This is a genomic window from Methylosinus sp. R-45379, from assembly GCF_001644125.1.
Classification (GTDB): Bacteria; Pseudomonadota; Alphaproteobacteria; order Rhizobiales; family Beijerinckiaceae; genus Methylosinus.
This window is the reverse complement of the sequence record NZ_LUUM01000146.1, coordinates 1-44,833: the sequence shown is the minus strand read 5'-3', so window position 1 is coordinate 44,833 and position 44,833 is coordinate 1. Positions and strand designations below refer to the sequence as shown.

Below are 44,833 nucleotides of genomic sequence, written 5' to 3'. Positions count from 1 at the left end.
GCTCGTTTCGTTTCAGGCGGAGAGAAGATTATTCCTCGATCGTCACGCCTGCCGGCTGCGGCCGCCTTCGTTTCCCCCGAAACGAAGGCGGCCGACTGGCGCTGGCTTTAAGGAGGCCACTCCAACCAACGCCAGCCGGCCAACCCCACGGACCCAGGAGATGCGGCGGACCTGAGCACTCCGCAGGGTATTCGAAGTTGTCTGCCGATACGCATCCAACGCAAAAGCACGCCTTGGGTTCTTTATTCTTCTTAGCCCCCGACGCTGCCTGACGCGCACCACGTTTTGGCATGGCTGAGGTTAGCTCAGCTGCATAAAAATGCAACCATCTGGCAAGATTTTCTACAAGTTTCGAAATACGCAGCTGAAAACAGCCCCTTACGAAAGAACCCCCATGTCGCTGAACCGTCACCAGGCGACGCCCGAGCGGAGTTTTCCACGACGCCTTTGCTCGGGATCGAGCTTTGTGGCAAACCCACCCGGCCGGGGGCCTTCCAATGCCGGGCCATCCGCCGCCAAGCAAGAGCGCCGTCAGCGGCGCGGGAGGAAAATCGATGAAGCTTCGAGGTCTCGGATTGGCGCTGGCCGGCGCGGCGGCGTTGGCGCTCGCCGCCTGCAACGGCGTCCGCGAGCCCAATGACGCCGTCGGCGCCAAGGTGCTGCGCAATCTGCTCTCCAAGCAGGGCGTCAGCGGCAAGCTGATCTCTTTCAAGAAGATCGACGGACGGGCGCTGAAGACGCCGAACGCCGAAGCCTATGAGCTGTGGTACGAGGCCGAGGTGCAGTTCCCGGACGCCTATGAGGCCGATTGCTCGGACCGCAGCCGCTGCGCCTATCTCGGCCTCACTCAGAGCCAGAGCTTCCAGAAGGGCGAGGTGCTGAAGGCCGAGGGCACGCTGCATTTCGTGCGCGCCGACAAGGGCTGGGTCGCCGAGGACCAGAGCGCCTATTGAGCCGTCCGCGAGAGCGGCGGCGCGACCACGAGGAGAACCGCCCCTCATGATGGCCCGTCCGCTCGTCGTCATCCCCGCCCGAATGGGCTCCTCCCGCCTGCCGGGCAAGGCGCTGGCGCCGATCGCCGGCCGGCCGATGATCCTCCATGTCCTGGAGAAGGCGCTCGCCGCCGCCATCGGCCCGGTCGCGGTAGCGACGGACTCGGAGGAGATCGCACGCGTCGTCTCCGCGGCCGGCGGGCGCGCGGCTCTGACGACAGGCGACCACGCCTGCGGCAGCGACCGCATCGGCGAGGCGCTGGCCGGACTCGATCCGGCGGGCGTGCATGACGTCATCGTCAATCTGCAGGGCGACCAGCCGGACATTGATCCAGAGGCGCTGGCGACCGCTCTGGAGCCGCTGGCGGAGCCTTCGGTCGATATCGCCACGCTCGCGGCCCCGGCTGCGGCAGGCGAGCGCGACGACCCCAATGTCGTTAAGCTGATTGGCGCCGAGATCGCGCCGCGGCGGATGCGCGCGCTCTATTTCACCCGCGCCCCGGCGCCGCATGGCGAGGGGCCGGACTATCATCATATCGGCGTCTACGCTTTTCGCCGGGCGGCGCTGGCGCGCTTCATCGGCCTGCCGCCATCCCCGCTCGAGCTGCGCGAGCGGCTGGAGCAGCTTCGGGCGCTCGAGGCCGGCATGCGGATCGACGCCATGATTCTGGACAAAGCCGCCCGTGGGGTGGATACCAGCGCCGATCTGCAACGACTGCGCGAGGCGCAGGACAAAGACGAACGGAGCCGTCGATGAGCGAGCGGCCGAAAATCGCCTATCAGGGCGAGCCCGGCGCCAATTCGGACATCGCCTGCCGGGACGCCTATCCCGATTGCGAGCCCCTGCCCTGCGCCAGCTTCGAGGACGCTTTCGCGGCAGTGACCGAAGGCGTCGCGGCGCTGGGCATGATCCCGATCGAGAATTCGATCGCCGGGCGCGTGGCGGATATCCATCATTTCCTGCCCAACGCCGGGCTCTACATCATCGGCGAATATTTTCTGCCGATCCATTTTCAGCTGATGGCGCCGCGCGGCGCGACGCGCGAGACGTTGCGCGGCGTCTACAGCCATGTGCATGCGCTCGGCCAGTGCCGCAGGATCATTCGCGAGCTCGGCCTCACCGCCCATACGGCGGGCGACACGGCCGGCGCCGCGCGTGAGGTGGCGGAGTGGAAGGACAAGAGCAAAGCCGCTCTCGCGCCGCGCCTCGCCGCGGACATATATGGGCTCGACATTCTCGCCGAGAATGTCGAGGACGCCGCGCATAACACGACGCGCTTCGTCATTCTGTCCAAGACGTCGAAATGGGCGGCGCCGGGCAATGGCCCGACGATGACCAGCTTCGTCTTCCGCGTGCGCAATGTGCCCGCGGCGCTCTACAAGGCGCTCGGCGGCTTCGCCACCAATGGCGTGAACATGACCAAGCTCGAGAGCTATATGGTCGACGGCGAGTTCGCGGCGACGCGCTTCCTCGCCGATGTCGACGGCCATCCCGAGGAGCCGCCGCTCGCCCGCGCGCTCGACGAGCTGCGCTTCTTCTCCAAGGAGCTGGAGATCATCGGCGTCTATCCGGCGCATCGCTTCCGCCTGGAGAACAAGCGCAGCTTCGAATATGGCGATTAGCGACGCGCAACGTTCGCCGCCGCACGCGGGGAGAGGGAGCGATCGCACGGCTCGATCATCGAGGAAACCGTAGGACAGCAGGACATTTCAGACGGGAGAAGCCCCATGGCCGCAGCCTATGACAATGACAATGTGTTCGCCAAAATCCTGCGCGGGGAGATCCCTGCGCATAAGGTCTATGAGGATGATGTGGCGCTCGCGATCATGGACATCATGCCGCGCGCAGAGGGCCATGTGCTGGTGATCCCCAAGGTTCCGGCGCGCAATCTCCTGGACATCGACCCGGCCGCGCTCGTAGCGCTCATTCCCCGCGTTCAGCATGTCGCCAAGGCGGCCAAGGACGCCTTCGGCGCCGATGGCCTCACCTTGCAGCAGTTCAATGAGAGCGCCGGCGGACAGGTGATCTTCCACCTGCATTTCCACATTCTGCCGCGCTTCGAAGGCGTCGCGCTGCGCCCGCCGGGAACCATGGGCGACGGCGAGAAGCTGAAGGCGCAGGCGGAGAAGATCAGAGCCGCGCTCGGCCCGTTTCCGGGCTGAGCCGCGTTACCCGAGAACCAGAGCGGCGAAGCGCCGGCTCGCCGCGTGGGCGAAGCGCTCGACCGGCGCGAAGAGCATGGCCGCGACGATCGAGAGCAGGATCGTCGCCGCCGAGATCGCCAGAGCGAGCGGCAGAGTGAGCCTATCGCCGACGAGCGTGATCGCCGCGGAGGTCGCCGTCGCGATCACCACATAATGGATAAGATAGAGCGGGAAGGAGATTTTCGCGAGAAAGCGCGAGATGGCGCTTTCGCCGAGGAAGTCCGAGAGACCGCGCCAGCGCAGCGCCAGAGCGACGATCGCCACGGCGAGAATTACATGAACATGGGGGACGGCGCCCGCCGTCATCGTCCAAGAGGCGAGCGCATAGAGCGTCGCGGCCGCAATTATTTTCGCCGGCGTTGAATCGAGAAGAGAGAGCCGCCCCGGCGCCGGCGTAGTGAGCGCGCCGGTGAGCTTCGCCTTGCCGATCAGCGCGCCGAAGAGAAAAGCCGCGAGATAGGGAAACAGCAGCATCAAAAATGACGCGCCGATGGCGATGGAGCGCTCGGGCCGCTTCATCGCCGGATAGCAGGCGAGCAGCAGGAACAGCGCCAGCGAGCCGACCATCTCCCAAGGCATGGTCCACAGAAATGGCAGCGCCGGCCCCCATTCGGAGGGCTTCGTATAGACGTTGCAGAGCGCCCATTTCAGCGCCTGCGCGAAGCTCAGCCCAGTCTCGCCGGCGATGGCGGAAAGCCCCGGCGCGAATTGCGCGGCCTCGCCGAGCCGCGCCAAGCCGAGGCGCTCCGCGACGAGGAGGAGCAGAACCGTCGCGACGATCGGCGTCGTCAGGCGGATGTAGCGGCGCAGCGCCGCCGAGAGAATATACTCGCCGCCGCCGCCCGAGAAGAAAGGCGCGCTGAGCGCAGCGCCGGAGACCACGAAGAAGACGCTGACGTCGAGCGAGCCGTCGATGAGCCCCGCTGTCCAGCCATTGCGCAATATGGGGAAATTCTCGCCGAAGCTCTGCCAGATCGAATGAAAGAGCAGAACGGAGAAAGCCGCCCAGCCGCGCAACCCATCGAGCTCGCGCAGGCGCAGATGCATCGATTGCGCGCGAGAGGGCGCGAATGCGCGACAGGCGAGACTGTCGCCGGCGCCCTCGAGAATATCCGACATAGACTCATTCCAACGCTGTGCATCTTTCGGCAGGTTAGAGACGGCCCCTCGCGCCAGCAATAACTTTGCCATTTCGTGTAATGTTTTACTTAAATGTGTTTAACAGCGCGGACGTGGCGACGATGCGGCGACGTTTCAGGCGCGGCCGAAGAGCTTGCGCAACTCTGTCTTGGCCTTCTCCAATATGCGCCGGCGCTCCGCCGGCAGGCCCCGGCCGGCGCGATTGATGTAGAAATTCAGCATGGACATCGCGGAGCGGAAAGGCGCGCTCTTGCGACGCTCGCTTTTTTCCGCCGAGCGCCTCAGCGAGCGCGCTATGGCGCGGGGATCGCCCTGCGTGAAGACATCCGGCTCGAGGTCCAGCGCATTGCTCTTGCGCCCGACCTCGGCCGACCAATAGGCGGATTTGCTTTTCTCGCCGCTCAGGCGGCGCGCGCGCTCTGGCAATGGTGGCCGCCGGGCTGGGAGACGCCGCGCAGCGTCGCGCCACTGAGGCCAGCGTCGCGGTCCATTGCGAGATCGGCGAGAGAAACGATGCCGACGAGGCGCTTGCCGCGATCGAGCACTGGCAGCCGACGCAGCTGCTGCTCGGCCATGTTCTGCGCCACGTCCTCGACGTCGTGATCTTCATAGCAATAGCGAACGTCTCTGGTCATTACGTCGCGAATCTTCGTCGCCGCGCCCTTGCCGGCGGCGACGGCGCGCAAGGCGATGTCACGATCGCTGACCATGCCGACGAGACGATCGTGCTCACCGACCGGCAAAAGGCCGATGTCGAGATCGGCCATGCGTTTGGCGGCGTCGCAGATCGTCTGATCGGGCTCGACGAGACAGACCTCGCGAGTCATGATGTCCTTGATCTTCATCGTTCGCCTCCGTGTTTTCCCGAGGAAAAGTGGGTTTACCCGAGGAAACTTGTGGGGCTGGCGAAGGTTCCGCGCTTTTCAGCGCGCGAGCACCGCGACCGCGAGGCCGCCCGCGAGCGCCAGCACAGAAGCGGCGGCGACGCGAAAGCCGAGGCCGGCGCCCCCGATCCACCATGTCAGCGCCGCTTTGGAGAGCGTGTTGACGGCGACAGCGAGGCCGATCGACGCCGCAGCGACATCGAGCGTGAGCGTCGCGCGATCGAGCCGCGCGACGGACAAAGTTATGGCGTCGACATCGACGACGCCCGAGATCGCCGCGACGGCCAACGCGCCGGCCCCGCCCGCCACTCGGGTGGCGAGACGCGCCAGTATCGCGATCACGGTGAGCAGCGCGCCGAATTCGAGCACCGCGCCGAGATCGAGAGGGTTCTTCGGCGCGTGACCGCCATCGGTCGAAACGGCGGCGGCGCGGCGCATGAAGAAAAGCGCAAAGGCGAGCATGACGGCGCCGCCTGCCGCGAAAGGCGGCGCGAGAACGCCGAGGAGCTCGACGTCGATCAGCGCGACGACAGCCAGCACGCGGAGCGCCATTGTGGCGTTGGCGAATAGCGCGCCAGCCGCGAAGAGCGGCGCGCCCTCGCTCTGCTCGCGCGAGAGGCGCGCCATCGTCATCGTCGCGGCGGTGGAGGAGACGAGTCCACCGGCGATTCCCGTCAGCGCCACGCCGCCAACGCCGCCCGCCGCCTTCATGGCCACATAGCCGAGGAAGTTGATGACCGCTATCAGCACGGTCAGCAGCCAGATCTCATGCGGATTGACCGTGTTCCAGGGATCGACGGCGCGGTCCGGCAGCAGCGGCAGCAGAATGACCGTCATCGCGGCCAGCGTCAGGCCGGAGCGCAACTCCACCCAGCTCAGGCGCCGCAGCCAGCCATGGCTCGCGGATTTCAGCGCTAGCAATCCCGCCGTGGCGACGCCCGCCGCGGCCGCGGCCTCGACATCGCCGACGACGGCGAAAGCGCCGAGCGCGAAAGCCAGCATTGCGGCGACCACTGTGGTCGCGCCGAAGGTCTCGTCATGGACGATCTCGCGATAACGAAACAGGACGATCGCGCCTGCGAAAGCCACGAAGGCGAGGCCGAGCGAGACGGCGCCGCCTATGCCGGTCTGATTGGAGATGGCGCCCCAGACGGCGCCGAGCAGCGCCGCCAGCGCATGGGTGCGAAAGCCAGCGGCGCGCTCGCCCTCCTCATCCTCGCGCGCCTGCCAGCCGCGCTCGAGGCCGATCAAAAGGCCGATCGCCAGCGCCACCGTCAGGCGGCGGAACAATTCGGTCGTCTCCATGCGCCGGCCTTCCCGAATAGCAGAACTTCGAAACTATAGCCGCGCGCCGGCGAACATGCGCAACGCCGCCGGCGAGACGCCTTGTCGCAGATCGAAATAGCCGGCCCAAGGATCGGCGCGCAGCGCGGCGAGGCGGCGCTCGACCTTGTCGAGGCAATAAAAATCGGCGCGCTCTATGCGGCCGAGCTCGTCCCAGGAAACGGGCGTCGCCACGGACGGCGCCTCCCGCGCGCGCGGCGAGAAAGGCGCGACCGCGCTCGCGCCGCGATCATTGCGCCGATAGTCGATATAGATGCGGCCATGGCGCCGCGCCTTGGTCGCCATTGCGGTGAAGCGGGCCGGATCATCCGCCGCGAGACGGCTGGCGACGCCTCTGGCGAAACCAGTGAAGGTCGGCCAGTCGAGCGCGTCATCCAGCGGCGCGACGACATGCAGCCCCTTGCCGCCGGTGAGCAGCGCGAAGCTCGCGAGCCCCGCCGCCTCCAGCAAAGCGCGGAAATCGCGCGCGGCGCGCTTCACCTCCTCGAAGGTTACGGAAGGATCGGGATCGAGATCGAAGACGAGACGATCGGGACTCTCCAGCGCATCGAAGCGCACGCCCCAAATATGCAGCTCCAGCGCATCCATCTGCGCCGCGCCTTCGAGGCCGGAGAGATCGTCGAGGAAGAGAAATTCTTCCCGTTCGCCGTCGCTCCCGGCTATGGGCGCGGCTTTGAGTCCCGCGGGCAGGCCGCGCCGATGATGGCGCTGGAAGAAGCAGCCATGCGCCGCGCCATTGGGACAGCGCAGCAGCGACAGCGGCCGCCCGGTGATATGCGGCAGAGCGAAAGGCGCGACGCGGCGCCAATAATCGACCAGCCTCTGCTTGGTGACATGCAGGGCGGCCGGATAGAGCGGCTTGTCGGGATTGGTGAGGCGGATCATCGCGGGCCTCGCTTCGGCTCGCGGGGCGATGGATCGAAGGCAGGAGGGCTCACCTCTATCGCCGGCTTGTCCTCGCGCAGGCCGATAAAAGTCGGATGGCGCAGCAGCCCCTCCTTGGTGCGCTCCGTGTAATCGATCTCGACGACGAGCCGCGGCGCCACATAGCGCGCATGACGCGCGATCTCCGCCGGCACGGCGGCGAAGGGCGAGGTCTTGCATGCATGCGCGCGCAGAGCGGCGCCGATCTGCGCGAGATCGCGATCGGAAAAGCCGGCGCCGACGCGGCCGCGATAGAGCAATTCCCCATCGACGAATTCGCCGAGCAGCAGAGAGGCGAAGTCGCGGCCCTTCTTCGTCGAAGGACGATAGCCGCCGACGACGAACTCATCGCGGCCCAGGCATTTGACCTTGATCCAGGCGCGCGTGCGCCGCGACAGATAGGGACGATCGACGCGTTTGGAGACGACGCCCTCGAGCCACAAGCGTCGGCATTCGGCGAGAAAGCGCGCGCCGGCGCCGATCACATGGCCGCTGTAGCGTATCGCCGCCGGCGGCTCGGCGAGCAGCGCGGCGAGACGATTCTTGCGTTCGAGCAACGGCTCGTTGGAAACATCCTCGCCATCGAGCTCCAGCAGATCGAAGGCGTAGAAGACGAGCGCGCGCGGGCGCTTCTCCAGCATCTTCTGCAGCAGGCCAAAATCGCTGCGGCCGCTCTCCTCCAGCGCGACGATCTCGCCATCGATGAGCGCGCTTTTCATCGGCAATTGCGCGGCGGCTTCCGCTATGCCGGGGAATTTCTCAGTCCAATCGAGGCCGGAGCGCGTGTAGACGCGGCACTTGCCGCCCGCCGTCGCGACGAGCGCACGATAGCCGTCGAATTTGATCTCATGCAGCCAGTCCTCGCCGGCGGGCGGCTCGGCGGCCTGCGTCGCGAGCTGCGGCGCGCGGAATTTCGGCAGGCGCGGCGCATGGGTTTCGCCATCGGCGATCTCCGCGAAGCTGCGGCCCGTCGTGACGCTGCGCGTCCATTCGCGCGCCGGATCAAGATCGGCGTCAGCCTGCCCATCCTTCATTTTGACGAGCAGCCAATTTTCTTTCGGCTCCTTGCCCCGGCGCGGCATGCGCAGCAGCGCGAAGCCGCCCCTCAGCCGCTCGCCTTCCAGCGTGAACTCGAGACGTCCGTCGGCGAGGCCGCGATGCGGATCGCCCTTGGGCGTCCAGCGGCCGCGGTCCCACAGCATCACCTCGCCGCCGCCATATTGGCCTTTGGGGATGGCTCCCTCGAAGCTTCCATAATCGAGCGGATGATCCTCCGTGCGCACGGCGAGACGCTTCTCGCTCGGGTCGAGGCTGGGGCCGCGCGTGACGGCCCAGCTCTTCAGCACGCCATCCAGCTCGAGGCGCAGATCGAAATGCAGCCGACGCGCGCGATGCTTCTGCACGACATAGGCGCCATGCCCTTGCGCGCGCGCGGCGCCTTCCGGCTCGGCGGTGCGGTGAAAATCGCGCTTGTCGCGATAGGCGGAGAGCCGCTCGTCCTTCGCTGCGAGCGGTCTTGCGGCGCGATGAGCCGATGACGAGCGCGCGGATGGACCCAATTTGCGCTCCTCTCGCGGTCACGCGCGCTTCTTGACCGGCCCAGTCTTCGCCGCAGCCTTGGCCGACGCCGTCTTCGCCGCGCTCGCCTTTTTCGCCGGCTCCGCGGCGCGCGCCTTGCCGTGCGCGGGCCGCGGCGCGCTCTCGCCGACGCTGCGCTTCAACGCCTCGATGAGATCGATCACCTTGCCGGGACCGCGACGCTCCTCCTCGCCCGTGGTGACGATCGCCTGTCCTTCGCGCTTGCGCTCGACGAGATCGCGCAGCGCCTCGGCGTAGGAATCCTTGAACGCCTTGGGATCGAAAGGCGCGCTCTTGCGCTCGATCAGCTCGGTCGCCAGCGCCACCATCTCGGCGTCGCTGTCGCCTTCGCCGATCTCGGCGAAATAAGGCTCATAGGAGCGCAGCTCATTGGCGTAGCGCAAGGTCTCGACGAGCAGCCCCTTGCCGAGCGGCGTCACCGCGACAATGCTCTCGCGCCCGCGCATGGTGAGCCGACCGATGCCGATCTTGCCGGCGCGGCGCAACGCCTCGCGGATCACTGCATAGCCTTCGGTCGAGACGTCGCCCTCCGGCGCGAGATAATAGGGCCGGTCGAAATAGCGCGGATCGATCTCCTCGCGCCCGACGAATTGCACCAGCTCGATCGCTTTGCCGCTGTCGAGCTTGATCTCGTCCAGCTCGTCCGGCTCCAGCACGACATAGGAATCGTCGCCGATCTCGAAGCCTTTGACGATATCGGCGGAGTCGATCGGACCGACGCCGGGCGCGACCTTCTCATAGCGCACGCGCTTGCCCGAGGGCTTGTGGATCTGATGCAGCGTCGTCGCCTGGGCGCTCGACGTCGCCGCATAGAGCTCGACGCCGATGGAGACGAGCGAAAGCCGCAGATAGCCTTGCCAATAAGCGCGCGCGCGTGGAGCCATGAGGTGAGACCCTTTGCTGTTCGCGCTTTATCTAGCGCCGCGGCGCGCGCGGACGATGGCGGCGTTGAGCTCGCCGCCATAGATGAAGATGACGCCCGAGAAATAGAGGAAGACGAGCGCGATCATCGCCGAGGCGAGGCCCGCATAGGTCAGCGCATAGCGCTCCGAGAAGGCCGCGAGATAGCGGCCGAAGGCGGCGCCGGCGACGAGCCACAGCAGGAGCGTCGCCAGCACGCCGGGGAGAATATCCAGAAAGCGCCGCCGTCCCGCCGGCAGCCAGGCGTGAATGGCGAAGAGCGTGAGCGCCAGAATGAGCGTCGCGACGCCATAGCGCGCCAGAGTGACCATCTGCTCGAAGGGCGCGAACCAATCGAGATAGCGCGCCGCGGCGTCGGTGATGAGCGGTCCGAGCACGACGAGAACGGAAAGCGCCAGCAGGCCCGCCGCGCTGCCGACCACATAGAAGATCGACTCGAGCCGCAGCAGCCACCAGCTGCGCGTCTCCTGCGCCTCATAGGCGCGATTGAGGCCGATACGCAGGCTCTCGAGGCCGCTGGAGGCGAAATAGACGGCAAAGAGCGCGCCGAAGGTGAGATTGCCGCCCTGGGGCTCCGTCGCGACGCGCTTGATCTCGCGCGCGATCGGCTCCGCAACCTCGGGAGGCCAGGCGTCGAGCAGCAGACGCCCCGCCTCGTCGGCGAGGCTCTTGGAGCCCATGAGGCCGGCGAAGGCCGTCACCACGATGAGGAAGGGAAACAGCGACATCAATGTCGAGAGCGCGATATGGCTCGCTATGGCGAAGCCGTCGCGATCGACGAAATGCAGGAAGGCGTCCAGCGGGACGCGCAGCGGCGCGGGAAGGCGCTCCGCCCGTGGCGCGAGCGGCCCGAGGGCGCGCTGGAAAACGGCTTTCTCGACTTCGTCCACGGCGCCGGCTCCCCGCGCTCATCGCCCGAGGGAATATAGCGCCGCGCGCAATCCGTAGGACAGCAACTTTCGCCGCCGCGGGACGTTGACGCGAGAAGCGGCGGCGACGCTCCGCGCCGCCGCCGCCGACTCCCTCAGACGCCGCGCCGGAGCACGCCGCCGACGAGGGCGATGATGAAGAGCACGACCGCCACCCAGAACAATATGCGCGCGGCGTCGATCGCCGTGCCGGCGACGCCGCCGAAGCCGAAGAAGGCCGCGATCAGCGCGACCACCAGAAAGACGACGGCCCAGCGCAGAAGATCACTCATTTCTTTCTCCCGAAACCGAGGATGATGAGTGATAACGCCGGCGCGCCGATCCGGTTTCCCGCCGAAAGGAGGCGCAGATGAGTCTCGGACAGAGAACGCAGCCTCGCCCCCGGCCCGGCGAGGAGCGCAGCTTCATCCTGAATTTCGGCCCGGTTCATCCGGCCGCGCATGGCGTGCTGCGGCTGGTGCTGGAGCTCGACGGCGAAGTCGTCGTCCACGCCGATCCGCATATCGGCTTTCTGCATCGCGGCACGGAAAAGCTCATAGAGGACAAGAGCTATCTGCAGGCCCTGCCCTATTTCGACCGGCTCGATTATGTCGCGCCGATCAATCAGGAGCACGCTTTCTGCCTCGCCGCCGAGCGCCTGCTCGGCCTCGCCGTCCCGCGGCGCGCCCAGCTCGTGCGCGTGCTCTATTGCGAGATCGGACGGCTGCTCTCGCATCTCCTCAACATCACCAGCTGGGCCTCGGATTGCGGCGCGCTGACGCCCAATCTCTGGGGCTTCGAGGAGCGCGAGAAGCTGATGGTCTTCTACGAGCGCGCCTCGGGCGCGCGCATGCACGCCAATTATTTCCGCTTCGGCGGCGTGCATCAGGATCTGCCGCCGGCGCTCATCGACGACATAGAGGCCTTTTGCGATCCCTTCCTCGCGACCTGCGACGATCTCGAAGGATTGCTCACCGACAATCGCATCTTCAAGGCGCGCAATGTCGATATCGGCGCTGTGACGCTCGAGCAGGCCTGGGGACTCGGCTTTTCCGGCGTGTTCCTGCGCGCTTGCGGCGCGCCATGGGATTTGCGCAAGGCGCAGCCCTATGAATGCTACGAGGAGATGGATTTCGACATTCCGGTCGGACGCCACGGCGATTGCTACGACCGCTATTGCGTGCGCATGGAGGAAATGCGCCAGTCGGTCCGCATCATGCGGCAATGCGTCCAGAAGCTGCGCGCCGCGGACGGACAGGGCGCCGTCACCGTCCTCGATGGCAAGATCACGCCGCCGCGACGCGAGGCGATGAAGCGCTCGATGGAGGCGACGATCGAGCAGTTCAAGCTCTACAGCGAGGGAATCCACGTGCCCGCCGGCGAGGTCTATGCGGCGGTGGAGGCGCCCAAGGGCGAGTTCGGCGTCTATCTCGTCTCCCATGGGCTCAACAAGCCCTATCGCTGCAAGCTGCGCCCGCCCTCCTTCGCCCATCTCGCGGCGACCGACCGGCTCTCGACCGGCCATATGCTGGCCGATGTCGCCGCCATCATCGGCTCGCTCGACATCGTCTTCGGAGAAATCGACCGCTGAAGGAGGATGAAAATGCCGACCCTTTCGGAAAAGACGACCCTCGCAGAAAAAACCTGCACGCCCTGCCGCGGCGGCGTTCCGCCGCTCGGGCGCGCCGAGGCCGAGACGCTGCTCGCCGCGGCGCCGGACTGGACGCTGATGGACGAGGCGCGCCGCATCGAGCGCGGCTTTCGCTTCGGCAATTTCCGCGAGGCGGCCGAATTCGTGCGCCAGATCGGGGAATTGGCCGAGGCCGAAGGCCATCACCCGGATATCGCCTTCGGCTGGGGCTATGCGACGATCTCGTTGCAGACGAAGAAGATCGCCGGCCTGCACGAGAACGACGTCATCATGGCGACGAAGATCGACCGCATCTTCTCACGCCGGCAGGGATTGCCGGCCGGCCGTATGTGAGCGCAACATGTGACGTCCCCGCCTTTTCAAACGCCCTGCGCTCTTGTAGATATCGGAGCGAAGTCCCGGTAGCTCAGCAGGATAGAGCAACGGTTTCCTAAACCGTAGGTCAGGGGTTCGAATCCCTTCCGGGACGCCATGAGCGTCTCCCCCTCGCGGGGAAGCAAAAGCTCAAATGCCCTTTTTTTCAGCGAAAATCTTCGCCATCGCGCGAAAGCGTTCGAGGTTATGAGGAATGTATTCCTGGGTATAAAATTCGCGCATATAGCGCTGCAGATCGGGATTGTCATGAACGCGCATAAGGATCCACGCGTAAAAAAGCTCTTTTTCATCCCTGTCGGCATGGGGCCGGAATGCGGACAGATGATCGACGACCAAATTGCTCGCCCCCACGATCTCATGGGCGCGACGATCGCCAATCCAGATTTCTTCGTGCAGAAAGCTCTCCCACCGAACGTCGGGCTGCTTCTTGAACAAGCGCACCTGATGCTCGGTCGAGCTCTTGGCCATGCCGCGCAACGTCTCCGGCTCGTAATCGGCCGGAATTTCTCCGATCAGGTTGTGGCGCAGGATCTTGGCGGCGGCGGCGGCGTCGGGCGCCGACTCGAACGAGATCACATCGGCGTCGAGCGGAGCGAGAAGCTCATCCGCATCGATATGGAGCACCCAAGAACGAGTTGCGGCCTGCGTCACCCGGTTGCGCGCATGGGCGAAGCCATTCTCGAACAAATCGCTTCTGGGTTGAACGACGATCTCTGCCCTATCGCCATAGATATCGCGAATGATGTCGATCGTGCGATCGGTCGACCCCATGTCGAGAACATAAATTCGCTGAAAATACGGCGCGAGCCTCAATAAGCACTTTTCCAGGAAAAGCTCCTCATTGAAGACAATCAAGCAGACATCGATTTCTCCCAAATTTACGGTGGTTCTAACCATCTACCGAATGTCCTTCGTCCACTTGCGGAGGAGCGTGAGCCACAGAAGCGGCCACGGCTATCGGCGCCTGAATATCATGGCGCAAACGCGCTGAGAAGAGAACCCTCTCGGCGATGAGACTTCATCGAAGAGTCGGCAGCTTGCTGCAATGCAGCGAACAACCTCACGAAAAATGCCGCTCCTTCATCAAATCCACCTCGAGCCGAGCTTGGAACAGCGTGGTTTCGACGTCGTCGGTGAGCGGCAGGCGGAACTGACCCACGCCGGAAATCGCGCTGCGCGGATATTGATAGAGCAAGGAGCCGCTGTCGGCGTCGCCGCCGCTCGTCGCGGCGATGCGGGGCGCTGATTGCAGTCGGTCGAAGGACGCCTGCATCGCGTCGAATCGACGCAAAGAGTTCTCATGCGTCGCCGTTATATGGCTGAATATATGCTGGAGCCGATCATGCAGCGCCTGCGGGACGTCCGGCGACGGCACTTCCAAAGGCGATCTGTTCGGCTCGAGATCGAAGGGGCCGAACTCATATTCCGGCCGATCGGCGACGCGCAACCGCACCGAGCGCGTCTTCGCGCTGGGCGTGGCGAAAGCGGCGACCTCGCAGTCGAAGCCATGAAGCCCATTGTCGCCGAGCTTTTCGGCGATATCGTCGCGATAGAGATTCGCCTTGGTCCGCTGGACCACCTCGTCGTCGAGCAGGATTTCGAGCACGACCGGCCCTTCGCGCTTGGCGTCGCAAATCCAGCCGCGGACGCGCTTTTGCGTCACCTCATCGACGACGCCGGCGACGCTGCCGCCGAATTTCAGGCTATGCGCAGCGATATCCTTGTCGCGAAAGGTCCGAACGGCGATCTTGCGCCCCAGCCATTCGATCAATGTCATGCCGCCCTCCATAGCTTTCGGCGAATAATTACGGTTTTGCGCGCGACCGTCGAGCCCACGCGACGGCCATCAGAACTGCCGATAGACATGCTCCCCGTCCAGGAACTCGAAAATGCGGCCCGCGCAATCGGCCCAGGACGGCGCCGAGACGCCTTTCGACGGAATAGGCCCGCGTGCGAGCTGCTCGCGCAGGGCCGCGGCGAGCTGCGCGGATGAGCCGGCGGCGAAATATCGCGCATGCTCGCCGCCGAGCTCCTGGAAAACGGGAAGATCGCTGAGCAGCAGCGGCGAGCCGAAATGCGCCGCCTCATAGATCGGCAGGCCGAAGCCTTCCGCGATCGAGGCGACGATGGTCGCCGAAGCGCTCTGATAGAGCCGCGCCATATCCGCCTCCGGCACGAAGCCGAGATAGAAGAAGCGCTTGCCCTTTTCCTCATGGTTCTCGAAGCGCTGCAGCAGGCTGTCCACGCTCCACCCCGCCTTGCCGACGAAGACCAGCGTCGCATCGACTCCCGAAGCCCATAGCCGCTCGAAGGCGTCGAGCACGTAATCGTGCCCCTTGCGCGGCTCGATCGTGCCGACCATCAGAAACAAATTCTCACGTTGCGCCAGATCGGACGTAGCCGCCGTGATCGGCGTGAAGACATCGACTCGCGAGGAGAAATCGGCGCCGAGCCGCGCATAGCCGATCCGAAGCCCCCGCCGCGGCGTGACTCCGCTGCCCGTGATCCACTCGATGAGCCCATCCGCCCCGCTCTGCGAGGTGCAGATCAGGCCGGAGCCTTTCTCCAGCAGCAGCGTCAGCCAATTGGTGACAGAGATTTTGACATGGTCCTCGAACAGCTCGGGATGCTGCAGCGGCAGAATGTCGTGAACGAGGCCGAACGCCTCTCCGCCGATCGCGCCGAGGCGCGCGAGCGGCTCGCGCATCCAATCGGCGAGATGCCAGGTTCCATCGGCCATCAAAATCTTGTCGAAGGGACGAAAATCGAGGGCGCCGAAGCGCATGTCCTCCGCCTCGACGGCGGCGCGGGCGCCGCAGCGCTGCGCGTAATCGTCGGCGAAGATCAGCCCGGCGTCCGTATAGGCGAAAGCCTGCGGCCGCACCTTCGCATCGCTCCAGCCATAGGCCGCGCGCGTGAGCTCGCGCACGACGCGCTGCACGCCCGTCTCGAGATCGCCTTCCCTTATGTGGGTCACGTCGATCAAAAGGCGCGGCGCGATCTCGGAGCGCTCCTGGCGCACATAGGCGCGGGCGATGTCCTGCACGAGCTCCCGGGTGATCGGAGCGTCGCGGAGCAGACGCGCGATCGTCTTGCTGACGATCTTCGGCCCGCAGGTCTCGGCGCGAGCGGTCATCGCCACGACCGTCTGGACGAAGCGCGCGCCGACCTTGTCCGGGTCCAGCGTCTCGTCGCAATAGCGCAGCGCAGCCTCTCTATAGGTCTGGCGCAGCTGCGGATCGCCGGCCAGCGCATCGAGCGCATCGGCGATGTCCGCGGACGCATAGCCCTCGAGCGCGACGCCCACCTCGGACGGCAGCTCCGCAGAGGACCCCATGCGATTATAGACGAGCGGCGTTCCGCTGGTGAGCAGATCGAGGATCGCCCTCGACGTCTCGCCGCGCGTGAGCGTCCGCAACTGAACGCCGATATCGGCCGCGGCTATGTAGAGGTCGTAATCCTCCTTCTCGACATAGCCGGTGATGTGAATGTCGGACCTGTCGCCGATGGCGCGCAGCACCTCGCGCGCATAGGGCGAATCGTGGTTCGCGCCCCCTTCCAGCTCGCCGACGAGGATCAGCTGCGCCTTGCCCGATTTCGCCGCCGTAGAGCGCGTGAAGGCCTCGATCAGCTCGAGCACGCCCTTCGTGTGAGCGACATGGCCGAGCGACACGATGACGAGCGAATCCGGCGCGATGGCGAGCGTCTCGCGCGCCTGCGCCCTGCTCGGCGTCGTTTCCCGCGGCGGACGCGCCCTATATTGCGGCAGCACGGCGATTTGTGGAGCGGCGCCCGGGCGAGCGGCGCCCACCAGCACATTGCGAGCGAAGCGCGAGTGAACGATGACGCCGAGGCTGCGATGCGTCGCCGTGGCGCTGCAGGGAAGAGCATCGACGAGCGAGCGCGCCGTGCGGTCGCCGCCCTCGCCGTCGAGCACGATGGCGCGCGCCGGACCTCCATGCTCCTGGATCATGCGACGGATGAAGGCGTCGGGATTGCCGGGGTCATAGGACAAATAGCCGAGATAGGCGTCGTGAATGACGACGACGCCCGGAAAGCTCTCGATATAAGGGAGCATATAGTGGTGAAACGGCGAATTGCCGAGCTGATAGACGATCGCATCGTAGAGATGCGCCTTGAATGGAAATTGCGAGTGATGCCAGATCGGCATGTCGTCGAAATAGGTCTCGACCTCGGCCACATCGTCGACGAAAATCTCGAAGGACGCGAATTTGGAGAGCGCGGGAAGAAACTCCGCGCTGTAATCGGCGATCCCCGACTTCGCTGACGGGAGCGGCGTGAACATGGCGATGCGCGGAACCCGCCCTGCCGCGCTCGGCGTCTTGCGCCCGCGGCGCGCGGCGTAGGTCTCCTCCCAGGCGTCGAGCGCGCGGCGGGCGCTCTTCTCCCAGGTGAAGAGCGCGGCGCGCTCGCGAGAATAGGCGCGCATGCGCTGAAGCTCGCCCTCGCGGGTCAGCGCGCGCACCATTGATTTCGCCATATCCGCCGGCTTGGTCGCGTCGAAACGATAGGCCGGATCGTCCACGATCTCCGTCAGGCTGGAATTGTCGCCGACGAGCACTGGCGCGCCGCAGCGCATCGCTTCGATCACCGGAAGACCCAGCCCCTCATAGAGAGGGGGGAAGACGAAGAGCGACGCGGCGTTGTAGAGCTCGACGAGCTCGTCATCCGACACGAAGCCCGTCGTCACGACGAGCGGCGCCACGCCGAGACGCGCCGCTTTCTCGCGCAGAGCGAGCGCTTCGGCGCCTTTGATGTCGTAGACGATCAGGAGCTTGTATTTATCCGCCAGCTCCTTGTTGGCGATGGCGAAAGCCTCGAGCGTCCCATCGAGATTCTTGCGGAAGTCCGGCCCGCCAACATAGAGGATGAATTTCTGCCCGGGAGCGAAGCGGCGCCAGACGGCCCCGCGATGCGCCTCGGAGGCGGGGAGGATGCGGAAGTGATCCGCGACGCTGCCGAAAATATTGACGACGCGCTCCGGCTTCATATGAAAAAGCCGCTCGGCGTCCTTCTTCGTCGCATCCGATATGGCCAATCCGACATCGAGCTGCGGGATCAGGTTCGATGTGCGCTTGTACCAGAGGGCGACCGGCCAATCGGTGAGATATTTGTCCGGATAGAGCAGCGGAATGAAATCATAGAGAGTGGCGGATCGAATGATCGGCGGCTTGGGAAAGTCGATGAAAGCCGCTGCCGCGCCATAGACGCTCTCGCCTTCGAAAACGCTCGAGATGTGATAGACATCCGGGCTGACCGTCTCGATGCGATCATTGCGCAGGACATTGGCGACCTGCTCTCGCCTCTGCCGCTCATGCCAATCATATTGCACGCTGGGATAGTCGTGCAAAATCACATTGCCGAGATCGTCGAGCTTCGCGATTTCCGTGATGAGATCCGCGGACTTGTCCAGATAATGCCGGTTGAGCAGAAATATGAAGTCATGCTCGCCGCCGATTCTGACGATTTCTTTTGCGAGAGAGAGAGAATAGCGCCCCATTCCTCGGGATTGCGCCTCGGTCTGACAGCATTGCAGATCAATCAGTATCTTCATCGCGTGACCCTGGCAGCGCACATCCGCCCCGACGTCGAGTGGCGAGCGTGACGCCCGCCTTCTCGCGGCGCGAGCATTTCGGTCGGAAATCAGCGCGGGAGCGGCTCCGAAAACTCGGCTTCGTCGGAAGCATGTCCGCCGGCGCCGCGTAGCCGCCTCTCGGAGGGAGAGTCGACGCCGCGCGAGCGTTCTGTCATCGAAGCAATGTCTCGGTCAAGTCCAGCAAATCGCGCCGACGTCCCATTTCGAGACCGCACGCATGCCGTGCAGCGTCAAAGACTTCGCGCCGCCGCGGAAACAGAACCATTTGCGCGCTCGAATTCTTCGCCTCGGGTCTCGTGAGCTGCGCAGAGACATTCCTGCAATTTCTATTTGCGCCGAGGCCCCGAACTGCCGTAGAAATCCGAGGTTTCTATCACGAGCATTTAAATGGCCACGGTTCCGAGGGGATAATTTAGATATGGCGGACACGCGCAGAGTTTGGGTCGCCGGACATAAAGGCATGGTCGGCTCTACGTAATCAGATTGCCGTGGAAGTCTGGCTGAAGCAGAATCGACCGGATGCGATCATCTTCGTTGCAGCGAAAGTCGGCGGCATCTACGCCAATGACACTTATCCGGCCGACTTCATCTTTGATAATCTCGCCATCGAGACAAATATCATTCACTCTGCTCATGCGGCGGGGGTGAATCGTCTGGTCTTTCTCGGATCGTCCTGCATCTATCCGAAATTCGCACCGCAGCCGATCACCGAGGATGCGCTGCTGACGGGTCCGCTGGAGCCGACCAACGAGTGGTACGCGATCGCCAAAGTCGCGGGCATCAAGCTGTGCCCGGCCTATCGCAAGCAATATGGCCGCAGCTATATTTCCGTCATGCCCTGCAACCTCTATGGACCCAACGATAATTTCGACCTGCAGACGAGCCATGTCCTGCCCGCCCTCATTCGCAAGTTCCACGAGGCGAAAGTGGCCGGTCGCGACGAGGTCGTCGTGTGGGGCACAGGCACGCCGCTACGCGAATTTTTGCACGTCGATGATCTCGCGCGAGGCGTCGTGTTCTGCCTCGATAATTACGACGGCTATGAGCATATCAATTGCGGCGCCGGCTCGGAGGTGACGATTCGCGAGCTCGCGGAGACGGTGCAGCGCGCCGTCGGCTTTTCGGGCCGCTTGGTCCTCGATTCGACGAAGCCCGATGGAACGCCGCGCAAGCTGATGGATTCGAGCCGGCTTCGCGCGCTCGGCTGGACACCGCAAATTTCCCTCGAGGAAGGAATCGCCGACGCCTATCGATTCTTCCTCGCCAAGGAGAAAGCGGCTGCCGCCCCTGTCCTCGATCCGGTCGGCTGAGCGAGCCGACCGGATCGGCGGGCTTCTCGTCGGAGCTCGCGCGCCCGACGACGCGCGCCTATAAAAAAAGCGCCCCTTCAGAAGGGGCGCTTTTCTTTTTTCCTCGCAGAGGCGGCGAGACTTACGCGGTCTGCTGGATCGCCGAGAGCTTCCAGGCCTGGGGCGCTTCGCCGGCGGGGCGGCGGAAGGTCCACACTTCGGTCGATTGCGTCGGCTGGGCGGCGTCGCCGGAGACGATCTTGCCCGTCGCGCGATCGATGAAGAGATCGATCAGCGAGAAGCGCATCGCCACGGTCGCATATTCGTCCGAGCCCTCGCGCCAGGCCTCGGAGAGATCGCCTTGCAGCAGCTTCACCTCGGAGATGCGGTTGATGACGCCCTCGCGCGCATTGGCGCGAATGTCGTCGGAGAAATAGGAGACCATCTCTGGCATCGCGAGATCATGCAGCCGGCCGATATCCTCCTGGCTATAGGCGGCTTGGGCGTCACCGAGCACGCGCTCGAAGGCGCTGAAATCCTCCGGACGCAGATTCAAAGGCTCGCTCGTCGGGTGACGCGGCGCGGCGCCGCTGCCGAAGCCCGTCCCACCGCCGGTGAAGGCGAAGGCGCCCGGACGCGAGCCGCCCCCGGCGCCGCCCATCGCGCCGGCGAGGCGGCGATTGGCGAACCATTGAAAGGCGAGCCGCGCCAGAAGGGCGATGATCGCGATCTGGACCAGAAGGCCGATGATGGAGGCGAGGCCGCCGAGGCCGCCCATCAGGCCATTGCCCGAGAGAAGGCCGAACAGGCCGGCGCCGAGCAGGCCGCCGGCGAGGCCGCCGAGCAATCCGCGGCCGAAGGAGCCGCCGAGCGGGCTGGCCGCGGGAGCGGCGGCCGGGCGCTGCGGCGCGGCGGGCGAGGGCTGCGCCTGCGGCTGAGGCGCCGGCTGCGGCGCCACGCTGCGCTCCATGGGCGCGGCCGGACGCGGCGCGGTGGTTGTCGCCGCCGGCGGCGTAGAGGTCCGCGAGCCGCGGCTTCCCGAGCTCGCGCCGCCGCCCATTTTGGCCTCGGCGAGCGCCGGGGCGAAGGCGATGAGCAGGGCGAGCGCGAGCGCCGGCAAAGATTTGGAGTTCGATGTCCAAGTCGACATGACTATCCTCGAGCGGTTCGCCCAGAGATGAGGAATCACTCGGGCGCCATCTATATAGGAATGCTCCGACCTTGCGGCAAAGGGCCGCGCGGCGGGAAGGCAGAATCGGTTTCCGCCGCTCATGTAGTCGGAAACTCTTCTAATTTTTCATTTAGAACGAATTTTCTCGAACGTTCGCGTTCGAGCGCAAAGCTCGGTTCGAGGAGGCTCGATGCCCGTGACGCCCAAACTGGTCTTCGTCGCCGCCGTGGCGCGCAATGGCGTCATCGGCGCTCGAGAGCACACGCCCTGGCGGCTGAAGAGCGATCTCGCGCGCTTTCGCGAAATCACCTGGGGCAAGCCGCTGCTCATGGGACGCCGCACATTCGATTCGATCGGCCGCCCACTGCCCGGCCGCGAGACCGTGGCCTTGTCGCGCGACCCGCGATTTCGCCCCGAGGGCGCCCATGCGGCGCGCAGCCCCGAGGAGGCGCTCGGCCTCGCCGCCGAGCTGGCGGACGCCATGCGAGCGGCGGAGATCATCGTCGCCGGCGGCGCGGAGATCTATTCCGCCTTTCTGCCCCAGGCGGATGTGATTCACCTGACCGAGGTGGCGCTGACGGTCGCCGGCGACGCGCTGTTTCCGACGCTCGATCCGGCAGAATGGCGTGAAACAGCGCGCGAGACGCCGCCGCGAACGGCCGAGGACGAGGCGGATTTCCAATATATTCGGCTCGAGCGCCGGTGAGCGGCCGATCGGCTGCAGATAGTGCGCAAACAGCTGTTGCAGGTCGGAGAACCTGAAGCTATAACCCGCTTCGACCAGCGGCGACCGCTTCGCGGACGCCAGATCGGAGTGTAGCGCAGCCTGGTAGCGCACCTCGTTCGGGACGAGGGGGTCGGAGGTTCGAATCCTCTCACTCCGACCAAACATTTCAATGACTTATGAAATGCGGTCGAAATCGTAGTCCGGTTATAGTCCGGCTAAAACGCAAAAGCGGACTACGCGTCGGCGGTCTCCCGGAGAAACTCCGGCGCATGATGGCCGTAAACATCCTCCACCATCTGCGGCGTCATCCCAACAAAACGAGCAACTTCGAAGATCGGGCGACCGCGTTGGATTAGCCAAGTGACGCAGGTATGCCGGAGCGTGTGAGGAGTTACAGTGCGGTCGAGGCCGGCTCGGGCGACGGCGCTATTGAAAGCCTTACTCACGCGCTTCGTCGGAACCTCGGCATCGTCATAGCCCGGCGGTGTGACGACAAACCGGACTATAACCGGACTACCGTCTTCCTGGACGCGAGATTGGTCGAATCGTTTCCAGCGACTCAGGTGCCGGGCGAGCTTTGTAGGGGTCGGGGCCGGCGGCTTGCGCTTCTTTGATTGCTTGGCCCCGGCGGTCGCTCGGAACATGAGTCGATTTTCAAGATCGAAGTGACCGCCCTGCGCATGTGGTTTCCAGCCAAGCGACAGGATGGCCTCGGCGCGTGTCCCCGTTCTGATGCCGATCAAAATGAACCGGGCGAGGTGATGACCCTTCACACTCCGATCGCGTCGCCAGATCGTCCAGCGCTCGGCCCTGGTTTTCAGATCGGAGTAAGGAGCGAGGATGCAGCCGAGCGAGCCCAGAAGCAGCCGGGCGGCTTCGCTGGTAGTCAGCCATCTGGCGCGTGGGGCGCTCTTCTTCGGCAGCGTGATAGGAATCTGGTTCTTGAGCTTATGGCACCTCCACGCATGATTGAGCGCCGCTCTCAGGACCTCCAATTCCCGGCGGACGGAAGCCGTCGAGACAGGATCACGCGTGCGAGGCGGCTCGCCGAGCCGGCGGTTGCCGGAATGCGTTCTCCATTTTTCATATGTGATGATCGAGGACGGCGTGATGTGGTCGCAGGCGTAGCCCTTAAAGAATTCGTGTAGCCGCTCTATGAATTGCTTCGATTCTTCAGGGCGCTTGTTTCCAGGAACAATGTCATGTTCGTAGAGTTCGAGCGCCTGTTGAACGTAGTAGTCGGGAGATGGTTTTTGGATGAAGCGCGATCGGATGTGCGCCTCAAGCGCCTCTTCCGCCTTTGCTCTTTCTTTTTCGGTAAATCCGGTTGAGATACGCCGATCACCGTCGATGATATACCAGATTGATCGTGCGGCCTTCTTACCGTCTCGCTTCTGTTTTCGAAGCTTCAGGTATGGCCCTTTTGGCATTCGTGGCATGGCTGGACGTGACTCCTTTTGTTGACCAGAGGAGTCAGGCGCTTGGAGCACGTCACGTCAAGCTCATGATCGATTTTAGGTTTAGGTAGACGCCGCCCGATGGCGCGCGCGCCTACCCCCACCCTACCGGGGGCTTTGGGTCCCTCGTTAACCGTATTGGGGGATTTTCTTGCGGGAATCGCCTCGCGTAGACGATAGCCCCTTGACAATCTGGACCGGACCTCTTCCGACTCGCCTCTCTTCGGCTCTAGGTTCCATAATCTGTCTTATGCGAATCGCACTTTTCCGCGTGCTGCCAATAGGTTAACGCGGTAGGCGCGCTGTCGCGTCTGAGCTGTGGCGTGTGTCGGCAGGCGCGAGGCGCAGCGGCGAGGGCTTGGCGTGAGGGTGTGGCGACTGGTCCCCTCCCCTGCCGACTTGGGGCTGGCGAGGTGCTGCGAAATGAGAACAAAGAGGGGATATAGGGAGGGGAGGTCGGGGTCAGAAGGCCAGATATGTATCATTATGATACATAATGCCGTGAGTCTGTATCATTCTGATACCCTTCGTATAGATGCGCCCTCCCCTATCCGGTGGGTTTTAGGTTGGTGTGCGGGGAGGGCGAGGCGATTCGGGGTGATTCGACGTATATGCACCTCAAAAGTGTGGTTTTAGGCGATTCTGGCAGGCTCTGGACTGTCCGGCGGAAAAGACGACGACCGATCGACTGGACGAGTCCGGCAACCGACATGGACACCGACCACCTGGACCTCTGGACTGACCGCCGCTCGACCAGCTCGCCCGATGTGGATCACCGTCGACCGTCTGGACCTGACCGCCGCTCCGCCATCACCGGACACGACCCCAACGCCAGCGTGATGACCGAGCGCTGGACCGGCGATTGACCGTCTGGACTGACCGGGCGAGCCCCGCCGGCTGGCGCTCAATCGCCTCCGACCATCTCTTGCGGGTATATGCGGGCACTATTTTCACTCCCCATACGTGAGAGGGACACACACACACCGAAATAGTATCAAATTACATATTGGTCATGGGTGTGTGTGTGTGTCCTTCGTAGGTATGGTGGGTAGAAAACCTACCCGCACATACCCGCAAGTTGCCAATCCCGACCATTATTGCGAGGAGGTCGAGAACAGCCCGCTCAGAGCATCACCAATCGGCAGGGCAAAACGCAGCGCTTGCCCCACTGGCAGCTCAACGCTCACAGCGCCAGCCTTCTCCGGCAGCTCCACCTTCACGACGGCGACCTTCGCCAGATGGTAAAACCACTGCTTGGTATGGGTGTCGCGAACCCGCGCAAGGCGGACCTCGATAGGCGTCTTCCCGTCCTTGTCCAGGATTGTCCAGACGCCGCCAACGTGTTTCGCCAACCAAGACGACAGGCTTTTGGTCTTCGCTTCGTCGTCGGGTCCATAGAGCGTAATGCCGATCTCGTTTTGATTGATCAAGCTCAGAGGCACATCACGCGAGGAATTTCCGTCCTGCGTCTTTCCGCCGGCCGACCAGACTGCTCCTCCATATTCCTTCCACATCACGGCGGCGAAGGCGGTCTCTGCATCACGTTCCGGGTTAGCGCCATCCTGTGCGAGGTCCAGATTGCCGAGGAATGCACCGCCCAATCCCGCAACGTCCAGGACACCGCCCATGATCTCGCCGTATGCCGTGTAGGACGCCAGCGGCTCGCCTTTCCAGCGGGGCATACCGCGTGAAATCCACCCCTGAATAATCGTCAAGCAAGCGGCGACAAGCTCCGCTCGATTGTCCTCGACCCACTTCTGAAGGCGGGCGTGCTTGAAGGTGCGACCCTTCTTCGGATCGCGCTTGGCGTCCAGGCGGATAATGACGCAGCGGCGCGAGATTTCGTCAGCGAGAGAGACGTTATTCCCGGAAGCCACAAAGACGCAGCGAACCGGAAGCTCCAAATCCTCGCTCGCGCCGAGGATGCGCCCGCTGAATGTCTTGTTGGTCGCGGCGGTCGCGAGTGTGCTGCCCTGAAGTTTGCGCTGAATGTTGTCCTTCCAATAGAGCTGTCCAGCTCTACGAAGGAACGCAAACATTTCCTTGTTCTCTTCTTCTTCCGGCTTTTCGACCTTCGATGCGACGGGTGATCCAAGCGGGATTGTCGTAAGCGCCTCAACCAACAGGCTCGCCCCGGTTCCCGGCAGCGGCTTTGTGATCAGGTGGATTGGCGTCGGGCCGGGAATCATGTCGCGCATAAACGTCAGCAGCAGCAGCGCCAGCGCATGGGCGCGGGATGACGCGCCGCCACGCTCTTTGCCGGTAACAGGGTCTTCGTCGTCGTCGAATGGAAAATCATGGAAGACGTTATCGAGGATCAAATCGACAGCCAGCTTGATTTCCTCGTCAGTCGGATTAAACGAAATGGGAGGAATTACGAAGCCCGGCGTGGGCGCATAATAGACCTTCGCTTCTTCGTGATAGCCGGCCTCGACGACAAGCTTACCATCGCTCGAAAACGCAGGGGAACGGGTGAAGCGTTCCAACTTCGGCGTTGCGTGGCCACGGTAAACGAGGAGATCGGACGCGATGTTGCGCGGGCAGTCGATGGACTTCAGCTCGTCATCCTTCGTGGCGACCCATGCAGCGACCCGGCGCATCTCGGCTTGCATCTCATCGAGATCGATCGGCTTCACCTTGTCGCGATCGACGACGACCTTCTGTCCGTCGAGATCGAAAAGGAATGCGCCACGCCCCTTGTTCTTGCGCGCAAGCGCCACGACCGCAGCGCTAAGGGACGAGTCGAAGCCGTCAGTGGTATCGATGTAAGGCAATCCGCCGGCTTCCTCGCTGGCGGTATTCTGAGCCTTCTTCCGGGTGCGCTTCGCCTCTGCGGCCTTGATGTGAGGCGTCAAGCGGCTCTTTAGCGAGCGTTTGTCATTACCCTTCGTGACGCCGATCTTTGCGCAAATCTTGTCGAACAGACCATCACGACGCGCGATCGGAATATCGAGAGAGCCGAGCGAGGCGAAGAGGGAGTCGAGATCAGAAGGGAGCGTTTCGAGCGTCAGCGTCTCGATACGCTTCTCCACCTTGGCAAGCTTCTCCTCGTCAGTCTCTTCGATCAGGAACGCCTGATAATCTTCGCTCTCCAGGTCGTCGGTCGTGATCCAGCCTTGGTTCACCGCCTCGGCCACGAACTCCAGGCGGTCGCGTCCCTTGCACGAATTGTGAGAGCAGGCGAACGTGAAGCTCTTGCTCATTTCAGGTGCAGCGCTCTCGACGTAGCAGCCTGTATCCTCCGGGTCTTCAGGATTCGAATGATAGTGATCGAATGGACACTTGATGGTGACCTTCGTTGTGTTTTGATCGTTACGAATCTTCTCCGGCGCTGCGACGCGGAACATCGAAGCGATATCGAAGCCTTTGGCCTTCTGAGCAGCCCACTTCTTCAATGAGAAGTTGTTGCCGACAATGAAGTCAGGGCCATCCTTTCCGGCGAGCTGTTCGCCGTGCTGCATGAACGCGTCAGCCTGTTGACGATCGCCATTGATGGCACCTTCTGGAATCGACTCGATGTCCAGCGGCTCGCCACCTGTGATCCAAATTCCGAACGGAGCGCCGTCCTTATGGCGAGGAAGATAGAAGAGGCGCGACGGATCGAGACACGCCTCGTCGATCGGCAGCTCGAGCATCTTTGCCAGACCAATGATCTTACGCTTCCACTTCTTTATGGCGTCGAGCTGTGTCATCCCCTGCTTGGCGATGACGTATGGTGCCTTTAAAACGAAAACCACGCGAAATTTTGTCATAGGATCGTGGTGCAACACCACGCCCATTCCTTCTGAATCCTGCTTAATCGCGCCGATCGAAACCGTATCGACGATCCACGATTCCCAAGAGCGTTCTTCGATCAGGAAGCGTTTGATGATCGCCAGCGGATATTCCTGCGGTGTGACCTCGATTCGATGCTTCTTACAGAATTGCGTGAAAGAGCTTTCTAGGAGGAACGTCTCAGTCTTCTCATGGCTGTGAGTCGTGTAGATGATCGCGGTCAAGCCTAGAGCGAGAATCCTATCGATCGCCGTCGCCGGGCGCATACCGGAATCGATGTCGAGCCCCATTACATAGAGTGCATCGATCGCAGGCACGCGGCGCTCGTTACCGATCGCTGTGCCTTGGATGAACGCGAGTCCATCCTTATCACCGACGACGTGATAGGACATTTCATCGATTAGTGCGCCATAGGTCTCATACTTCGACTTCGCTGGCCAGCGCTTGCACTTCCGATCAGTGCCACCACCAAGGCGAAGCGGAATGCCCGCGACGTGCTCATCGATCGGGCCGAGGATCAGAGCATCATTGTGACGGTATGGATACGTGCGCGGCACTTCGTCGCCTGATGCCTCCGGCTTCACATCCTCGGCTGACACCTCGGGCTGCGCTTCCTCGCCTGACACCTCGGACTTCGATTCTTCAATCGTTTCGTCTGAAGAAATCACCGCTTCGAGATCACGATTCTCCAAGTTTTCATTGCTAATTGAACGCGAAACCATTATACTCTGACCCCAGTTGTAAGCGCCTTCTACAGGCGGTTGTGACTTGCTGTTGATGGAAGATTCCAAGGCGCGCGAGCTGGTCACTTGCGCGCCTTTTCTTTTGCGTTACGCCTGAACGCCAGTCTCGGCGACATGCTCCAGCACGCACACGCTCAGCGCTGCTAAAAACACGCGGCGATCTGTGCGCTGTGCGTGATCCTTGGCGATGCGAGGATAAGAGTATGCAGGCTGTCTCGTCAGAGAAATTGCACGTTCAGAAATCGTCAAATCGATATCCTCCACATCGTCGCCGATGTCGATAAGGAGGTGTAGCGATCCGGTGAGTGGCAGAAAATCGCCGTCCTCTTCGTCGATTGTGATGTTCACGCCCTTCTTGAAGGTGTCCTTCAAGATTGCAGAAATGCCGCTCACATGCTCGGCGACTTCGGAATATTCCTTTTCGAAATATCCGAGCCAGCCTTCACCACGCAGGCGCGATAAATGCCCGTCGAGGAGGTCGCGGAATTCAGCAAGCTCCTCTGTGGCAGCACACGCGCGGGAGTCTGTAAATGGATCGATAGTCGCGTCCACAGCTTGCGCGGTAGTCAGTGCATTCATGATACTTACTCCATTTTGTCAGTAGGCGCGCCGCGCGAGGCCCTCGCGCATCTTTGATTTTTGTGAATGATTCTTGCCTCTGATACGAAGCGCGCGTGCGATCTCGCCACGGCTTTCACCATCGAGCGACAGCCGGCGCTCCAACTCGCGAATCCATTCTCGATTTGCAGGATCATCATCACCAGCCGCCGAGCTGTAGCGACGTGAACGCAGGCCGTGCAGCTCGCCCTTGTCGAGGTGCCACGATGCGCCAAAGCCTCTACCTGCCTTGCTTTTAAAGATCACAGTCGAAGCCGCGCCGATGCCTAGGGATTCGAGCGGATGCGTGATTTCGATGCGATAGTTTTCCGAGTCCGCGACCATCTTAGCGATGGTCGGGAACTGCTTCTCAAAGAGAGCGAGTGTCGTGTCTGTCATCACGCGCCCTTACGTTTCACGCGGGTTGCCCAAACGCGACCATCGGCCTCGCCATCCTGCTTGATGACGCTGAAGACAGCACCAGCAGGGACATGCAACTCTTCGCCGTGCAGCCCCGCTGCAATCGGGAAGTCATCCACCGTCGCCGCTTGGCCGTTTACGGCGATGTGAATCCCGACCGTGCTCCACACGCGAACCGACCACGATTGTGGTGGATTCTGCACGTTCGGATCATTGGCAACATCGATGGTGAAAAACGTTGGCGTGCTGCTAACAGCACGGTCGGTCGTTTCAAATAAAACGAAGGTGCTCATTTACGACGACGCCCCTGCGCGAGTTCGGCGACACCGGCAGGCGCACCAGATGCACGAAAGGCGCGAATCCATTCTTCGCGCTTCTCGTCAGTGAGCGCTCGCCAGCGCTCGGGCGAGAGGCCGCTGAAGTGGATCAAATCCACGGTTGAGATAGGCTCGGCCTGCGGGCTTGTGGTGGAGGTCGTTTCGTCGCTCATAGCGCGCCCCCATTACGCCCGAATTTCACTTCATCCGTGATTTGAAGCTTGCGATCAGGTGGCAGAGCGGCGAAATCCTCGGGCGTCAAACCAGTGCGCTGCGTGATCTCTGCAACCGTGACAGGACGCGCTGCGCCACGCTGCCAGCTCGGCACCACACGGCAACCGCCCTCGACCTCGGCCAGCACTTCGAGGCGGCGCTGTGGGTCTTTGATCGCCTCAATATCTGCATCGGTGAGGCCATTGGAGTGGCGCTTCTCCACCCCCGTCGCGGGTGTGGAGACCGCAACAGCGGAGCCGGCCTTATCCGCCAGCGCATAGCGGAGCGAGTCGCGCAATGCCTCGCCGTTGACGGAGCGCAGGACGCCAAATTCATCGACGTAGGAATCCTCGCTCCAATAATCGGCGAGGCGTTCACGTTCGGCCTTGGGCACATTCGCGAAGGCCGGATACTCATTTACAAGCTCGCGTTCGATACCACGTGCGAGCTTACGCTTATCTTGTGACATATATGGTTCCTTATGTTTACGGTCTCAGGCCACGTTTCGACGTGACGCGAGCCAAGTGGTAATTTCGGATGGATCGAAGAACTTCGTCCGCCCGACCCGAAAGAACGGCGGAAGCTGTCCTGCATTCGAAAGCGTGTGCATGTGCGCATCGCTGATGCCGAGGTATTCCCGAAGCTCACTCCAGCGAACGAGGCGATTCGTCGGGAAGGGCGTGACGACGGGAGGGGCATTTGCCGTTTGTAAGCCGTTGGTTTGGTTCATATTCCTGTCCTGCTTATTTTTTGCTCTTGACTTTTTATCATCACCGATGGAAGAGTAATCGGCGAGGGGCGAGTTGCGCATATTTGTGCGTAACTCTGTTAACGGGCATGATCTTGCCGTATCCGCTCCAAAAAGTCAATTTTCTTAAATTCGCGGCTCAGAATCCCTTTGCGCGTCCGTATTCATCGGCGAGCGTCAAGATTCATGACACGTATCCACAGGGATGTCGTGGTTATTGACGGTGTAAAAGATAATCGATTCAGGGCATTGACTCGTATTTCTGGGTTCGTCTAGGTTCGCGTTGTTAGCAGCGATCTAACTGAATTGGACAGCGTATGAATCAGCATCGTGAAATTAGTGCCGCAGCCAAAAACTCCACTTCCAACGACGCCGGGTCGACTCCCGCAAACGCGCGCCTACTTCGCCTATTCCAGGATATGGGAGCGATCAGCGTCGGTGATCTCTTGGGGCCAGACCCCGATGGCGATGACCAGAAGCTCGCCGAGGATATCATTGACCTCTATGACCGCATTGGCACACGCGTCGCGCCGGAGCGCCTGTCGTGGAGCCGCCGTCAGGCGTGAAATGTGATGGAACTGCGCCATAGCCCGCACCGTGGCGCAGTCACTACCTATTGTGAGACAGTCTATGTCGAATGAGAACGATCTCGGCCCGATGCCGGACTATTCAAAATTTCAAGAGATGCTGAACGCAGGTATGTCGACGCGGGAGATCAAACGTATCCTTTTTTTCGAACCTGCCTTGGCGAATGCGAAGGAAGATGACCCGCACATTTTTGGCATTCCATCGGTTGCGTATGGGATACTCGACAATGTTGAGCGAAACTACGAAGCCGCCGCCTACTGCGCGGAACATGGAACCGACTGGCGCGCCGTCGCATCGGAGTGGACCGGGTGGGATGCTATCGACCATGACACTTGGAAGAAGCTTTTCAAACGTGACCGCGTGCTGTGGAGCGTCGACATTCTGAGCGATGAACAGCGCGCCTTCTATGACTCGTTGCCTGAACAGCTCACCATCTATCGCGGCTGCAACACCGGCATTCGAAACGGCCATCGTCGCCTTGCATGGACTCTCGATATGGAGATCGCGCGCGACTTCTCAAATAAGGGGATTCGTGGCGTGACGGCGGGAGGCTCGCCAGTGATCTACAAAGGCACGATCGCGAAGCGTAATGTGGCTCTCGCCATTGATGACCGCGAAGAGAAGGAGATTGTGCCGTTCACGATTCGCAGCATCCGCGAGATTGGAGTCGAGCACATCTGACGTTGGTCGTTCGATGAGTCCAGGTCGTAGGCTTTACGCAACTCGCGCAAAACCTACCACCTTCTATATTACCTAAAGAGGCTTATGGTTGGTTGGTAATGTGAACATTCATCTCGCCATCGCCCAAAGCTAAAAGGAGTTTCTTCTGTATCTCCTCTTGTCGAGACACGGCTTCGGGAGACGCTGGAAACGACGTAACATCCATTTTCAGGGGCTGCTCACCAGAAAACACTCTCGCGATGCTACTCAGCGCCCTTTGTTGTGCCTGTGCCGTATCAAAATGCGCCTTTGGAAGATAAGCACCTGCAAGATGTTCGCGTTCAGCAGGAACTCCAAGCGCAAGCGCCATCGCCTCCATCAAATCTAGAAATAGCTCGTCATTTTTATTTACCCATGTGGCAAGTGCCGCCTCTGAAGCGTCTTGCACATTCTGGTTTAGATTAAATGCGTAAATTCGCCACTTTTTAATTACTTTATTTTCCTTTTTATCATTTTGTGAAAATACTATATCGATAGAATTCAGCGCCCTCACATGCTCGAAGGATACGCGGCTTCCTCTTGTAACCATAAGTGATCTAAAGACCTCCTGCTTTTGCCGTCTTCTCTCCGAGATTCTCTCTATCATCTTTTGAGCTTGAACGGCCAAAATCGGGCCTAACAGGGTCGCAAACACTACTGCGAACGTCTCAAACGTCATGTTGCGCTCTCCAACGATGTGCCGATCATCAACACCTACAGCGCCGGCGTTAGTTAGCCAAATTGAGCCCCAAGCTATCCACAACTTCTCAAAAAAGAGCGCCTCGCACAGCGCACGACATGTCAATTATTCCGAGCTGCAAAACGACCCGCCATCTTGTGGAAGTCGGCTGCGATTTGCCCTGAGTTGCGACGGAATGAATCCGCGTCCTCCGCTTGGATATTCGTCGACATGTTGTAGTGGTTGTGAACGTCACCGCCACCAGCGCGCCGATGTGACTGGCTCGGTCCATATAGCGGAAGCCCGATCAGCGCATGAAATTTCCTGCGATGCGATTCACGATCAGCACCACGACGGCAACCACACCGACTACGAAGACGGCGACGCCCCACCAGTCATAGCGCTGGCGTAGTGGCAGCTCTCGCCATTGGCGCTCGTCGTCCAGGTCGCGGTGATGTTGGCCTTGCCAGCCCATGTCTCACCGCGTCGAATTCAGATTTCCGTGGTATGCAAGAGGCGACGGCGCACTGACAAGCCCCGAGTTGCTGGACGGAGCGGAACGCCATGAGTGACGTGCTGAAAGATTTTGATGTCATCAAAGTGTTGCTCTGGGTTGTTCCCGGAGCTTTCATCACTTTATTCCGATCATTCGCAATGCGTGGCACGTTCCCTACGATCGCAAAGGACGATGTTGCGGCTTTCATTCTCGGCTCTGTTATCTATTATTTCATCGTGCTTCTTTTTACGGCCGGCATAAATTCAGACATGCAGGCCCTGAAGCCCGCTTTTTCTTCATGGTTGTGGCTACTGATTCTGCTTATTATTCCTGCCTTCGTGGGTTTCGGCTTCGGCATTTTGGAATCGAGTGATGCTGTCGGTTATATGTTACGATCTGTCGGCATTCGCCTGCCATCGCCCCACGCCACAGCATGGGAGACACTGTTTCGCGAACTCACCCCTGGTTCCGTGCTCTTGGTTGGGCTAAAGGATGGCAGTCACGTATATGGACGTTGGATCGGCGGAAAGGGCGGCTCGGCGTCGTCGACTGATGCGAAGACGTTAGACCTGTTTCTTGGCGAAATTGGTGTGGTGGACACCGACGGCCAATACGTCCCCCAAAAGCCCCAACGCGGCGCTTATATAGCGGCCAGTGAAATTAGAGTGATTGAAGTGGTGTCTGCCCGACGTTCTTGAAGAGCGCAACGCTGCGCATATCCGCGAGGTGATATCATGGCAGATGAAAAGAAAATAACGATCGTTGAACCGCTTATCCATCGCATTGAGACGCCGGAATTTACCAAGTCGGAAAGACCGATTGGTGGCCCGCATGTAAGCGATGGCCCTATCCAAATTGGCGGAGGACCGATCATCCCCTCGCCGGCACCTGAGAATCCGACTCCGTCGACTCCGTCGAATGGAAATGAAGAGTCGGCCTGAGCGTCATCAAAACAAATGCGGGAGCCCCGATCGTGCTTCCCTACGATCGTGCTCCCGCTGCGGGCGTCCCTTCCCGCCGTTCGATTAGTTATTTCGCGCCGCCATACGTCCGGCGACCTTGTGGAATTCGGCAGCGATTTGCCCCGAGTTACGACGGAAGCTGTCGTGATCCTTCGCCGTGATATTCGAGTGCATGTTGTAGGTGACGTGAGTGTCGCCGCCACCTCCCGCGCCGTTCAACTGGACAGGGACCTCACGACCGCGTGTGAGTGGGATGACCGCCTCGTTATCATGCAAGATCGCAGGATGTCCGCCGCTGGTGTTCGGCGTTCCCTCGGCGTAATGGGGCGCGCCAGCCCAGAAAGAGGCAGGCATTGCAGTAGACGACACGGGAGCACCCACCATACCGCCTTCCTGGAAAAACGAGCCCAGCAGGCTGGCACCAGCACTCACGATGCTGCCCAGGCCACCACCTCCCGAACCGCCACCCTTTCCGCCCGATGCAAGGTCGCTGAGAAGCTTGAGGACAGATTCGGCGACACTGACGATAGCCGGGGCCGTCGCCTTGCCGGATGCGCCGAGCTTGGCAATCGATGTGCCGAGGCCGGCGAGATCGTTCGCCGTGCTGTTGCTCTGACGACCGATGTCCGCCGATGAATCTGAACGAGTCCGACTCTCTCGTTCCTTCTCCCGCTGTTCGCGCATCTGTCGTTCTAGGACGCTCTCCCGCGCCGTGTCATCAAAAGCCGACCGACCTTCCGTCAGCTTACGCATTCCGATCGATGGCTTATCCTGCGTGTCATAGAGACCACGCCCGGCTGTCAGGCCATCATCCCAATTACCCATTCGACCACGCTTGCCGCCGAGATCGAAGTGCATGGTGTCCGCGCCGCCATATCCGAGCGCTCTGCCACCACGCCCGCCGTAGTAGCCGCCCCATGCGAATCGATCATTCAAATCAGGGTAGCGCTCTGTCTGGTAGCGCTTCGCTGCCTGTGCGAACTTCTCATAGTCGCGGAAGGTGCCTGCATTCTGGTAGTTCGCCAGCGCCTTGCCGTTGGCGTCGAAGAGCTGAACGTCGGTAGCGAGTCCACGATCATGCAGGCTGTTCGGATTGATCGCGCCCGTATGACGGAAACCAGAAGTGTATTGCGCGCGCCATCCTTCAGGCAGCGACTTGGATGCGTTGTCGAGGATATCCTTCAGCTTGTCGTTTACGTGAACCATGTCGGTTCCTGGACGTGTCGACATGCGTAGCGCGAGGCTCTCCGCCGAGTTGCGCGAGATACCGTCCAGCGTGCGGATTGCGCCGGAGTCGGCAAGAGGCTTCACGCCGATTTGTTCGGCGAGGGGTGAAGGCTTCTGAAGGTTCGATGTCTTCGGCTCGACGCCGCCGACCGCCTTGGGATTGATGGAATCCTGAAGCGTCGAGCCGGGCTTGAATGCGTCCAATCCGCTGGCGTTGAGGTTCACCACAGCGGCTTGCACGTCCATGGTGCCGACCGTCTTCAAGGCGTCGGAAGTCGAGAACTTGTCGAGCTGGTTATTTGCCTTATCGATGATATCTTGCCCGCCGCCGATGGCCTTCGACAGAGTGGAAGTGAGGGACGAGTCCAGATTCAGACTCTTGATCCCCTTCGCCATGAGGTCGCGAATGCCGGCCTTCAGGAAATTGCTCGCGATGCTCTTCGCGATGTCGGCGAACTCGCTGCGGATTGCTGCGCCCAAAGACGAGAACTTTCCCTTTCCTTCAACCGCCACCTTGGCGATTCCATCGGCTAGCGAGTCCAATCCTGAACGAATGTTGTCGTTCATCGCCTCGACGGATGTCTTCTGCTGGTTCGCCCATTGGCTGAAGCCGTTCGATCCGCCCTTCGCCAATTCGTGTTCAGCCCGAATCAGGTCACGAAGCGCCGCCGTCTCTTCGTGAGTCAGGTCGACGTGACGCTTCTTTAGGGAGAGCTTGATCTGAAGAAACTCGCGCTCCTGTTGCAGCGCTTCCTTATTCGACAATCCGCCGGCATTGGCGAGCGCTTCCTTTTCGAGTCGAATCTTGTCGACTAGCTCGGAAATCTTGTTTGCAGCGGGGAAAGCGTGAACGAAGGCTTGCTCGCGGGCGGCTTCACGAAGCTTGGAAATCTCTGCGTCACCAATGAGCGAGCCGGAAAGAGGATCGATCTTCCCACGGAGTCCGGCGATCTTCTCCAATTCCTCCCGGTATGTCTTCAGCGCCGCCGTGGTCGGGGAGAGCTTCGCGAGCAACTTCGTTTGCTCTTCGGACAAATCGTTATGCGGCGCATCATAAATCTTGCGATTCGACTCGTAGTCGCCGTGCTGCGTGAATTCCTTGGGGCGAGTCGCGTCCAGCAATCTCTTGTAGTCGTCAACCAACTTTGTTGGCTTCAGGAAATCAGGGATTGACGATTCGATACCTCCCCAGAGCTTCCGCGTGAGGCCGGATGCAGCCGCGCTAATGCCTGACAGGTAATCCGTGCCGGCCTTGTAGCCCGCGTTATTGGCGAGCTTGTCGACGCCACCCGTCAGCCACGACCATGCAGAGCTTGCCTTTTCACCTGCCCATGCGGCGACAGCCCCAAAATTGATGAAGCCCTTCGTCGAGTCTGCAATGAGTGCTGACAGATTCGCTACGCCTTGGCCGAGGTGCTGAAAGATCGCAGCGAGCTTCTGAGCTGTCGGCTCGAAAGACTCCCACGTCGCATAGAGAAGTGCGCCAGCGGCGACAGCGAGGCCGATCGGACGTAGCAAGAATGAGACGCCCGCCGCGAGGATGGCGAAGGTTGCCTGATAAGCGGCATAGCCGGCGAGGATGGTTCCGATTGTCGTAAGCGGAGAACGCAGCTCATAGAGCTTCGTCATTAGCAACTGAACGCCAGCCGAGCCGTGCTGAAACGCAGTGCCGAGAGCGCCGGCAATCGAGTCGATGTTGGGCTTCAGGATGCTGTTCACGGTGTTCGCGACGCCAGCGATTGCCGCGTCGATTCCTGAGTCGAAGGTCTTTTGCTTCAACAATTCGAAGGAATTTGACAGCGCGATAACGGACCCTTGCGCGTGGTCGAGAGCTTCCTTGACGCCGCCACCATAACGCTTTTCAAGTAGCGATGCGAGCGCTTCCCACGAGTCGACACTGAGTCCGCCGTTCTTGAATCTGTGGTGCATTTCAGCGCCAGTGATTCCGAGTGCCTGACTCATGCTCGCCGTGAGGCCCGGCAAGTGAGTCGACATGCTGCGAACCAAACGCGTCGCATCGATCTTGTTCATAGCGTAGGTCTCTTGCAGCTCCTTGAAGAAGAGCGCTTGATCCTGTCGCCCGACGTGAAGGGCGCTCATCGCGGTAGACAAACCGCGCCAGACGTTTTCGATCGTCTGAGGCGTCTTACCCAATGCGCGCGCCGAGGTGTAGAAGGAAGCGAATTGCTTCGTCGCAACGTCGAGCGGTTGTCCGAGGTCTTGCGCTGTCTGACGAATGAATGCGAGCGCGCGCCCGGCTTCGCCGGAACCTGCGGCGACGGAATCCACGGCAATTTTTAGGTTGAGTGCGGCAGTTCCGGCGGTCATAGAGTCGGATGCGAACTTACCTAGACCAACCGTCCCGAGCGCACCTGCAAAGAGCGCCACGGCGTTGCGATTCACAATGAAAGCGCTCGCGAGCGCGACGATTTCACGGGCCGCAACTGGCATTCCTCGCGATAGGGCGGAAATGCTTTGGTTGAACTCGGCGAGTCCGTTATCGCGTGTGGCGCGCTTCAGTGACTCGAACCCTCTCGACGTGTCTGTGAGCGACCGCGAGAGTGAGGCGAACGCGTTGCCGCCGCCTGCCGAGCCTAGCTGACGTAGCGCATTGGACGTTGACTGAATCGCCTGCGTGAGTGAACGAAGTTCGGCGCGTCCAGCGCTGGCGTCGACTGAAATCTGAATTGAATGCTCGGCCATACTATGAAATCCAAATTAGGCGCGCGTCTGATAGAACGCTGTGAGGTTTGACCAATCCGGGGGCGCGCCTACGCCCGTCATGGTAATGACGTTGCCGGCGATCGTGTAATCGACTCCCGGAAACAAGTGGGCATTGTTCAGGAAGAGCAGGACTCCTCCACCAGCCGGCGCATGTGCCAGCGTGAACGTCTTATTCACGCCGTCGAATGTGCCAGCCGGAACCTCATTGAAAATGAGTCGTAGTGGTGAAGCGGAGAACTCGACCGCTTGCTTGCCAGCGGCGTCGGCATACAGTGCCGTGATGCGCTGGCGTGGCGTCGGATCATCCGGTGTTGAGCTTCCGTCAATGAGACCGAATAGAGGAACGAGCATTGTTTACGCAACTCCCTTTCGCGCAGCGATCTGCGACACGCGCAAATCGAAAACATCCGTGGTGAACCCATGCGCGACGATCCATGCTCGCACTTCCGACACACTCCACAGGATGGCGACGCCCTCGACGCGTGAGCGTTTTGGGAAATCGGGATTGCGCCTGCGCAACTGTCGGAATCCTGCGTTGTGTGTCGCTAGGCAGAACTGCATTTCGCCAGTTGTGAAATCACGAATCAGACTCGCGTCTGCGTTGGTTCCTGCGGTGGTCCGCAGGCGTGGCAATTCCCAATATTTGCTCATTAGAATGGCTTTCGCAAAATGATCTCTTTCACGCGACGATGGTAATCAGCAATGGAGGTCGGGCGCTGCTGTGCTGGCAGTGAGTTGAGCCATCCGCGCACAGCATCGATGTTCCAAAAGAGCGCGTGGCCGTGTTTGCTTGGCGTTGGGAAAGACGCAGCGTGTATCTTGCGCAGCGTCGAGAGTGTGCATGTGCTGACACCGAGCGCAAAAGCGAGGTCGGTTGTTGTGAGATCGCGCATCGGTTAGGCGGCCTCGTCAGTGTGCGTGCGAGCTGTGTTCCGCGCGATGCGAGACTCGGCCCACTCGCGGAGATCGGCGGCGAGCCACAGGTTACGGCGGTTCAACTTGATCGGGCGGGGGAAGTCATCTTGTCGACGCAGCAGGAAAAGAGTGGATAGGCTGACGCCGAGGAGCGCTGCGCTCTCTGCTGTGTTCAAAACGATGATGTCACCAATACGCTGCATGTGTGCTGTGTGCCTTTTTGATGTGGGTGGCGAGTCCATCACCGAGATTGCTGCCTACCGTGCGTGCGGTGAGCGATCGTCGCCGAGGAGGAAAAGAAAACTCGGCTCTGGTGATGGACTCGCCGTTCGCCGCCCGTGCTGTGGGAGTTTGCACAGCCCCCGGATGCCTTGGGGTGGGCAGCGTTTTGCGCTTGTATGACCGTCTGGCTCGTCCCCTAACGGCAGCGCAAATTGGAATAGGAGGGCGCGGCGACGGCTCCACCTGAGGGACCAAAGTCTCAGACCGCCGCCGCGCCGAACCGGATTTGTCTTGCAGGAGTAGGACGCTACAAATCGCGGTTGTAAGTGTTTTGTCTGTCTGGTCTTTTGACAGCCTTGCCACAGACTGGAAAAAACTAGAAAGAAACGAAAGCTAGTCACCGACTAGTCGTCGCATGGCCTACCAAAAGTCACTCTGCGTTCGGCTTCGCGAGTTACAGTGGCGGGGCGTATGCCTCACTTGACTTTGGTATTATGCTCATAATGTCGAAAAAAGTCGATTTAATTCGTTTTGTGGCTCATTATGATTTGCGAAATTGGCCGAAAATTCTGGACTTGTCCCCCCGCATTACCGTTTTTTTTTTCTTCCGGCACTCGCGCCGAGCAGCGTTCTGGCCGATTTCAGCGGAACGGACGGCATATAATCACTTTTGAAATAGAACATTCACCAAGCCTGGACCAACTGCTACGCTTTAGTAGCTCATAAACGTCCATAATTTATTGGATTGCAGCAGCGGGCTCATCAAGAGCAAGCGTTACCATCGCACCAAGCCGATAGAGGAAGAAATGACATTAACTGCTGACCAGATCACTGCGGTTGAACTCCGGGTTTCAAACGAGAAAAAAAGCTCGGCAATTGCCTATTTGCTGTTCGTATTCATTGGCGGGTTTGGAACTCATTGTTTCTATCTGGGCAAATGGGGGAGAGGCACTGTTGAGCTATTTTCAACAATATTTGCACTTGCGGCGCTGTTCGCAGGATACCCCGGCCCGACCGCGCTTTTTCTAGCGTTCAATGGAATCATGTTTTTGTGGGATTTGTTCTCGATTCCGAGATATACCAGACAACACTCCGAGGCGGTGCGCAATCGCACGGTGTCGCGATACTTTCCTAATGCCGTCAACACCTGACAGCGGGTCGCTCTTGTAGCGACGGCTTGAGAGCTGGAATAGTCCGCCCATAGTCCGGTTATACGAAAAATAGGCACGAAAATCGCGATTTTCGATTCAGATAAGTGCATGAAAACAAAGAGTTCGACTCCGGCCCAGCCTCGTTCGGGACGAGGGGGTCGGAGGTTCGAATCCTCTCACTCCGACCAAATTTTCTCTTGACTTCAGTGGCATAGCGCGAGCGCCTCACCGAGGTGCCGCTGAGCGTACGACCGCCTCGCGACGACCATAATGGCGCGTCGAGACCGCCGGGACCGGGAAGCGTGAGACTTTAGAGCGCCGCGACAATCCTCGGCACGCCGAGCGGGACGGCGGCTGCACGTGCTCGGGAAAATCGCCTAAAGGCGACTAGGCGAATATCCCGAGACACAAGGAGCGCCTACGGGCGAAAAAGCTTCCTCTGTGCACGTAGAAACTCGAGGAAGCTCGGATGAAAATCCTTCTGATCGGCTCGGCCGCCTGTATCACGGCCCTCATTACGACGGCGTGGTTGATGACATTCGCGAAATGGTTCCCGATAAAGGCCTTCGACAGCTTCATCATCGACTATAAGACGATGATAAGAGCGCATGTCGACTATGCGTTGATGGCGCTGTTCGGCGTCGGATTCTATGGCTCTGGCGTCGAGCTGCCCGTCGTTGCTTGCTGGTGTGTGGCGATCGGCGGTTTCTCCAATCCGACAGTCTTCACCATCGCGGCTTTCGATCCGAATTTCTGGAGCAAGCCTTTGTGGAGGGGCTATACGGCGCTGAGCTTCGTCGTGTCCTCGGTCGGATTTATCTGGATCGCCTATGCCTTGGCGATGCATGCGATCAGCTAGAGCCATCGCTCCGCGGCAGGACCTTCTCGCGGCCGAGACGCGCTATGGCCTCGGCCCACGCGACGCCGCCGCCGCGAATGTCGCGCCCAGCGAGCCTCATCCGCCGATGTCCAGGGCGATCGGGTGAAGGTTTCCTCATCCTGAGGAGCCGCGAAGCGGCGTCTCGAAGGACGAGGAAACCTTCATGCGCGGCCATCTGGAGCTCCCCATCGCGCTTCGAGACGCGCCCTTCGGGCGCTCCTCAGCATGAGGGGGAGGTTTGCTGGCCTTCGCCCGATCGCCCTATCCGCCGATGGTGGCGAGATAGTTTCGCGACAGCGTCGGCAGATCGGCGCGGAACGCCGCCTGAAAGGCGGCGGCGAACCCCTTCCCCTCCTCCAGTCCGCGCAGCAGCTCGGCGAAGCCCGCCTCGTCCTGCGCCTTCAGCCAGGCCACGAACATCGCCGCTTGGCGCAAGGCCAGCCGTTGACGATAGAGGAGATCGAATCGCGCAAAATTGCCGCCACGCTCCTCGGCGAAGGCGATGGACGAAAAATCCCGCCAGACGCCCTGCTCGCTCATGATGAGCGCATGGCCGTCGCGAATGCGCGCCCGCGCCTCCTTCTCGCTCATCTCCTCCGCGCCGGCGCCGCCCGAGATCATGACGGCGAGGCCTTCCACGAACCAGCTCGGCGGACGTTCCGCCCATAGCCCCCGCCAGCCGAAGAAATGCGCATGGGAGAGCTCACGCGTCAGCACCGGCGCCAGCCGCGCGCTCTCGGCGCCGCATAGGATCGGCGAGAGCACGACGCGGCCGAACGAGGCCATCGCCGCAATGCGCGGATCGCCCGTGCCATTGGCCTTGGCGTAATTTTCGTAGGAGCCGTAGACGCCGACAATGGGCGCATGCGCGAAAGGGCGTCCATGCGCGTCCTCGACGCTGCGAATCGCCTCCGGCAGCATGCGGCCGACGATGGTGGCGCAGCCCTCGGCCGCCGGCTCGAAATGCACTGGCGAATCGGCGGCCAGCGCCGGCAGCCATCGCGGATCGTTGAAAGCGGCGAGCGCGAAGTTCCACAGGCGCGGGACCCCGCCGAGCACGAGAGTGACGATGACCAGCAAGGTCAGCGAGAAAAAAGGTCTCATGACGAAAAATCCGCGCGGCGCGCCGTCTCTCGACGGCTAAACGCCAAATCGATCGCCGGCGCCAAAAAATATGCGCCGGAGCTTATTACAGGAAAGACGTCAGCGCGAGCCGATCGAGACCGGCGTCCAGCCCCCGGCCTCCATCTCCACGGCGAAGGAGACGCCGCGGGCGATGAGCTTGTTGCGGTCGGAAACGCCGGCGATGGGCGCGCGGTCCGATGTCGCGATCTCCGCGATCGGCGCGCCCGCCGGCGCCATCTGGTCCGGCCGCGCCAGCCCGCTGATTCGGCCGGCGACCGGCGCACGCACCGGCTCCTCGCCGATGAAGCCCAAAATTTCCTCCGCCTCGACGCGCTCGCCGATCGTCTTGCGCGCGGCGAGCGCGCCCTCCGTCATCGCGATCACGTCCCAATAGTCGAGCGCCAGACGATCCGCGTCGCGGCGGCTCGGCGGCGCGTCTCCGGCCCGCAGCACGGCGCCCGGATCGAGCCCATCGGTCGCGATGACGAGATCGCAATCCGCGCCGGCGACGAAGCCGGAGCCGACGCCGATCGTCAGCTCGGCCACATTGGCGAGAGAGCGGGCCGGCCGGCCGTCATGGTCCGGCGCCGAGACGATGACGTCCCAGGGCCAGCGCTCCACCACCTCGTCGAAAGGCCGCAGCAGAAGTGGAAGAAATTGCCGCGTCTGCATGCCGCAGAGAAATTCCGTCGGCCGGTCGGCGCGGCGCGCCTCGACGCCGCCCAGAGTGGCGATGCCGTCGAACCAGGCGTCGGCGTAGCACATGCGCCGCCGCAGAGCCCGCGGCGGCCGCTCCTGATGGAGCACAGTCGCATAGCCCTCGCCGATCAGCCGCCTCGCCACCGCCGAGGCCCTTTCCCCGACGCCGCAGACGAGGATGCAAAGCTCTTTGTTCATCGACCCTTCTCAGCCTCGATACGCGCGCGACGTTTCGCTGTGTATCAGAATTACATATTGCAACGCAACCAGCTCGCTGCGCCGCAAACCGGAACCGCGCCGCCTCGTGATCGCGAGGGGTGCGAGACGTCGCCGGCTGCTGTATAGCAGAGCCTCCAGCGATCCTGCGCGCGCGAAATGACCCATACCCACACACTCGCCGTCCGCGTCTATTACGAGGACACGGATTTCTCCGGCCTCGTCTACCACGCCTCCTATCTGCGCTTCATGGAGCGCGCCCGCACCGAGCTGCTGCGCGATCTCGGCCTCGGCCAGCGCGAGCTGCTGGAGGCGCAGGGCGGCCTGTTCTTCGTCGTGCGCGCCATGACGATCGATTTCCGCAAGCCCGCGCAAATGGACGATCTCCTCACTGTGGAGACGATCGTCCGGGAAGTGTCCGGCGCGTCGTTCGATCTCGATCAGCGCGTGACGCGCGGCGAGGAGATGCTGGTTTCCGCACAAGTGAGGATCGCCGCGGTGGAAGGCGGTCGGCCGCGAAGGCTTCCGACCGAAGTGCGCGAGAAATTCGCCGCGGTCGCCATGCCTCGCGGCGCGTGACCTTTACGGTCCCTTAAGCCTTCCGCTCATATTTTCTGATTGTGCGGCGCATCCAGGACAAAATCTCGGCGGATTCACGCTCCATACCGCTCGGGCTCCACAGCCTTCGGCGCGGCGCTGCGGGAGCGAGCGCGACGTGATTTGCCTCTATCCGCGCCTTTGGTCCCGGCGCGGGCGAGCGCCGAGGACTTCCGCCGCTCGCCGCCAGAGTTTCGCCGCCGACCCCGCGACTTCCGAGGACGACTTTCATGAATCCAGCCGAAATCGCCGCCCCGCTCTCCGGCGCCGCCGCCGAGGTCTCCATCTGGGGCATGTTCTGGGGCGCACATATCGTCGTCAAGCTGGTGATGGTCGGCCTGCTGCTGGCCTCGGTCTGGTGCTGGGCGATCATCGTCAACAAAGCGCTGCTGTTCTCGCGCACGCGCCGCGCCATGGATCGCTTCGAGGAAGTGTTCTGGTCCGGCTCCTCGCTCGAGGATCTCTACGCCAAGCTGCAGGAGCGCCCGGCCACCGGCATGGGCAGCCTGTTCATCGCCGCCATGCGCGAATGGAAGCGCTCCTTCCAGAACGCCGGCGCCTCCTTCATGGGCCTGCAGGCGCGTATCGACAAAGTGCTGGACGTCTCCATCGCCCGCGAGGTCGAGAAGCTCGAATCCAATCTCCTGGTGCTGGCGACGGTCGCCTCGGCCGGCCCCTTTGTCGGCCTATTCGGCACGGTGTGGGGCATTATGACCTCCTTCCGCTCCATCGCCGCCTCCAAGAACACCTCGCTCGCCGTCGTCGCGCCGGGCATTGCGGAAGCGCTGCTGGCCACCGCCATCGGCCTCTTCGCCGCCATTCCGGCGCTGGTCGCCTATAATAAGCTGCAGGGCGACGTCGCCCGCACCCAGGCGCGGCTCGAGAGCTTCGCCGACGAATTCTCCGCCATTCTGTCGCGCCAGATCGATCAGCACGCCGGACAGTCCGGCCGCGATCGCGCGGCCTGAGCGGGAGAAGCGGAAATGGGCGCCTCGATCGCCGCAGGACGCAAGGGCTCGGGCCGCCGCCGGCGCGGAACGCCGCGCTATGGCGCCATGGCCGAGATCAATATGACGCCCTTCATCGACGTCATGCTGGTGCTGCTGATCATCTTCATGGTCGCGGCGCCATTGCTCGCCACTGGCGTCGCCGTCGATCTGCCGCAGACCAAGGCCGGCCCGCTCAATATCGATCAGAAGCCGCTGGCCATCGCCGTGGACGACAAGGGGCAGATCTTTCTGATGGATCAGCCGATCGAGATCGGCCAGCTGCTCGACCGTCTGAAGGAGACCGCCAAAGCGGGCTTCGACGAGCGCATCTATATGCGCGCCTCCAAGACGGTGAATTACGGCCGCGTCGCCGAGATCATGTCGATGGTGACGAGCGCCGGTTACAAGAAGGTCGCTCTTGTGACCGAAGTGGACAAGAAGTGAGGGGAAGAGTTGAAGCCCTCGCGTTCCGAACCTGGCCTCGTCGTATCGGCCGCCGTCCATGCCGGACTGCTGCTGGCGACGCTCATCGCCTTCTCGGATACGAAGAAATTCGATGATGCGCAGGAGACCGTGCCGGTCGATATCGTCACGGATGCGCAGATCAATCAGGTGATGAAGGGCGAGAAGGCGGCCAAGGAGATCAAG

46 protein-coding genes, 2 tRNA genes and 2 pseudogenes are annotated in these 44,833 nt (G+C 61.8%); 20 read left to right on the top strand and 30 right to left on the bottom strand.

Features of this window, described 5'->3' with window-relative positions:
- The first annotated feature begins 554 nt into the window (after positions 1–554).
- The 4 genes from A1351_RS07305 (at position 555) to A1351_RS07290 (ending at position 3,155) form a co-directional block, all read left to right on the top strand.
- Positions 555–953 carry a hypothetical protein gene (locus A1351_RS07305; RefSeq protein WP_083967209.1) on the top strand — a complete coding sequence of 133 codons (399 nt, stop codon included), beginning with the start codon at positions 555–557 and terminating at the stop codon, positions 951–953.
- 49 nt (positions 954–1,002) lie between these two features.
- Positions 1,003–1,749, top strand: a complete 747-nt coding sequence (locus A1351_RS07300) for a 3-deoxy-manno-octulosonate cytidylyltransferase (RefSeq protein WP_024880191.1) — start codon at positions 1,003–1,005, stop codon at positions 1,747–1,749.
- A complete protein-coding gene (locus tag A1351_RS07295; RefSeq protein WP_024880192.1) occupies positions 1,746–2,615 on the top strand; it encodes a prephenate dehydratase in 870 nt (289 codons plus the stop codon). The genes A1351_RS07300 and A1351_RS07295 overlap by 4 nt, the downstream gene beginning before the upstream one ends.
- A gap of 105 nt (positions 2,616–2,720) precedes the next feature.
- Positions 2,721–3,155, top strand: coding sequence for an HIT family protein (locus A1351_RS07290; protein ID WP_024880193.1), 435 nt, complete (start codon positions 2,721–2,723; stop codon positions 3,153–3,155).
- A 6-nt stretch (positions 3,156–3,161) separates the two neighbouring features.
- Here the strand turns inward: A1351_RS07290 and A1351_RS07285 are convergent, their stop codons facing one another.
- The 9 genes from A1351_RS07285 to A1351_RS23515 form a co-directional block, all read right to left on the bottom strand.
- Complete coding sequence (locus tag A1351_RS07285; protein WP_064032646.1) at positions 3,162–4,316, bottom strand: acyltransferase; 1,155 nt, start codon at positions 4,314–4,316, stop codon at positions 3,162–3,164.
- A gap of 135 nt (positions 4,317–4,451) precedes the next feature.
- On the bottom strand, positions 4,452–4,763 hold the full coding sequence (locus A1351_RS07280) for a DUF3175 domain-containing protein (protein ID WP_024880195.1): 312 nt from the start codon (positions 4,761–4,763) through the stop codon (positions 4,452–4,454).
- Positions 4,739–5,182, bottom strand: a complete 444-nt coding sequence (locus A1351_RS07275) for a CBS domain-containing protein (RefSeq protein WP_064032645.1) — start codon at positions 5,180–5,182, stop codon at positions 4,739–4,741. The genes A1351_RS07280 and A1351_RS07275 overlap by 25 nt, the downstream gene beginning before the upstream one ends.
- 78 nt (positions 5,183–5,260) lie before the next feature.
- Complete coding sequence (locus A1351_RS07270; RefSeq protein WP_064032644.1) at positions 5,261–6,526, bottom strand: MgtC/SapB family protein; 1,266 nt, start codon at positions 6,524–6,526, stop codon at positions 5,261–5,263.
- 33 nt (positions 6,527–6,559) lie between these two features.
- Entirely contained in the window at positions 6,560–7,450 is an 891-nt protein-coding gene (ligD, locus tag A1351_RS07265) for a non-homologous end-joining DNA ligase (protein ID WP_064032643.1), read from the bottom strand.
- A complete protein-coding gene (gene ligD / locus A1351_RS07260) occupies positions 7,447–9,048 on the bottom strand; it encodes a non-homologous end-joining DNA ligase (protein WP_083967207.1) in 1,602 nt (533 codons plus the stop codon). Before ligD (A1351_RS07260) ends, ligD (A1351_RS07265) begins: the two co-directional genes overlap by 4 nt.
- Before the next feature lie 18 nt (positions 9,049–9,066).
- Entirely contained in the window at positions 9,067–9,972 is a 906-nt protein-coding gene (locus A1351_RS07255; protein ID WP_024880200.1) for a Ku protein, read from the bottom strand.
- A 27-nt stretch (positions 9,973–9,999) separates the two neighbouring features.
- A complete protein-coding gene (locus tag A1351_RS07250; RefSeq protein WP_245291605.1) occupies positions 10,000–10,899 on the bottom strand; it encodes a YihY/virulence factor BrkB family protein in 900 nt (299 codons plus the stop codon).
- A gap of 134 nt (positions 10,900–11,033) precedes the next feature.
- Entirely contained in the window at positions 11,034–11,210 is a 177-nt protein-coding gene (locus A1351_RS23515; protein ID WP_024880202.1) for a DUF1328 domain-containing protein, read from the bottom strand.
- Between the two features lie 77 nt (positions 11,211–11,287).
- Here A1351_RS23515 and A1351_RS07245 point away from each other — a divergent pair, with 77 nt between their 5' ends.
- The 3 genes from A1351_RS07245 to A1351_RS07235 all read left to right on the top strand — a co-directional run bounded on the left by A1351_RS07245 (position 11,288) and on the right by A1351_RS07235 (position 13,040).
- Positions 11,288–12,508 carry an NADH-quinone oxidoreductase subunit D gene (locus A1351_RS07245; protein WP_064032642.1) on the top strand — a complete coding sequence of 407 codons (1,221 nt, stop codon included), beginning with the start codon at positions 11,288–11,290 and terminating at the stop codon, positions 12,506–12,508.
- 6 nt (positions 12,509–12,514) lie between these two features.
- Entirely contained in the window at positions 12,515–12,901 is a 387-nt protein-coding gene (locus tag A1351_RS07240; RefSeq protein WP_064032641.1) for a 4a-hydroxytetrahydrobiopterin dehydratase, read from the top strand.
- Between the two features lie 62 nt (positions 12,902–12,963).
- Positions 12,964–13,040 (top strand) — tRNA-Arg (locus tag A1351_RS07235).
- Between the two features lie 32 nt (positions 13,041–13,072).
- Here A1351_RS07235 and A1351_RS07230 read toward each other — a convergent pair.
- The 3 genes from A1351_RS07230 to A1351_RS07220 form a co-directional block, all read right to left on the bottom strand.
- The gene (locus tag A1351_RS07230) at positions 13,073–13,840 is read right to left on the bottom strand and encodes a glycosyltransferase (RefSeq protein WP_083967206.1); all 768 of its coding nucleotides are present in this window, start codon (positions 13,838–13,840) and stop codon (positions 13,073–13,075) included.
- A 163-nt stretch (positions 13,841–14,003) separates the two neighbouring features.
- Entirely contained in the window at positions 14,004–14,720 is a 717-nt protein-coding gene (locus A1351_RS07225; RefSeq protein WP_157096176.1) for a hypothetical protein, read from the bottom strand.
- Between the two features lie 69 nt (positions 14,721–14,789).
- Positions 14,790–18,518, bottom strand: a complete 3,729-nt coding sequence (locus A1351_RS07220; RefSeq protein WP_064032638.1) for a glycosyltransferase — start codon at positions 18,516–18,518, stop codon at positions 14,790–14,792.
- Between the two features lie 460 nt (positions 18,519–18,978).
- On the opposite strand from A1351_RS07220, the pseudogene A1351_RS07215 reads away from it, so the two are divergent.
- Positions 18,979–19,870, top strand: a pseudogene (locus A1351_RS07215) (GDP-L-fucose synthase family protein).
- 121 nt (positions 19,871–19,991) lie between these two features.
- Here the strand turns inward: A1351_RS07215 and A1351_RS07210 are convergent.
- Positions 19,992–20,999 carry a Tim44 domain-containing protein gene (locus A1351_RS07210; RefSeq protein ID WP_064032637.1) on the bottom strand — a complete coding sequence of 336 codons (1,008 nt, stop codon included), beginning with the start codon at positions 20,997–20,999 and terminating at the stop codon, positions 19,992–19,994.
- Positions 21,000–21,210: 211 nt separating this feature from the next.
- Here A1351_RS07210 and A1351_RS07205 point away from each other — a divergent pair, with 211 nt between their 5' ends.
- The gene (locus A1351_RS07205) at positions 21,211–21,726 is read left to right on the top strand and encodes a dihydrofolate reductase (RefSeq protein ID WP_051465415.1); all 516 of its coding nucleotides are present in this window, start codon (positions 21,211–21,213) and stop codon (positions 21,724–21,726) included.
- 104 nt (positions 21,727–21,830) lie between these two features.
- Positions 21,831–21,907: transfer RNA gene (locus A1351_RS07200), tRNA-Pro, on the top strand.
- Positions 21,908–21,980: 73 nt separating this feature from the next.
- Here the strand turns inward: A1351_RS07200 and A1351_RS23815 are convergent.
- The 8 genes from A1351_RS23815 to A1351_RS24550 form a co-directional block, all read right to left on the bottom strand.
- Complete coding sequence (locus A1351_RS23815; protein WP_157096174.1) at positions 21,981–23,186, bottom strand: tyrosine-type recombinase/integrase; 1,206 nt, start codon at positions 23,184–23,186, stop codon at positions 21,981–21,983.
- 1,112 nt (positions 23,187–24,298) lie between these two features.
- Positions 24,299–27,787: a hypothetical protein gene (locus tag A1351_RS07190; protein ID WP_157096173.1), complete on the bottom strand. Its 3,489-nt coding sequence runs from the start codon at positions 27,785–27,787 to the stop codon at positions 24,299–24,301.
- Positions 27,788–27,808: 21 nt separating this feature from the next.
- Entirely contained in the window at positions 27,809–28,300 is a 492-nt protein-coding gene (locus A1351_RS07185; RefSeq protein ID WP_064032634.1) for a hypothetical protein, read from the bottom strand.
- An 18-nt stretch (positions 28,301–28,318) separates the two neighbouring features.
- Positions 28,319–28,717: a hypothetical protein gene (locus A1351_RS07180; RefSeq protein ID WP_064032633.1), complete on the bottom strand. Its 399-nt coding sequence runs from the start codon at positions 28,715–28,717 to the stop codon at positions 28,319–28,321.
- Complete coding sequence (locus tag A1351_RS07175; RefSeq protein ID WP_064032632.1) at positions 28,717–29,031, bottom strand: hypothetical protein; 315 nt, start codon at positions 29,029–29,031, stop codon at positions 28,717–28,719. Before A1351_RS07175 ends, A1351_RS07180 begins: the two co-directional genes overlap by 1 nt.
- Complete coding sequence (locus A1351_RS24560; RefSeq protein ID WP_157096172.1) at positions 29,028–29,228, bottom strand: hypothetical protein; 201 nt, start codon at positions 29,226–29,228, stop codon at positions 29,028–29,030. Before A1351_RS24560 ends, A1351_RS07175 begins: the two co-directional genes overlap by 4 nt.
- Positions 29,225–29,737 carry a hypothetical protein gene (locus A1351_RS24555; RefSeq protein ID WP_157096171.1) on the bottom strand — a complete coding sequence of 171 codons (513 nt, stop codon included), beginning with the start codon at positions 29,735–29,737 and terminating at the stop codon, positions 29,225–29,227. Before A1351_RS24555 ends, A1351_RS24560 begins: the two co-directional genes overlap by 4 nt.
- 24 nt (positions 29,738–29,761) lie before the next feature.
- The gene (locus A1351_RS24550) at positions 29,762–30,079 is read right to left on the bottom strand and encodes an AlpA family transcriptional regulator (protein ID WP_157096170.1); all 318 of its coding nucleotides are present in this window, start codon (positions 30,077–30,079) and stop codon (positions 29,762–29,764) included.
- Between the two features lie 254 nt (positions 30,080–30,333).
- Between A1351_RS24550 and A1351_RS24545 the strand changes: the two genes are divergently transcribed.
- Positions 30,334–30,582, top strand: a complete 249-nt coding sequence (locus tag A1351_RS24545; RefSeq protein ID WP_157096169.1) for a hypothetical protein — start codon at positions 30,334–30,336, stop codon at positions 30,580–30,582.
- A gap of 64 nt (positions 30,583–30,646) precedes the next feature.
- Complete coding sequence (locus A1351_RS07160) at positions 30,647–31,285, top strand: hypothetical protein (protein ID WP_064032629.1); 639 nt, start codon at positions 30,647–30,649, stop codon at positions 31,283–31,285.
- A gap of 82 nt (positions 31,286–31,367) precedes the next feature.
- Here the strand turns inward: A1351_RS07160 and A1351_RS07155 are convergent, their stop codons facing one another.
- Positions 31,368–31,982, bottom strand: a complete 615-nt coding sequence (locus A1351_RS07155; RefSeq protein WP_064032628.1) for a DUF6680 family protein — start codon at positions 31,980–31,982, stop codon at positions 31,368–31,370.
- Between the two features lie 307 nt (positions 31,983–32,289).
- Positions 32,290–32,457 (bottom strand): hypothetical protein, encoded by a 168-nt coding sequence (locus tag A1351_RS24540; protein WP_157096168.1) that lies wholly within the window; start codon positions 32,455–32,457, stop codon positions 32,290–32,292.
- Positions 32,458–32,546: 89 nt separating this feature from the next.
- On the opposite strand from A1351_RS24540, the gene A1351_RS07150 reads away from it, so the two are divergent.
- A complete protein-coding gene (locus tag A1351_RS07150; protein ID WP_064032627.1) occupies positions 32,547–33,176 on the top strand; it encodes a DUF6338 family protein in 630 nt (209 codons plus the stop codon).
- Positions 33,177–33,212: 36 nt separating this feature from the next.
- Entirely contained in the window at positions 33,213–33,419 is a 207-nt protein-coding gene (locus A1351_RS24535; protein WP_157096167.1) for a hypothetical protein, read from the top strand.
- Between the two features lie 84 nt (positions 33,420–33,503).
- On the opposite strand, the gene A1351_RS07145 is transcribed toward A1351_RS24535, so the two are convergent.
- The 5 genes from A1351_RS07145 to A1351_RS07130 are packed head-to-tail and all read right to left on the bottom strand — an operon-like array spanning position 33,504 to position 38,509.
- A complete protein-coding gene (locus A1351_RS07145) occupies positions 33,504–37,370 on the bottom strand; it encodes a tape measure protein (RefSeq protein WP_083967204.1) in 3,867 nt (1,288 codons plus the stop codon).
- 15 nt (positions 37,371–37,385) lie between these two features.
- Positions 37,386–37,742, bottom strand: coding sequence for a hypothetical protein (locus A1351_RS07140; protein WP_064032625.1), 357 nt, complete (start codon positions 37,740–37,742; stop codon positions 37,386–37,388).
- Positions 37,743–37,745: 3 nt separating this feature from the next.
- A complete protein-coding gene (locus A1351_RS07135; RefSeq protein WP_064032624.1) occupies positions 37,746–38,042 on the bottom strand; it encodes a hypothetical protein in 297 nt (98 codons plus the stop codon).
- Positions 38,042–38,284, bottom strand: a complete 243-nt coding sequence (locus A1351_RS24530) for a hypothetical protein (protein WP_157096166.1) — start codon at positions 38,282–38,284, stop codon at positions 38,042–38,044. Before A1351_RS24530 ends, A1351_RS07135 begins: the two co-directional genes overlap by 1 nt.
- A 3-nt stretch (positions 38,285–38,287) precedes the next feature.
- A complete protein-coding gene (locus A1351_RS07130; protein ID WP_064032623.1) occupies positions 38,288–38,509 on the bottom strand; it encodes an AlpA family transcriptional regulator in 222 nt (73 codons plus the stop codon).
- Positions 38,510–39,334: 825 nt separating this feature from the next.
- On the opposite strand from A1351_RS07130, the gene A1351_RS24525 reads away from it, so the two are divergent.
- Positions 39,335–39,679, top strand: a complete 345-nt coding sequence (locus tag A1351_RS24525; RefSeq protein ID WP_157096164.1) for an NINE protein — start codon at positions 39,335–39,337, stop codon at positions 39,677–39,679.
- A 469-nt stretch (positions 39,680–40,148) separates the two neighbouring features.
- On the top strand, positions 40,149–40,538 hold the full coding sequence (locus tag A1351_RS07125; RefSeq protein WP_064032622.1) for a hypothetical protein: 390 nt from the start codon (positions 40,149–40,151) through the stop codon (positions 40,536–40,538).
- Between the two features lie 282 nt (positions 40,539–40,820).
- Here the strand turns inward: A1351_RS07125 and A1351_RS07120 are convergent, their stop codons facing one another.
- Both A1351_RS07120 and A1351_RS07115 read right to left on the bottom strand, forming a co-directional pair.
- Positions 40,821–41,663: a hypothetical protein gene (locus A1351_RS07120; RefSeq protein ID WP_064032621.1), complete on the bottom strand. Its 843-nt coding sequence runs from the start codon at positions 41,661–41,663 to the stop codon at positions 40,821–40,823.
- A 99-nt stretch (positions 41,664–41,762) separates the two neighbouring features.
- The gene (locus tag A1351_RS07115) at positions 41,763–42,581 is read right to left on the bottom strand and encodes a hypothetical protein (RefSeq protein WP_026598832.1); all 819 of its coding nucleotides are present in this window, start codon (positions 42,579–42,581) and stop codon (positions 41,763–41,765) included.
- Between the two features lie 177 nt (positions 42,582–42,758).
- On the opposite strand from A1351_RS07115, the gene ybgC reads away from it, so the two are divergent.
- The 4 genes and pseudogenes from ybgC to A1351_RS07095 form a co-directional block, all read left to right on the top strand.
- Entirely contained in the window at positions 42,759–43,178 is a 420-nt protein-coding gene (ybgC, locus tag A1351_RS07110) for a tol-pal system-associated acyl-CoA thioesterase (RefSeq protein ID WP_064032620.1), read from the top strand.
- A gap of 248 nt (positions 43,179–43,426) precedes the next feature.
- On the top strand, positions 43,427–44,164 hold the full coding sequence (gene tolQ / locus A1351_RS07105; protein ID WP_024880214.1) for a protein TolQ: 738 nt from the start codon (positions 43,427–43,429) through the stop codon (positions 44,162–44,164).
- Between the two features lie 15 nt (positions 44,165–44,179).
- Positions 44,180–44,629, top strand: coding sequence for a biopolymer transporter ExbD (locus A1351_RS07100; RefSeq protein WP_024880215.1), 450 nt, complete (start codon positions 44,180–44,182; stop codon positions 44,627–44,629).
- Positions 44,630–44,638: 9 nt separating this feature from the next.
- Positions 44,639–44,833 (top strand): annotated as a pseudogene (locus A1351_RS07095) (cell envelope biogenesis protein TolA); the annotation flags it as partial.

Coding starts and splice junctions, on each gene's coding strand:
- A1351_RS07150 (WP_064032627.1), top strand. CDS start 32,547: ATGAGTGACGTGCTGAAAGATTTTGATGTCATCAAAGTGTTGCTCTGG.
- A1351_RS07125 (WP_064032622.1), top strand. CDS start 40,149: ATGAAAATCCTTCTGATCGGCTCGGCCGCCTGTATCACGGCCCTCATT.
- A1351_RS07270 (WP_064032644.1), bottom strand. CDS start 6,526: ATGGAGACGACCGAATTGTTCCGCCGCCTGACGGTGGCGCTGGCGATC.
- A1351_RS07255 (WP_024880200.1), bottom strand. CDS start 9,972: ATGGCTCCACGCGCGCGCGCTTATTGGCAAGGCTATCTGCGGCTTTCG.
- A1351_RS07185 (WP_064032634.1), bottom strand. CDS start 28,300: ATGAATGCACTGACTACCGCGCAAGCTGTGGACGCGACTATCGATCCA.
- ligD (WP_064032643.1), bottom strand. CDS start 7,450: ATGATCCGCCTCACCAATCCCGACAAGCCGCTCTATCCGGCCGCCCTG.
- A1351_RS07160 (WP_064032629.1), top strand. CDS start 30,647: ATGTCGAATGAGAACGATCTCGGCCCGATGCCGGACTATTCAAAATTT.
- A1351_RS07300 (WP_024880191.1), top strand. CDS start 1,003: ATGGCCCGTCCGCTCGTCGTCATCCCCGCCCGAATGGGCTCCTCCCGC.
- A1351_RS24540 (WP_157096168.1), bottom strand. CDS start 32,457: ATGGGCTGGCAAGGCCAACATCACCGCGACCTGGACGACGAGCGCCAA.
- A1351_RS07220 (WP_064032638.1), bottom strand. CDS start 18,518: ATGAAGATACTGATTGATCTGCAATGCTGTCAGACCGAGGCGCAATCC.
- A1351_RS07155 (WP_064032628.1), bottom strand. CDS start 31,982: ATGACGTTTGAGACGTTCGCAGTAGTGTTTGCGACCCTGTTAGGCCCG.
- A1351_RS07290 (WP_024880193.1), top strand. CDS start 2,721: ATGGCCGCAGCCTATGACAATGACAATGTGTTCGCCAAAATCCTGCGC.
- A1351_RS24535 (WP_157096167.1), top strand. CDS start 33,213: ATGGCAGATGAAAAGAAAATAACGATCGTTGAACCGCTTATCCATCGC.
- A1351_RS07245 (WP_064032642.1), top strand. CDS start 11,288: ATGAGTCTCGGACAGAGAACGCAGCCTCGCCCCCGGCCCGGCGAGGAG.
- A1351_RS07210 (WP_064032637.1), bottom strand. CDS start 20,999: ATGTCGACTTGGACATCGAACTCCAAATCTTTGCCGGCGCTCGCGCTC.
- A1351_RS24560 (WP_157096172.1), bottom strand. CDS start 29,228: ATGAGCGACGAAACGACCTCCACCACAAGCCCGCAGGCCGAGCCTATC.
- A1351_RS07120 (WP_064032621.1), bottom strand. CDS start 41,663: ATGAGACCTTTTTTCTCGCTGACCTTGCTGGTCATCGTCACTCTCGTG.
- A1351_RS24550 (WP_157096170.1), bottom strand. CDS start 30,079: ATGCGCAACTCGCCCCTCGCCGATTACTCTTCCATCGGTGATGATAAA.
- A1351_RS24555 (WP_157096171.1), bottom strand. CDS start 29,737: ATGTCACAAGATAAGCGTAAGCTCGCACGTGGTATCGAACGCGAGCTT.
- A1351_RS07205 (WP_051465415.1), top strand. CDS start 21,211: ATGCCCGTGACGCCCAAACTGGTCTTCGTCGCCGCCGTGGCGCGCAAT.
- A1351_RS07135 (WP_064032624.1), bottom strand. CDS start 38,042: ATGAGCAAATATTGGGAATTGCCACGCCTGCGGACCACCGCAGGAACC.
- A1351_RS07180 (WP_064032633.1), bottom strand. CDS start 28,717: ATGACAGACACGACACTCGCTCTCTTTGAGAAGCAGTTCCCGACCATC.
- A1351_RS07240 (WP_064032641.1), top strand. CDS start 12,515: ATGAAAATGCCGACCCTTTCGGAAAAGACGACCCTCGCAGAAAAAACC.
- A1351_RS07175 (WP_064032632.1), bottom strand. CDS start 29,031: ATGAGCACCTTCGTTTTATTTGAAACGACCGACCGTGCTGTTAGCAGC.
- A1351_RS24530 (WP_157096166.1), bottom strand. CDS start 38,284: ATGCGCGATCTCACAACAACCGACCTCGCTTTTGCGCTCGGTGTCAGC.
- A1351_RS07285 (WP_064032646.1), bottom strand. CDS start 4,316: ATGTCGGATATTCTCGAGGGCGCCGGCGACAGTCTCGCCTGTCGCGCA.
- A1351_RS07275 (WP_064032645.1), bottom strand. CDS start 5,182: ATGAAGATCAAGGACATCATGACTCGCGAGGTCTGTCTCGTCGAGCCC.
- ybgC (WP_064032620.1), top strand. CDS start 42,759: ATGACCCATACCCACACACTCGCCGTCCGCGTCTATTACGAGGACACG.
- A1351_RS07295 (WP_024880192.1), top strand. CDS start 1,746: ATGAGCGAGCGGCCGAAAATCGCCTATCAGGGCGAGCCCGGCGCCAAT.
- A1351_RS07100 (WP_024880215.1), top strand. CDS start 44,180: ATGGGCGCCTCGATCGCCGCAGGACGCAAGGGCTCGGGCCGCCGCCGG.
- A1351_RS07115 (WP_026598832.1), bottom strand. CDS start 42,581: ATGAACAAAGAGCTTTGCATCCTCGTCTGCGGCGTCGGGGAAAGGGCC.
- A1351_RS23515 (WP_024880202.1), bottom strand. CDS start 11,210: ATGAGTGATCTTCTGCGCTGGGCCGTCGTCTTTCTGGTGGTCGCGCTG.
- A1351_RS24525 (WP_157096164.1), top strand. CDS start 39,335: ATGACATTAACTGCTGACCAGATCACTGCGGTTGAACTCCGGGTTTCA.
- A1351_RS07305 (WP_083967209.1), top strand. CDS start 555: ATGAAGCTTCGAGGTCTCGGATTGGCGCTGGCCGGCGCGGCGGCGTTG.
- A1351_RS07130 (WP_064032623.1), bottom strand. CDS start 38,509: ATGCAGCGTATTGGTGACATCATCGTTTTGAACACAGCAGAGAGCGCA.
- A1351_RS07140 (WP_064032625.1), bottom strand. CDS start 37,742: ATGCTCGTTCCTCTATTCGGTCTCATTGACGGAAGCTCAACACCGGAT.
- A1351_RS07230 (WP_083967206.1), bottom strand. CDS start 13,840: ATGGTTAGAACCACCGTAAATTTGGGAGAAATCGATGTCTGCTTGATT.
- A1351_RS23815 (WP_157096174.1), bottom strand. CDS start 23,186: ATGCCACGAATGCCAAAAGGGCCATACCTGAAGCTTCGAAAACAGAAG.
- A1351_RS24545 (WP_157096169.1), top strand. CDS start 30,334: ATGAATCAGCATCGTGAAATTAGTGCCGCAGCCAAAAACTCCACTTCC.
- A1351_RS07225 (WP_157096176.1), bottom strand. CDS start 14,720: ATGACATTGATCGAATGGCTGGGGCGCAAGATCGCCGTTCGGACCTTT.
- tolQ (WP_024880214.1), top strand. CDS start 43,427: ATGAATCCAGCCGAAATCGCCGCCCCGCTCTCCGGCGCCGCCGCCGAG.
- A1351_RS07145 (WP_083967204.1), bottom strand. CDS start 37,370: ATGGCCGAGCATTCAATTCAGATTTCAGTCGACGCCAGCGCTGGACGC.